A 57671-nucleotide genomic window follows, 5' to 3' on the forward strand; every position below is an offset into this window, starting at 1 on the left:
CCTTTGAATCCTTCTCTAAGGCGATTGCCGAGTATATTGATTATTACAATAACACCAGAATCCAAGCTAAAACAAAATGGATGCCTCCCTCTAAATTCAGGGAAGCATCCATGATGGAAGCTTAATTATTCATTTTTAAGCCGGTGTCCAGAAAACCGGGTACATATCAAATTTTTTATTCCAATCTGCTGCTTTTTTTGTTTTGTTCTGCGCGCACATTTGTGCGCATTATTTTTTGGAAAAGTCCGGGAAATTTCCGGGTTCATGTCCGCCATCCTCAAAGTAAATCTGATACCAGACGATGAAAATAAAGAGTGTCCAGATTCGGCGGCTGTAATCCTGCCGGTTGTGGTAATGCGTATCGAGGATTTTTACAAGCTCTTCAGTATTGAAAAACTTCTCTGCGATCTCAGATGTAAAGGCATCCTTCACGATCTGATAATACTTTTCATCACGCAGCCAGACGCGCGTCGGAACCGGAAATCCGAGCTTTTCTTTCTGCGCGGTTGCCTGCGGCAAATGGCGCATGGCGGCTTCACGCATGGCGTATTTGGTGTTCTTTTTGTTGACGCGCAGGCGGGTTGGAAGCGTCGAGGCAACCTTGAAGACCTCTTTGTCGAGGAACGGCACACGCAGTTCCAATGAGTTTGCCATGCTCATTCGATCCGCTTTGAGCAGAATATCGCCGACCATCCACATGTTGATATCGAGATACTGCATCCGCGTAACCTCGTCCATATCGCTGACTTTGTCGTAATACTTTTTGGTCAACTCCTGCGGGCGGGTGGCATATTGCGGCTCTTTCAAAAGCTTTTGCTTTTCTCCGTAACCAAACATCTTCGCATTTCCGATGAACTTCTCATTGGTCGGAAGCTCTCCGCGCGTGACAAAACTCTGGCCGCGGAAATGGAACGGCACCTTTTGCACCAGCTTGCGCATCGCGGTACGCAGCCACTGCGGCAAAATTTTCTGATACAGATGGAAAACGCGCGGTTCGTTGTAAATCTGATATCCGCCGAAAAGCTCATCCGCGCCTTCGCCGGAAAGAACGACCTTTACATACTCGCTTGCAAGCTTCGAAACAAAATACAGCGCAATGCAGGAGGGATCCGCCAGCGGCTGATCCATATGATACTGCACTTTTTTGATATTTCCCCAGAATTCGTCCGAAGAAATCACCTTATAGTGGTGATCCACGCCGATATGCTCGGAAAGGCGTTTTGCCCAGTCGATTTCGTTATATTTTTCTCCAAAGTCAAATCCAACCGTAAAGGTTTTTTGATCCGCAAAATAGGTGGAGACATAACTCGAATCCACGCCGCTTGAAAGGAAGCATCCAACTTCCACATCGGAAATTTTGTGCGCACTGACCGACTCCTCAAATACCTTCTCAATCCGGTTGACCGCTTCCTCTTCCGTAAGCGTTTCATCCGGATGGAAGAGCGGATCCCAGTAGCGGTGTGTGGTAATTTTGCCGTCGCGATACCACAGATAGTGCGCCGGCATCAGGCAGTAAACGCCCTCAAAAAAGGTCTCCGGCGGCACGGCGTACTGAAAGGAAAGATAATTATTGAGGGTATTCATGTTAAATTTTTTCTCAAAGCCGGGAAACTGCAAAATACTTTTGATTTCGGATCCATACACAAAGTGATCGCCGACCGTCGTATAATGCATCGGTTTGATTCCAAAGAAATCCCGCGCCAGGAAAAGCGAATGGTCTTTTGTATTCCAGATTGCAAACCCGAACATGCCGCGCAGGCGGTTTAAAAGCCCCTCCTGCCACTCTTCAAACCCGTGAATCAGAACTTCCGAATCCGTATTGGTGGTAAACACATGTCCCTTTTCTAGCAGCTCCGCGCGTAAGTCCTTGTAATTATAGATTTCCCCGTTAAACGTGAGCACCAGCGTATGGTCTTCGTTGTAAATCGGCTGATCGCCGGTTTGTGCGATATCGATGATGCTCAGCCGACGGAACCCCATCGAAACCGCGTCATCCGTATAAAAGCCGCTGCTGTCCGGTCCGCGGTGCGTGATCACCTCGGTCATATTTTTCAAAACTTCATCCCGGTTGAGAATCTCACCGGTAAAGCCGCATACTCCACACATAAACTTCTACTCCTCTGCTTTACTGATCCCTGTTCAGGACGCACTCTGATCCCGGTATGCGGTCAGAAGCTCCTGCGCAAGTTTACGATCTCCCTTTAAGAACCCAGCGCCTTCCCGGAATTGTAAGTCTTTGAGGACCGCACACGCTTGATCGTAGGCAGCCAGACGCGTACCCTGATAAATCGGTTCTTTCGCGTTCGGGCGATAAATTGCAAAGTCAACGGACTCTGCGTCCGCAGAACGAAAATACGCCTTGATGCCCTTGGTCTCCCATTTTTTCTCCAAAACACTGGTGATGGCAAGCTTGACCATTTCCATCGCGACGTCATCCAGTCCGGCCTCAAACAAAAGGATTTTTTCTTTCATTTCCGTTAGGGTTCCTACCGCGCGCTTTTTAACATCGCGGGTCGCCGCCGGAATTTCCTTGTTTAGTTTCGCAAGCGCATCTCCACGCGGAGAAATACAGACCATAAACCGTCTTGCCCGGTCATGGTAAAGACAAGGATACGCCAGCTGCGCCAGATAGCCGCAGGAAGGGCATTTCCAGTTAAACAGCGTTTCGTTGAGAATCCGAACGCGGAGCTCGGCATCGGTATCCGCCGTTACCGCAGACCACATCGGCGTTTTTTTCAGTGCGCCGCAATGCGGACAGCTGATTTCGCGATTCACGCAAGTGGACATCGTAAAAGCCTCCATTGTTATAGTTTGCCGCTATAGGGATTCTGCTGCAAAGCAGGCATTTTCAAAAACACAGGACTTTGCCGCAAATGCGCGGCATAAAAGGCCGCATGGTCTGCGGACCTGTCAAAATCGAATTACAAAGCAGCCCGAATGGTACCGCCGCCGATCAGTTCATCGCCTTGATAAAATACCACACTCTGACCGGGCGTCACAGAACGCTGCGGTTCTGTAAAGTCCACGCGGACTTGTCCATCTTTGTAGGGCGTTACCATTGCAGGCGCCGCCGGCGCCTGATACCGGATTTTCGCTGTGACCGAAATTGGCCCTGAAAGCCGGTCAAACGGCAGAAAATTCAGCATATCCGCAAGCAATGCAGCTCGGTACTGACTGCCTTCTTTTCCCAAAACGACCCGGTTATGCTGCGCATCAATTTCCGTAACATAACGCGGCTCCGGAAAGCTCAGGCCAATTCCTTTCCGCTGCCCGATCGTATAATAGGGAATGCCTTTGTGGCGTCCGAGCACTGCGCCGGTTTCATCGACAAAATCGCCGGACTTCATCGGCTGGCCGGTATAGGATTCTAAAAACTCGGCATAACGCTGCCCTTTTACAAAACAGATATCCTGGCTGTCCGGTTTTTTCGCAACCGGAAGGCCTGCCTCTTCGGCAATTTTTCTGACCTCCGGTTTTGTATAAGGAAACAGCGGCATCAGCGTGTGCGCAAGCTGGTACTGGGAAAGGAAATAAAGCACATAGCTCTGGTCTTTTCCGTTCGGAGACCGCCGCAGTGTCCAGCGTCCGGCATCATTTTGCCGGATTTCCGCGTAATGACCGGTCGCCACATAATCATAGCCATGTTCCCGCGCATACGCAAGCATCGCGCCGAATTTCAAGTTTTGATTGCAGAAAATACAGGGATTTGGCGTCCGCCCGGCAAGATATTCGGAAACAAACCGATCCACTACGGTTTTTTCAAATAATTCCGTAAAATCGAGCGCCAGATGTTCGATGCCAATCCGCGCGGCAACTGCCCGTGCGTCCGCAAGATCCGCTGACGACGCACAGCCCCCTGGGGCATTCCCCATCAGCGCAGCAGACCGCATCTGCAGGGTGACGCCTGTCACTTCATATCCATCGCGCTGTAATACAAGCGCTGCGGCGGAACTGTCCACTCCGCCGCTCATTCCCAATAACACTTTTTTCATGAATGCGCTCAATCCAGAATTACAGAAGCCCGCCTGGCCGCTTTTGCATTTCTGGTTACTTTCTAATAGAATCCGGTTTTAAAGTTCTTATGCCCAGGGGATCACTTCGTCGTCCGCATCGTCCGCCGCCTCTTTGGGAGACTCTTGCGTCTCCTCGGAAGCAGAAGACGCGTCTGTTTCGGCATCTTCGGACTCTTCTGCAGCTTCTGTCGCATCGCCATCCAGAACGTCTTCTTCCGGCGTCAATTCGCTCATCGGCTCATACGGATCCTCTTCGGCCGGAACCGGACATCCGACATCGTCTGCACCTGCAAGCGGATCCTCATCCTCTTTCAAAACAGCATCCGGCGCCAACAATTCTGTCAAGCGCTGTCCCGCCCGGGCGAGCCGTTTATTTGCGCGGTCGGCAAGTTCGCAATAAAGCTCTGTATCTCCGTTTGTTTCATCGCGCAGGTTCTGATAGTAATACTTTCCGAGCGCAATATAAGCTCTTTCCGCGTTTTGTTCCTCAGCCTTGATCACAATCTTTACGCGGTTAATCAAAGCAGCCTTGCGGTTTCTCTCCACTACCGATTTAAAAGCATTGGAAACAGATCCGCCAATCGTATCAAAAAAGCTCATAAAACCCTCCATACTCTGGCAGCTTGTTATTTTGAAAAATACGCTTTTGCTGCCCGGAAAGCGTATCATCCGTAGGATTATTTTTATTATATCGCAAACCGGAATAAATTAACAGGCCTTTTTTTACAATTCATAAAACGCTCATAATTTTTTGCTTTTCCCAGCACATCCGGCCGCAAAAAAGCCCGGCCGAAGCCGGGCTTTTTATGATTCGCGCTTTCGAGCGTTCCTTTTATGCAAAGGGATTTTCAGAAGGATACAGCATACCCTTCGGCTGGTTAAACGCAATATCGCCGATTCCGAGATACCTAAAGAGCGAGAAGAGCGCCTTGCCATAGTGACCGAATGCAACCGCGCCATGGTGCGGATAGCGTTTTTCCACCAGAACATGGCGATAGAAGCGGCCCATCTCCGGAATTGCAAAGATTCCAATTCCGCCGAAAGAGTGCGGTGCAACCGGAAGAACTTCGCCCTGCGCAATATAAGCGGTCAGACGGGCATCGGCTGTTCCCTGCAGACGATAGAACGTAATATCGCCCGGAATAATATCGCCTTCCAGCGTTCCGCGCGTAAAGTTCGGCTCTGCGCCGCCTTCCTGCAGACGGTTCATAATCAACTGGTAATTCAGCTTGCATCCGTCATTGAGCTTGCAGGCCGGAGTATTGCCGCAGTGGAAGCCCATAAAGGTATCCGAAAGCTGATAATTGTACTTGCCCTGGATTTCCGACTGATACAGGTTTGCCGGAACTGTATTGTTGATATCAAGCAGCGTCACCGCGTCGCCGGTGATGCAGGCGCCGATATACTCGCTCAGCGCACCGTAAATATCAACTTCGCAGGCCACCGGAATTCCGCGTGCGGTCAGGCGGCTGTTGACATAGCAGGGCTCAAATCCGAACTGCTCCGGAAAAGCCGGCCAACATTTATTGGCAAAGGCAACGTGTTCGCTGGCGCCGCGGTTCTTTTCCACCCAATCCAGAAGCGTCAGTTCATACTGCGCAAGACGCGTCAGGAAATCCGGATACTGGTTTCCGCTTCCCAGTTCCTGCGCCATATCTTTGACGACATCCGGAATCCGGGGATCGCCTTCGTGTGCTTTATAGGAAACGAGCAGATCCAATTCCGAATTCTCCTGCACTTCGATCCCGAGATCATAGAGCGGTTTAATCGGCGCATTGCAGGCAAAGAAATCATAAGGGCGCGGTCCGAACGTGAAGATTTTGAAAGACCGCAGGCCAAGAATGGCGCGGGCAACCGGAACGAATTCCGCAATCCGAACAGCGGCTTCTTCTGCTGTGCAGATCGGTTCTTCCGGAATAAAGGCCTTCGCATGGCGCAGTCCCAGATTGTAGGAACAGTTCAGCATGCCGCAATATGCATCTCCGCGTCCGCTGATCAGATTGTTGTCTGCTTCCTCTGCAGAAGCGATGTACATGATCGGTCCGTCAAAATACCGCGGAATCATGGTTTCCGGAATTTCCGGACCAAAGTTGCCGAGCAGAACGACCAGTGCATTACATCCGGCGTCCGAAGCCTCTTTGACCGCGCTGAGCATATCCGTCTCATTTTCGACGGTATGCATTACTTCGCTGATACATCCTCCCGCAGCTTTCACCTGCTCCACGATTGCTTTTCTGCGACGTTCAGAAAGCGAAATCACAAAACAGTCGCGGCTGACGGCGATAATACCAAGTTTTACCTTTGGAATATTGTCCATAACAGAATCCTCCCTCATACAAATTTGTACGGACATCTTTTACTAGTTTATCATATACCAGAACTTGTGAAAAAGCAATAGAAAATCCGGGATTATTTTCGGTATCTCGGCAGAGAATAGAAAAAAAGAATGAGAGAAGGCGATTTGTCTTGAAAAATGTGTTGGTGCTTTCAACCGGTGGAACCATCGTCTCCGAACCGGAAACCGGCGGTCTTGCGCCGCAGGCGGATTCCGCAGAATTATTCCGGGCGTTGGAACCGTTGTCAAACCGATTTTCGATTACGCACCGGCAGATTCTGAATCTCGACAGCTCAAACATCCAGCCCGAAGAATGGATTCTGATTGCAAAGGAAATTGAGCGTGCACTTCCAAACTACGATGGCATTGTCGTGACCCATGGGACCGACACGATGGCCTATACCAGCGCCGCCGTCACCTTTATGCTGCGGAATCTGCACAAAAGCGTGGTATTCACCGGATCGCAAATTCCGCTTGCCTCTCCGCTGAGCGACGGACGCACCAATCTTGCAACTGCGTTTGCAGCCGTCGAAGCAGGTATCCCGGGCGTTAACCTTGCCTTCCATTACAAACTTATCAGCGGCTGCCGCGCTGTAAAAGTCCGCTCCATGGGTCTCGATGCGTTTGCAAGCGTAAACTATCCCTATCGCGGGCGGATTTATGCGGACGGCGTTGCAATTGAGGACTTTGCGCAGAAGGACCGGCACCCGGATGCCAAAACCACGCTCGAGGCTGCACTCTGCAGCGCCGTATTTCTGCTGAAACTGTTCCCCGGAACCGACCCGCGTATTTTGGATTTGCTGCCGAAGCTGCATTGCAGGGGTCTTGTCCTCGAAACCTTTGGCGCCGGCGGACTGCATATTGCCCGGCGAGATCTCGTCGAGGGAATCCAAGCCCTTGTCGAGCGTGGCGTGGCCGTCGTCGTATGCAGCCAATGCCTCTACGATTGGAGCGATATTTCCATCTATCGCGTCGGAAAAGCGCTCGCCGACGCGGGCGTCATCGAGGGGCGGGATATGACAACGGAAGCTGCGGTAACCAAGCTGATGTGGGCACTCGGGAAAACCACGGATATTGCGGAAGTCCGAAAAATTTTCGCAACAGATTACGCAGGCGAAATTACGCTATAGGCGCAGAAAATCTTGTTTTTCAGAAGGTTGCGTACTATAATAAAATCACTTTCAGAAAACCGCGCATACGGCTGCTCTGCCTATGCAGATTCGATCATGGAAAGGTGTGTATGTTTGTGATTCGTCTGACCTTCTGGGGACAGGCAGGATTCTGCCTGGAATATTCCAGCTCCCGCCTGATCACGGATCCCTGTTTGAGCGATTATGTTGATCGCACGTGTTCTACAGAATCCGTCGTCTGGAAGCGCGCCTATGCGCCTCCCTGTACGCTTGCCGACCTTCGGCCGGATCTGATTCTGATTTCCCATGGCCATGGCGATCACCTCGACCCATGGACACTCTCTCCCTATTATCAGGCCGGCGGTACTGCCCGCATTGCAGTGCCTGCACCGGTCTCGGAACAGGCGCTTGCCTGTTCCGTTCCGGATTCGGCTTTGATTGCTGCCAAAGCGGAAGAAGCCTTCACGGAAGGTTCGTTTACCGTTTTGCCGATTCCGTGCGCGCATACCGATCTGCACACGGATGAAAACGGAAACTATCAGGAACTTTCCTATCTCATTTCCTGTGGCGGCAAACGAATCTTTTTCGGCGGAGACTTAAGTCTTTATGACGGCCTGACTGAACGCCTTGCCGAACTGCACCCGGACATTATGTTGCTTCCGGTAAACGGCCGGGATTACTATCTTACTGCAGCAAATATTATCGGAAACACGAATTGCCGGGAAGCCGCCGAGCTCGCAAAACGCTGCAAGGCCGCCTGCTTGATTCCGATGCACCACGATCTTTACGCCATCAACGGCTGCAGAGAGAACTGGGTTCGGGAAGCTGCTGCCGACGCCGGCGTTCCGGTCAGAATCCTCCGCTGCGGCGAACACATTGCGTTTTTTTGAGAAATCCAGGCACGCCGCATAGTCTTTTTCCACCAAAAAATGCCCTCCCATGCTGGGAGGGCATTTTTGATTCCAGGCCCAAAATTCGCATGCAAAAATTTGTTAAAGCCGGAATTTTCAGACCGATTTGGCGTTTGCAAGCAGATACCGTTCTGCTTCCGGGCACCACAGACCGTTATGCCGCGAGACAATTTCATCCAGCGCTGCAAACAGCGGATCGGTTTTTCCGCATTCTGCAAAATCGGCAATTGCCGTGAGCGGAAGCTCGATGTGCGTATAAATCAGCTTCTTTCCGCCCGGGATCTTCGGCAGTGTCTTTGTGGTTTCCGGCACGCAGTTGAGTCCGCCGATGTGCGTAATCATAGAGGACGGATTGATCTTGCCTTCCGACATCATGGACAACGCTTCAATCAGGTCGTCATTGTTTCCGCCGCTGTTGCCCGCAACGTGCGTAAAGAGATAATGCACATTGTAGAAGTTGAATTCCGCGGAGAACTGCGGATTGGTCGGGCCGGCGAAGAAATTGAGGCAGCCGTCCTGGCCGAGGATAGCGCTTCCCTGCTCTACAACCGGCTTGACCGGCGCATAGACATACACGTCGTCATATCCGCCGTCTGCCAGTGCACGCAGTTCTGCGACAGGATCCGCATATTTTGAAGTATCGGTATAGACCAGCTTCACGCCGTTTTTGGCCGCTTCCTCCGGCGTATAGATTGACGCTGCGCGGGAAAGCCGGGCTTCATCGATGTCCGTCACCACAAGCAGAGACGGTCGACGGTCGCAGTGGATCGCATAATCAATCGCACCGAGGCCCATCGGGCCTGCTCCGGCGAGCAGTGCCATTTTGCCGCCTTCTTTGATGCCCATCTGGTGGACATAGCTGCCGGGTGCAGTGTGATAGTTTACATGGAATCCGCCGATGATGCAGCTGACCGGCTCCCCGAGCGAACCGCAATAATACGCTTCGCCGGTATATTTGAGCAGGCATCCGCGCTCCATAAATGCAGCAGGAATCACGACATAGGTCGCGTCGCCGCCGATATACGGGAAGGAATATCCCGGAGCTGCATGGACATTTTCCGGCAGGTTGATCGCCGGCTGGATGGCAAATTTATCGCCGGGTGCATAATCGTTTTCCCAGCGTTTGCCGACCTTCAGAATTTCGCCGCAGAATTCATGTCCAATAATGACCGGGTGCTCTGCAACGTCCGCCGGGACGCGCTTGTGCGCAGCGCCCTGGACGCAGGCCTTATAAGAGGACATGCAGATACTGTCGGAAACGACTTTTGCTAAAATTTCGTCGTCCTGCATCTCCGGCAGGTCAAATTCCTCAAGCCGCAAATCATTTGCACCGTAAATCCGAACTGCTTTCGTTTTCAATGGAACCATCCTTTCTCTCTTTCCGAGTTATACACCGAGCTTGCTCTTGCGGAGCAGTTCCATGCTGGTGAAATTCTGTGTGGTTGTGTAGCCCGGAAGCGGGAGGATTTTCTCATGAATTGCGTCGAGAATCCATTCCGGCTGCGGGAAGAACTCGTGGTCGAATTCAAACGCCGGCGTAATCCAGTTTTTCGCACCGACAACCACCGGAGGTGCATCGAGATAATCAAAGGCAAGCTGCGTGATGTTTTCTGCCATATCGTTGAGAATATTTCCGCGCGTGCAGGCGTCGCTTGCCAGCACAATCCGGCCGGTCTTCTTCACGGATTCGACAACCTTTTCATAGTTAAACGGCACAATGCTGCGCGCGTCGATAATTTCCGCAGAAATTCCGTATTTCTCCTGAAGCTGATCCGCTGCCTTGATTGCCGTATACAGGGTAGAACCAATGGTCAGGATCGTAATGTCCTTCCCCTCTCTGCGGATTGCAGGCTCGCCAAACGGAACCTCGTAGGACTCCTTCGGCACGCCGTCCTTTACGAAACGCTCGCCCATATCATAAATACGCTGGCTCTCAAAGAACACCACCGGATCGGTTCCGTTGAGCGCTGCCGTCATTAGGCCCTTTGCATCATACGGCGTCGCCGGGAAAACAACCTTAAGACCCGGAATATGTGCGCAGAGCGCTGTCCAGTCCTGAGAATGCTGCGCGCCGTATTTGGAACCAACGGAAACACGCAAAACAACCGGCATTTTCAGGCCGCCCGCACTCATCGACTGCCATTTTGCAAGCTGGTTGAAGATTTCATCTCCGGCGCAGCCGATAAAGTCGCAATACATCAGCTCGACGATTGCACGGCCGCCCGCCATTCCGTATCCAACTGCCGTTCCGACAATCGCAGATTCGGAAATCGGCGCATTAAAGAGCCGATGATGCGGAAGCGCTTCGGTCAATCCGCGGTATACCGCAAACGCGCCGCCCCAATCACGCACATCCTCACCGTAAGAAATCAGGGTCGGATCGGTATAGTATTTATCAAAGATTGCTTCGAACAGGCCGTCGCGGATATTATAAAGCTTCAGCTTCGGAATTTCCTTGCCCTTCTCATCGTACGCGTACCGCGCGAGCGTCTGGATTTTCTTATAGCGCGGATTTTCCTCTTTTGGATGGTTGACCTCGCAGGGACGGTCGTCCATCTTCTCCACTTTCTGATTGGAGAACATGAATTTCTCGATGAAGTCCGGATGTTTTTTATAATCCGTGTACGGCGCAACCTCGAGATCAGAAGCCAGCATAAACATTCTCTTATTGCGGTCAATTGCCTTATCGTGGATTGCGTCGACTTCTTCCTGCGTCGCCACGCCGGCGTCGACAATCTGCTTCGGGAAGACCGTCAGCGGGTCGTACTGCTGCCATGCCTCAAGCTCCTCGTTGGTACGGTAGGACATTGCGTCGGAGGTGGAGTGTCCGGTGAAGCGATACGTCACCATATCGAGCAGAACCGGGCCGTTTCCTGCCTTGATGTCCGCGATCTTTCTGCGGTATGCATCGATAACAGCCAGCGGATTCCAGCCGTTGACACGTTCTGCATTCATCTGATTTTCGGAGATGCAGCCCAAACGCACCAGATCGCCGTATGCCATGGTCTCGCCCTTGGTCTGACCGCCCATGCCGTAGTGGTTGTTGCTGAAATTGAAGATCACCGGCAAACCGCCCCGATAGCCATCTTCCCAAAGTTTTGTGAACTGCTGCATGGCAGCAAAGTTCATGGCCTCAAAAACCGGGCCGCGCGCAGCAGAACCGTCTCCCAGGTTCGCGACGACGACGCCGTCTTTTTTATTGCACTTTTTGTAAAGCGCCGCGCCGGTTGCAATCGGGCCGGAACCGCCGACGATTGCATTGTTCGGGAAAATTCCGAACGGCAGGAAGAATGCATGCATCGAGCCGCCCAGTCCGCGGGAGAACCCGCAGTCCTTCGCAAACAGTTCGCTCATAATTCCGAAAATGAAGAAGTCTTCCGCCTGCTCTTTGACGGTCTTTTCGCCGGAATATTTTTGGATAATGCCATAGTTGACGCCATCGTTAAAGCTCTTCATGATTTCAATGAGCTTCTCATCCGGCAGCTTCTTAATGGCGGAAAGGCCTTTTGCGATGACTTCGTGGTGGCTGCGGTGGCTGCCGAAGATCAGATCATCCACGCCGAGTGAAAAGGCTTCGCCGACTGCGGTCGCTTCCTGGCCTGCCGCAAGATGCGCCGGACCGGGATATGTAAATTCCTTATCATTGTAGTTGCCCTTTTGCTTGATGGTCATCAGCATGGTTTCAAATTCCCGAATGGAAACCATATCCTCATACATGCCGAGGAGCTCTTCTTTTGTAAAATTCTCTTTTTCTTCCGCCACTGTCTTGTTGTAATGGCAGACCGGAATGTCTTGCAGAACGATTTCGCGTTTTTCAAAGTTCTTTTCCGGATCGATGAACAGTGATTTTGGCATAATGATATCCTCTTTTCTTTCCTAGTTCATGGGTCCGGCGGCAAAACATCTGAATTTGCCGCCGCCTGCCCGGATTGCCTGTCAGTCAATTTCAAACAGCGCTTCGCGAATCACTTCGCAAACCGTCGGATGCGGGAACACGATTTCCTTCAGATCTGCGATCCGCATTTCCGTTTCGATCATCATGGCGGCGCCATAGATGCTCTCAGAAGGATATCCACCGATCATATGCACACCCAGCACCCGATGGTACCGTTTGTCATATACGATCTTGCAGATTCCGTTTCCGCCTTCATTTTCCGCAATATAGCGGCCGGACGCGCGCATTGTCATCTTGACAACCCCGACATCATATCCTTTTTTCTGTGCCGATGCCTCGGTTTCTCCGACACTCGCGACTTCAGGATTGGTATAAATTACGCCCGGAATTGCACAGTAGCGCATGCGATCCGGTTTTCCGAGCATGGTGTTGACTGCAACTTCTCCTTCGCGGTATGCCGTATGTGCAAGCATGGAAACGCCGTTGACATCGCCCGCCGCATAGACGCCGGAAATATTGGTCCGCATCTGCTCGTCGGTTTTAATTGCGCCGCGTTCCAAATAGACGCCCAGATTTTCAAGGCCGTATCCGGTTGTCACCGCCCGGCGTCCGATGGAGCAAAGCACCACATCCGCCGCAGCTTCTGCTTTGGCACCGTTTTCCTCATAGAGCACTTTTCCCTGCTCCACGCCGGTCACTTTGCAGCCGAGTTTGAAGGCCACGCCTTTTTTCTGGTAGGCCTCCAGCAGAAGTTTGGAAATTTCCCGATCCGTCTCCCCGGCAATATGGTCCAGCATTTCGATCACCGTGACCTCGCTGCCGGCCGAATTGAAATAGGACGCCATTTCCAGACCGATGACACCGCCGCCGATGACAACAAGCTTTTTGGACAGTTCGTTCAAATCGAAGATTTCATGATTGGTTACGACAAAGCCCGCTGCAAGTCCTTCCCGCAGACCGGGAATCGGCGGAACCACCGCAGTAGAACCGGTCGCAATCAGCAGGTTTTTCGCAAGATACGTTTCCTCGCCGGCTTTCACTTCGATACCGGATTCGGTTTTCCCGAGGATTTCTCCGCCGCAGGAAAGCACCTTTACGCCAGCGCGCTTCATTTTTCCGGCAACGCCGGTAACAAGCGTTTTGACAACCTTCTTTTTCCGCGCAACGACTTTTACGTGATCAAGCACAACATTTTCTGCGGTTACGCCGTACTGCTCGCTGTGGCGCGCGTGGTCGTACATTTTCGCGGAGTTGAGCAGGGTTTTCGAAGGAATGCAGCCTTCATTCAGGCAGACGCCGCCGAGCGCATTTTTTTCAATCAGCAGGGTCTTCAGCCCGCCGTGCGCTGCGCGTTCCGCCGCATTATATCCCGCCGGGCCGCCGCCCAGCACAATCAGATCATATTGTTCCATTTTGCTGCCTCCCGCCTTATTTGCACAGTGCAACAGAGAAGTTCTCCAGCACCGATTTCAGTTCTGCCAGGAATTTCGATGCCGGCGCACCGTCCACTGCTCTGTGGTCATAGGTGAGCGAAAGGCCCATCGCCGGATACGCCTTAAGCGCGCCGTCGGATTCACGAACACGCGTGGTGATGGTATCCACGCCGAGGATACCCGTCTGCGGCGGATTGATTACCGGCGTAAAGCTCTCCACGCCGAAAGAACCGACATTAGAAACCGTAAAGGAAGCGCCTGTCAGAAGGTCCGGATTGATATTGCCCTGCTGGCAGGATGCTGCCAGTGCTTTGGCCTCTCCGGCGATTTCATTGAGCGACTTTTGATCCGCATTGCGAATGGTCGGAACCATCAGGCCGCGGGGGGTATCCACTGCGATTCCCAGATGCACGCCTTTAAAGAACCGCATCATATCGTTTCCAATATAGTGCGCATTGAGCGCGCGGTGTTCTTCTTTTGCAAGCACGCGGGAAACCGCAAACAGCACAATATCATTGAGCGTAATATTGTTCAGGCTGAGTTTTTCCGCATTGGCCTTGAGCTTTTTGCGAAGCGCCATGATTTCTGTCGCATCAAAGGTCAAGGTGTGCGTCAGCTGCGGAATCGTCGTGAGAGAAAGCGTCATGGACTTTGCAATTGCCTTGCGGATTCCACTCATCTTCTCATCGGTGTATTCCGGCGCCGCTTCTGCCGCTACAGGCGCTGCTGCCGGAGCCGTTCCGATATCCGCAACAGCAAACCGTCCGCCAATGCCGGTACCGCCGGCACCCGCAAACGCACCCGAGGCCGCATAGGTTGCAGCCGGTCCTTTTTCCAGCAGCGTGCGGACGTCGCGTTCGATGACGCGGCCTTCCGCACCGGTCGGCGCTGCATAACGCAGATCCGTCCCGGTCTTTTCTGCAAGATGTTTTGCACGCGGGGAGGCTTTGACAAACCCATCTCCCGACGCTGCTGCAGAAGGCGCAGCCTGTACATTGGCAGCTGTTGTATCCGGAGCAGCAGCCGGCGCTTCTTCCGCGGCTTCCTCCGGCTCTTCTTCTTTCGCCGGAGCAAATTCTGCGGTGCTCTCGCCTTCCTGTCCGATGACGCAGACATTCGTCATAACCGGGACATCGTCGCCCTCTTTTGCGAACTGCTCCAGAAGGATTCCTTCGGCTTCCGAAGTCTCGTCAATCGTGGATTTGTCGGTTTCGTATGTAAAGAGCAGATCTCCGACCTTTACAGCGTCCCCTTTTTTCTTGTGCCACTCTGTCAGAATACAGCTTTCAACAGAAATTCCGACTTTCGGCATCATTACTGGTGTTGCCATTTGTTTTCTGTGCCTCCTGATTCTGTTTATTTGCATGCGCACGACAGGAAAACGGGCTCTCCCTTTCCTCTCGCGCGTAATCAGCGTGTTATTCCCAACGAATTTCCACATTTTGTGCCTGCGCCGCCTGTAAAAGTTCTGCCGGCGGCTCTTTTTCTGTAATCAGAACATCCACCGCTTCCAGCATCGCAAACGTAAACGGCATGGTATGGCCAAATTTACTGGAATCCGCAAGCATAATGGTTTTTTTCGCCTTTTTTACAATCCGCTTTTTCAGTTCACACTCGCTGTAATTTCCGCAGGTAAAGCCCGCGTCAACTGTAAAAGCAGACGGCGCCATGACAGCCAAATCGAAATTTAAATGTTCCACAAAATCGATGGACTGCATACCTGAAACTGAAAGCGTTTCCCGATTGACAAGACCGCCGATCAGATTGACACTCGGTGCATAACGCTTGGAAATTTCCAGGGCAATATTCGGCGCACTGGTCAGAATCGAAAGATGAATATCCGGCAAATTCTTCGCCAGTGTCATCAGTGTTGTTCCGGAGTCCAGGAAAATCGACCGTCCTGCGCTGATATAATCCGACGCAATCCGCGCGATATGGTTCTTGGATTCCTGATTCTGCGACAGACGCTGTTCGTAAAGGTCTTCCCGTCCTGCGCCCGGCAGCGATTTAATATATCGGATTCCGCCCTTGATGCGAACCGCCTCTCCGGCGTTCTCGAAATATTCCAAATCACGGCGTAAGGTCATCGAGGAGACCTCGGTAAAAATCTTCTCAAGCTCCTTTAAGGAAACAGCTCCCTTTTGCCGGAGAAGTTCCAGTATTTTCTGTCTTCGTTCAAAACTCACTGCAGAGTTCCCCTTTCTGCGCGTTTCCCAAATCAGGCCTGATATTGCAGAAAGCGCTCATATACGGCGTCCCATTTTTTGCAGTCCGCCGGAAGATACGTTTTGGTATTGGAAGAAGCGGCAACCGCCTGACGCACCTGAGAAAGGTTCTCAAATTCTCCGAGCGTCATCAGCTGTACCGCAATATTTCCGGTAACAGTCGCCTCCATCGGACCCGCAACCACTTTTTTGTTGCAGGCGTTCGCCGTAATCTGGCAGAGGAAACCGTCCTTAACACCGCCGCCGATCACATGGATCGTCTCATAGTTCCGGCCGGTGATATCTTCTACCATTTCCAGCGAACTGCGGTGTTTCAGGGCAAGGCTCTCATAGATACAGCGCATCACTTCTCCGCGGTTCTCTGGAACGGGCTGCCCGGTCCGTTTGCAGAATTCCCGCACACGGTTCGGCAAATTGCCCGGCATTTCAAATTCCGGCGCATTCGGATCGATAAAGGAACGGAACGGCTCTGCTGCCAGCGCCGCAACCTCCAGATCGTGATAACTTACGTCAAAGCCTTCCCTGCGCCACTGCCGCCTGGATTCCTGAATCAACCAAAGCCCCATTGTGCTTTTGAGCAGACGCGTTGTACGGTTGATTCCGCCTTCATTGGTCAGATTATAGTGCAGCGTTTTTTCGTTGATGCAAGGTTTTTCAAGCTCGGTTCCAAACAGTGACCAGGTTCCGCAGCTGATGTAGATAAAATCTTTTTCCTTCGTCGGAATTGCCGCTACTGCGGACGCCGTATCGTGCGCGGCAACCGAAATGACCGGCACCTTCGGAACGTCCAGCTCTTCGCAGATTGCATCGGAAAGCTCTCCGTAAATCGTGCCCGCGTCATGCAGTTTCGGCAAAATCCGTGTCGGAATGCCCAGCTTTTCCAGCATCTCATAGCACCAGTCGCCGGTATTCGGATTCATCAGCTGCGTGGTCGACGCCATGGTATACTCCGCGCTGATTTTTCCGGTCAGGAAATAAGAAAACAGATCTGGCATAAACAGGATTTTTTCCGTTCTCTCTAAGAGTTCCGGACGTTCCTTCGCAAGGTACATCAGCTGATACAGGCTGTTGATCCGCATAAACTGGATCCCTGTCTGCCGATAAACTTCTTCGCGCGGTACGGCCGCAAAGACTTCCTCCATCATGCGATCGGTCCGCAGATCCCGGTAATGCACCGGATTCTGCAAAAGATCGCCATGCCGGTCAATCAGACCGAAGTCGACGCCCCAGGTATCGATCGCAATGCTGTCGAAGCCGCCTTCCTGTTTTGCCTGTGTAATGCCGACCTTAATCTGCTGAAACAGATAAGGAAAATCCCAGTAGAGCGTCCCGTTAAGGGACACCGGGTTATTTTCAAACCGATGAATTTCCCGAAATTCAATTTTTCCGTTCTGGAAAGAACCGAGCATCGCCCGGCCGCTGGAAGCACCAAAGTCAAAAGCCAATACTTTTTTAGGCATTTCAAGTTCTCCTTTCCAAAATTAGTCCGCCGACCGGATTCCGATCTCATAATAATGGGCAACCCGATCCTGCATCTGTGGGTATCGTTTTTCTGTCTCCGCAGAGAACATTGCATCCGAAAGGCAAGCTGTCGCCGCAAGTTCGTGTCCGATCAGCGCCCAGGTCGAGGTGACCAGACGGGAATATTTTTCCGAGAGCACCAAGTCGTTCTTAAAGGACTGCCGCGGAGAGTTGATATCTTCCCCGCTGACCTCGAAAAGGTTTTCTTTTTCGCAGAGCCGATGCAGACGCTCGATCTGTTCGAAGGTATTTCGGGTCGGAGAATACGTCACCGCCTTAAATCCGCGGCGGCGCACTTCCGGAATGAGCGCATCCAGGAACGCATCTTCAAAGGTCTGCGCCTTTTTATCTCCAGTCACGGAATCTGTCACGTCGCCGAGATAAGCGTAAGCGGCAATTGCGCCGGTTTTCTTCGCAAGCGCGGTAAACGCGTCGATCGTGGCGCATTCCTCGGTTGCGTCCACGTAAAACTGCTCCACGAAATTCGCCTTGAGCACGCCGAGCAGATCATAGGCGTAAAATGGATTTTCCGCATCCGAAAGCAGCACGTGATTCTTTCCGGAAGGAATGATTCCGAAGTGCTCCTGCAAAAAGGCAAGCAGCGCTTCTCCCTTACCCGCTTTCTCAATCAGCTTTCCGCTGAGCGCATACAGCAGATGCCGCTCTGTCACCGTGCCGCCGTTCTTCGCTTCCGAAAGCGGAAGAATATCGCGGTCAAAATCCAGCACGATGCCCGTTCCCGCCAAAAGGCGGTTGAGATTATCGGTCATTTTACGGTTTCTTACGTTGCGCTTTTCACGCAGCGGCGCCATAAAAGCCTCGACCTCGTGCAGATTCTGATGCGGGATTCCATGCAGCCCGACATACGCCACTGTACACTGATCCGGATTATTCAGCCGGCGTCCGCGAAACGGCGTATCGGCAAAGCTGATCCGGCATTCGAGTGCAACTGTCGTCGCAATTCCGACAATTTTTCCCGCTTCGATAAATTCCTCTGCGCCCGCAACAGAGTCGTGATCCATAATTCCCGCTGTAACCAGGCCGTTCATCCACGCCGTGTAGACCGCCTTTGTCGGAGAATAGGGCGAAAAGGAGTACGTTGTATGGATATGGTTGTTGACATAGTTTCCCTCTGCCGGCGGCGGAAGCATTCCGCTGTCATGCAAAGCTTTCAGCTTTCGAAGCGCTGCAAGGCGCTCCTCCGGTGTTTTGGCGTTCAGCGCCGAAAGCAACGAATCGTATTCCATCTCTTGCAGCCCTCCTCAGTTGAGCATTGCCTGGCCGCCTGTTACAGGTACTGCCTGGCCGGTCTCATATTCCTGCTCCACAATATAGAAGATTGCCCGTGCGACATCCGGCACCCGGCACCCTCTGCGAAGCGGTGTTTTGGACTCATAATACGTTTTGACCTCCTCGATGCTTTTCGCACCCGGTACCTTGCCCGTCTCAAAATACTGCCGGAAAAGCCCCTTCTCCGGATCCGACCACAGCGGACCGTCATAGAAGTTGCCCGGGCAGACCGCATTCACCTTGATATTCTGCGGAGCAAGTTCATAGGCAAAACTCTGCGTCAGGCCGACACCGCCAAATTTGCTGCCCGCATAAGCAAAGTTCTTGCTGCTGCCCTGCAAGCCGGATTTCGAATTGATTTCGATAATGTCCATAAAATAATCCGGTGCAAAGCGGTGCTGGATTTTCATCACGGCACTCGCATATTTTGCACAGAGGAAATATGCGGTATAGTTGATCGAGGTGACCAATTCAAATACTTTCTTGGTCATCGTCTCAAGGTCGCCTGCCCGGACAATTCCCGCGCAGCTGACAAACACGTCCAGTCCGCCATAAGTCAGAACTGTTTTTTCCACCATGGCCTTGACGGAATCTTCTTCTGCAACATTGGCAGCGGCGGCAATTGCATGGCCGGCGCCATTCTTCGCACAAAGCGCCTCGGCACAGGCCTCTGCGCCCGCAGCATTCAGATCCGCGACCACCAGATAGGCGCCCTGATCGGCCATCGCCTGCGCAATGCCTTCTCCAAAGCCCTGCGCGCCGCCTGTAACAACAGCAATTTTTCCCTGCAGACGTTTTGCAGATACTGCAGAAGCGCTTACCTTGCTGCGATAGCTCTCCACTTCCCAATGCACAATAAAGTCAACAAATTCCGGAAGCATCGGATGCGCGCCGCCGAAGCTTTCGCTGTAAACTGCAACCTTCATGGCATCCCGCAGCAACGCCTTCGTGATCCGAACCGCCTTGGGATCTGCACCGCATACAAAGAACCCGAGTCCTTCCACCGCAACTACGCGCGGCGCATATCCGTTTTTCGTCTCATATGCCGTCCACGCAGCCTTTAGCGTTTCATACTGTGCTTCCAGTTCTTCTTCTTTCTTTACAAAAAGCGGATACGCCTTGCAATAGACGATATGATCCGGAGAAAACGGCTGTTCCAGCGGACGGAACGCCTCTTTGGACGCTGCGAAAGCCGCAGCGGTCTCATTGCACACAAATTCCGCAATTGCCTGCCCGTTCGGAGAAGCCAGCATCCGGATTGCCGGTGCAAGCGCGACCGCCCGTTCGGTACAAAACGCTGCCGGCGCAAAGGAAGGCGTCTTCTGCACGCGTGCCTTCAGAGCATCCATTATGCTTTGGCTGAGTGCATCGATTTCTTCCACGCTGTCCGCCGCATAGAAAATTCCGTGATTCTGCAGAATCAGGATCTGTGCGCTGCGGCCGGTTTTGGCTTTCTGCGCTTCCAAAGCATCCTTGCAATATTTCGCGAGGCTATACCCGGGCTTTACAAAATCGACCCAGACAATTTTGTCGCCGAACAGTTCCTCGGCAATTTTTTTGCCGTCCATGCCGCAGGTCAAACCATTGACCAGCGCCGGATGGACATGTAAAACGAAACGATAGGGGAATAAATTGTGCAGCGGCGTTTCCACGCTGGGACGCTTTGCCCCGGGCACACGCACCGCCGCCATCATTTTTTCCAGAGCAAGTGCTTCCCGCGCCTCATCTTCCTGCGGATACTGCGCATTGAGCATCTCTGTCAGCAATTCACGGTTCATCGCGACAAAATCTTCCGGACGGATTTCCGCCAAAGACACACCGGAAGGCTTGATATAAAGGGTATCCTCATCCTTATAGGACGTATTGCCGCCGCCGGCAAGGACATAGTCTGCGTCTGCGCCATATCGGTTTGACATGGCTGCCAATTGTTTCAGTCCATTTTCCATGCTGATTTCCATCCTTCTTCTGATTTAAAATTCACATTTTCACATCAAAATGTGAATTTTTGATTATTTTTACACCACAATGTTAATAATATATATATCGTAACATTTTGTCAAGGAAAATCGGCCTTCTTTTCCCATAAAATATTCATTTCTAGAAGACATCTGGCTTTTGCACCGACACTTTCGATTTTCCGCCTGTCTCCTCGCCTTTTCTGACAAAAAGGCGATTTGAAACAACACCCTTTTGTTCAGCTGTACAAACCCAAAACTTATTCTTTACAATCTATTTTGGATGTGCTAGAATGAAGAAAATTTGAAGTGACGGATGGAGTTTTTTCTCATGAAAAACCGTTTGTTTACAGCTGCATATGTGTTTTATTTTCGCTTTGCCTTTTACTTTATGGGCAAGGCTTATTTGGGTTTCGCTGCAAACAAAGCGCTTTCCGTGGGAACCTGCTGAAAAACAGGAACACACCAGAAAAAACCGCTCCGCAGTGAAATCACTGCGGAGCTTTTTTATTGTCGCTTATCCCCATTCGTGCGCAGCAGAAACCAATCCAGATTTTAAACAGGAGGAGTGCACCATGATCGTATTATTAAAGGAAAACCCGAATGCTTCCCAGCTGGAAAACTTAATGAACTGGCTGAAAAGCTTTGACATCGAAGTACACGTCAGCAAAGGAATCCATCAAACCATTCTCGGCCTGATCGGCGACACCTCTCTGCTGGATATTGATCTGCTCAAAGCGCTCGATATTGTAGAGGATGTCAAGCGGATTCAGGAGCCCTATAAAAATGCGAACCGAAAATTCCATCCACAGGACACCATTGTCGACGTCCACGGGGTCAAAATTGGAGGCGGCAATTTTCAGATCATCGCCGGCCCCTGTTCGGTAGAATCTGAAGCACAGATCTGCGGCATTGCCAAAAGCGTCAAAGCCTCCGGCGCAACTTTGCTGCGCGGCGGCGCGTTCAAACCGCGCACCTCGCCATACGCGTTCCAGGGCCTTCGGGACGAAGGCATTTCCCTGCTTTTGGAAGCGAAAAAAGAGACCGGTCTCCCCATTGTCACCGAAATCATGGATCTTTCCCAGCTTCACCTGTTTGAAGACGTCGACGTCATTCAGGTCGGTGCCAGAAACATGCAAAATTTCGAGCTGCTGAAAGAACTCGGTCATATCAAAAAACCGATCCTTTTAAAAAGAGGTCTCTCGAGCACCCTGCAGGAACTTTTGATGAGTGCAGAATACATTATGGCGGGCGGAAACCCCAACGTCATTCTCTGCGAACGCGGAATCCGCACATTCGAAACTGCTACCAGAAACACCCTGGACATCTCGGCAATTCCGGTACTGAAAAGTCTTTCCCATCTTCCGGTTATTGTCGATCCGAGCCACAGTACCGGCATTTCCCGGTTCGTCCCGCCAATGGCAGTTGCTTCGGCCGCCGCAGGCGCTGACGGCCTGATCATCGAAGTGCATAACGATCCGCAGCACGCACTTTGCGATGGCGCACAATCCCTGACGCCGCAGCAGTTCGACGATGTCGTCAAGGCGGTTCATGCGGTTCTTCCATACGCCTATCACCGGTAATTGGATTTTGGATGTTTCTTCAAATCGTTTCTACGCAATTTAATTTAACGTACGATAGAAAGGAAGGCTTTTCATGGAAATCGGAATTGTCGGGCTGGGCCTGATCGGCGGATCTCTCGCAAAAACCGTTCAAATGCATACGGAGCACACCGTGTATGGTCGGGATCTCCGTCAGCCGGTCGTTTTAAAGGCCAAACTCATAGATGCAATTGATGGCGAACTGACAGATTCGCGTATAGAAACCTGTGATCTTCTGATTCTTGCGCTCTACCCGGACGATACCGTCGCATTCCTGCGCGAAAACGCAGACCGCATCCGCCCCGGAACCATCGTCGTGGATTGCTGCGGCATTAAGCGCCCGGTCTGCAACGCCGCTTTCCCGCTTGCAAGCGCGCACGGTTTCACCTTTGTCGGCGGTCATCCGATGGCCGGAATTGAGCATTCCGGATTTGATTTTGCAAAAGGGACGCTCTTTGAAGGCGCATCCATGATTTTGGTTCCGGATCCGCTTGTGGATATCGCCGTTTTGGAACAGCTCAAAACTTTCTTTCTCTCCATCGGGTTTGGCTCCATCAAACTTTCCACACCGGAAGAGCACGATCACATTATCGCCTACACCTCTCAGCTCGCCCATGTTCTCTCCAGCGCCTATGTCAAAAGTCCTTCCGCGCTGGCGCACGTCGGATTTTCCGCCGGAAGCTTTAAGGATATGACTCGCGTCGCAACGCTGAACGAGACCATGTGGACAGAACTGTTTTTGGAAAACAGGGACTATCTCGCAGAGGAAGTAGCCGGGCTGATTGAACGCCTGCAAAGCTATCTCGACGCAATTTCCGCAGAAGACGCCCCGGCGCTTCAGGCTCTCCTGCGCGAAGGCAGGGAACGCAAGGCCGTTTTGAACCAAAAGGAGCTTGCCTTATGACGCGCGTCACGGTGGGAACCGGAAAATCTTATGACGTCCTCATCGGACGCGGCCTGCTCCAGGACACCGGCAAATTCATCCGCACAGCGGTCAATCGATGCACTGCCGCCGTGATTACCGATGACCGCGTCGACACACTGTACGGAGACTGCGTGTGCGACTCGCTCAAAAGCGCCGGCTTCCGGGTGCTCCGATATGTTTTTCCGCATGGAGAGGCCTCCAAAAGCCTTTCGACCTATGCCGACATTCTTGCGTTTCTCGCACAGAATCAGGTTACGCGGTCTGATATTCTCATCGCGCTCGGCGGCGGTGTCACCGGCGATCTCACAGGCTTCTGTGCGGCAAGCTATTTGCGCGGAATTCGGTTTGTGCAGATTCCGACAACCTTTTTGGCAGCGGTAGACTCTTCTGTCGGCGGAAAGACCGGCGTCAACCTAGAGGCTGGGAAAAATCTCGTCGGCGCCTTCTGGCAACCGTCGCTGGTTCTTTGTGACTGCGACACCTTTGCAACACTCTCACCGGAAATTTTTGCAGACGGCGCGGCGGAAACCATTAAATACGGCGTCATTGCCGACCGGAACTTATTTGCTTCCCTGCAGGAAGACGGGTTCACTTCGAAATTGACCGACACCGTAACGCGCTGCGTACAGATCAAAAGCCAGATTGTCTCCCGTGATGAGTTCGACACCGGCGAGCGGCAGCTGCTCAATTTCGGTCACACCGTCGGGCATGCGATTGAAAAGCAAAGTCAGTTTTCGATTTCCCACGGCCATGCGGTCGCGATCGGAATGACGGTCGTCAGCCGTGCAGCGGAAGCACAAGGATTGTGCGCCGGATGCGCTGCGCCGCTGGAAGCTCTGCTAAAACAGAGCGGGCTGCCCACCGTTTCGCCTTATGGGCTTTCGTGCCTGTTGTCCGGTATGGCTTCGGACAAAAAACGTTCAGGCAATACGATCCAGCTTGTCGTGCCCGCTGAACTTGGGCGGTGCGTTTTGCGTCCGATGCCGCTCGAACAGCTGCGGGATTTTTTATCCGACGGATTTCTTGAAAAAGGAGGCTAACCGATGGATCTCGAAATTTCTCCCTCCACGTTATGCGGATCGATTCCGGCACAGCCTTCGAAATCCGCTGCACACCGCGCACTGATCTGTGCCGCGCTGGCAGACCGCCCCACGGAGATCCAAATCCGCACCCTTTCAGCGGATATCCGGGCAACACTCGCCTGTCTGACAGCGCTCGGCGCGGCCTTTTCGCCGGCCGTGCAGGGAATCCGCGTACTGCCAATTTCCAAACCCGCCGCCTCTGCCGTTCTGGACTGCGGAGAGAGCGGATCGACCTTGCGGTTTCTGCTGCCGGTAGCTGCCGTATTGTGTCCGGAAAGCAAATTTCTCGGGCATGGGCGCCTGCCAAACCGGCCGCTTACACCGCTGACCACGCAGATGCAGGCGCACGGATGCGTCTTTTCGCAGCAGGCGCTTCCGTTTACGGTATACGGTCCGCTTTCACCCGGCATTTTTTCACTTCCCGGGAACATCAGCTCTCAATACCTTTCCGGTCTGCTCTTCGCGTTACCGCTTTTGTCGGAGGACAGTGAGATTCAGCTCACGGCAAGGCTGGAATCGTCGGCTTATGTGGACATGACGCTGCAAACACTTCGCCGGTTTGGCGTAGACGTTTCGGTATCCGAAACCGGATACCGCATCTCCGGCGCATCTTCATACCGCTCTCCGGGCAACCTTTCTATAGAAGGCGATTGGTCAAATGCGGCCTTTTTCCTGACTGCCGCCCTGTTTGGGCATTCTGTTTCCGTCACCGGTCTATCTCCCAATTCGGCGCAGGGCGATCGCGCCATTGTGCCGCTTCTTGCGCAGTTCCGAAGCGCTGCTGCACGCCGGGAAATCGATGTTTCCGGCATTCCGGATCTTGTGCCGATTCTCGCGGTCGCAGCCTGCGGAACAAGCGGGACAACCCTTCTTGCCAATGCCGCCCGGCTGCGTCTGAAGGAAAGCGACCGGTTATCGACCACCACTGCCATGCTGACCGCACTGGGCGCCCCCATTGAAGAGCGGCCCGACGCGCTGGTAATTCACGGCGGGGCGCCGCTCCACGGTGCGACGGTGGATTCCTTTGGCGATCACCGCATCGCCATGGCCGCTGCAATCGCAGCCCTTTTGTGCAGCAGCGCTGTCCGGATCCGCAATGCGGAGGCCGTCAACAAATCTTACCCGGATTTTTATCACGATTTTCAGAAATTGGGAGGAATCGTCCATGGCGTCTGAATTCGGAAAACAGCTTAAAATCTCCATTTTCGGAGAATCTCACGGCCCGGCCATCGGCGTCGTGATCGACGGTCTGCCGGCCGGAGAGGCCCTCAACCTCTCTGTTTTGCAGCAATTTCTCGCCCGCCGCGCACCGGGGCAAAACCGGATGACAACCGCGCGGAAAGAACCGGATCTCCCACAGATTCTCTCCGGCGTTTTGGCGGGCAAAACGACCGGCGCGCCGCTCTGCGCCGTGATTCAGAACACGGACATGCACGCTTCTGACTATGCGAATCTCCGGGATATTCCGCGGCCGTCTCACGCCGATTATCCGGCCTTTCTGCACTATCACGGTTATCAGGACATTCGCGGCGGCGGCCATTTCTCCGGACGTTTGACTGCGCCGCTCTGCATCGCGGGGGGAATCTGTCTGCAGATTCTCGGCCGACGCGGCATTTTCGTCGGCTCTCATCTCGCCTCTGTCGGCCCGGTTTCTGACTGGCGGTTCGACGCGGCGTCCGTCACGCCGGAGCTGCTCTCTTCACTCTGCCAAAAATCGTTTCCCGTTCTCAGCGAGGAGGCCGGCATCAAAATGCAGGCGGAAATCGACGACGCCCGCAAGGCGCTCGATTCTGTCGGCGGCACCATTGAATGCGCCGTAACCGGATACCCTGCCGGTATCGGCGGCCCCATGTTCGACGGTGTAGAAAACCGGCTTTCGGCGGCCTTGTTCGGCATTCCGGCCGTGCGCGGCGTCGAATTTGGCGCCGGATTTGATGCAGCCGCAATGCGCGGCTCTGCACACAATGACGCATATTGCTGCCGCGAGGGACAAATTATCACACAAACCAACCGGCACGGCGGCATTCTCGGCGGCATTTCTACCGGCATGCCGATCGTATTCCGCGTCGCCATCAAGCCGACCCCTTCCATTGCGCAGGAACAGGATTCCGTCAGCCTTTCCCGTATGGAACCGGTCAAACTGCAAATCAAAGGACGGCACGACCCCTGCATTGCCGTTCGGGCGCTTCCGTGCGTAGAAGCAGCAGCGGCCGCTGTTCTTTTGGATCTTCTGCTCAGCGAATCAAACTAGAAGGAGGACTTCTCATGGATCTCACAGATTATCGGGCACAAATCGACAGCATCGACGACCAGCTCATGGAGCTTTTCAACCAACGGATGCAGATCAGTGCAAAAATCGCGGAATACAAATCCGCCCACCACATTGGAACCAAGGTCAAAAGCCGGGAACGCAGCATTCTCAGCCGTGTTTCAGAACAGGCAGACGAGGGGCTGGACGGCTATGCACGCGTTCTCTTCTCCACATTGTTTGATGTCAGCCGCGCTTACCAGAACAGCTTAAACGCGACAGAGACCGCACTTTCCCGCGAACTTACAGAAGCTGTCCAAAACACGCCGGCGCTGTTCCCGACAAAGGGTGTCGTTGCCTGCCAGGGGGTGGAAGGCGCATACTCGCAGATTGCCTGCGATAAGCTCTTTTCTTTCGCCAATATTCTATATTTCAAAACATTTGAGGGCGTCTTCCAGGCCGTTGAAAAAGGGCTTTGCGAATTCGGAATTTTACCGATTGAAAACAGCTCCTACGGAAGCGTCAATGAAGTCTATGATTTGATGCGGCACTTCAATTTTCATATTGTCCGCAGCCTAAAGCTCAAAATTGACCATGCGCTTTTGGCGAAACCCGGCAAACAGCTTTCCGATATCAAAGAGATTTTCTCCCATGAACAGGCGCTCGGCCAGTGCAGTGCCTTTTTAAAACAGCTGGGAGATGTCAAAATTACAGTTTGTGAAAACACGGCTGCAGCCGCAAAAATGGTCTCCGATTCCGACCGAGAAGACATCGCCGCAATTTCCTCTCATGAATGCGCGGAACTTTACGGACTTTCCATTCTTTCCGATGACATTCAGAACAGCGACAGCAATTTCACCCGCTTCATCTGCATCACCAAGGATCTGCGGATTTTCCCCGGTTCCAATAAGATCAGCCTGATGCTCTCGCTGCCGCACCGCCCGGGTGCACTCTATGCGTTCATGTCCAAAATCGCGGCGCTCGGTCTGAATGTTTCCAAACTCGAAAGCCGGCCGATTCCGGGAAAAGACTTTGAATTTCTGTTCTATTTTGACATCGACGCTTCCGTAATTTCTCCGGAAGTGATTCATTTCCTGAGCGACCTTTCCAAGGAACCGGAGATGTTCATGTTCCTCGGGAATTATTCTGAAGCTTAATGAAAAGGGGCAGTCGCCATATGATCTGCGGTCTGATCGGGGAGAAGCTCTCGCACAGCTATTCCAAACGCATTCACAATCGAATCGCCGACTACGATTATGCACTTTACAGTCTCCCGCCGGAAGCGCTTGCCGCGTTTCTGCAGGGGGAATACCGCGGAATGAATGTCACCATTCCCTACAAAAAAGCGGTGATTCCCTTTTGCGATACGCTCTCCGATACTGCCCGGACAATCGGCAGTGTCAATACGCTGGTGCGGGATAAGGACGGCCTACTGCACGGCTACAATACGGACAGCGCCGGATTTTTGTCCATGGCTGCCCGGGCCGGGATCTCTTTTCAAGACAAAAAAGTTCTGATTCTCGGTACCGGCGGAACCTCTCTGACGGTATCGTATGCCGTTCGGCAGGCCGGCGCACGCGAAACCGTTTTGGTCTCCCGAAACGGCCCGATCCATTACGAAAATGTTTCCGAAAAAGCCGGAGATGCGCAAATTCTTGTAAACACCACGCCTTGCGGGATGTTTCCGCATAATGGCGGCCGTCTTCTGGATCTCTCGAAATTCCCCCTGTGCTGCGGCGTGCTCGACGTGGTCTACAACCCCCTGCGCACCCAGCTGATTCTCGATGCACAGGCATTGGGAATTCCCTGCTCCGGCGGGCTGCCGATGCTTGTCGCGCAGGCGGTGGAGGCCTCCCGCCTTTTCACGGGAACTCCGCTTCCTACAGAAACCACGGAAACGGTTCTGCGGGAACTGCTTGCAGAGGCCGAAAACATTGTGCTGATCGGAATGCCCGGCAGCGGAAAATCCTCTGTCGGCGCAGCGGTTGCCGAACGGTTAAACCGGGAACTGCTCGACACCGATTTGCTGATCGAAAAATCTGCCGGCATGCGGATTCCGGAAATTTTTGCGCGCTTTGGAGAAGCTGAATTCCGAAAGCTCGAACGCACGATTTGTGCGGAATGCGGAAAGCAGACCGGAAAGGTCATTGCCACCGGCGGCGGTGCGCCGCTTTTCCCGGAAAATGTCGCCGCCTTACGGCAAAACGGGCGAGTCTATCTGCTCACCCGCGCACTTTCCGATCTGGCTACCGAAGGCCGCCCGCTCTCAAAAGATACCGCAACGCTGGCGGTCATGGAACAAGAGCGCCTGCCCTTCTATCAGGCTGCCAGCGATCAGACCATCCGTAATCATGCGTCCGTCCCGGCCGCTGCGCTTGCAATTGAGGAGGATTTTTATGAAGCTACTCGTTCTTAACGGACCCAACATCAATTTACTCGGCATTCGTGAAAAGGCCGTCTATGGCAGCGAATCCTATGACGCCCTGCTCGCGCTGGTGCAAAAAGCCGGTTCGGACTGCGGCGTCTCCGTCGATACGTTTCAGTCGAATCACGAGGGCGCCATTGTCGACGCGATCCAGGCGGCCTACGGTGTTTATGACGGAATTGTCATCAACCCTGCCGCTTATACGCACACCAGCATCGCCATCCTGGACGCGCTGAAGGCGGTTTCCATTCCGGCTGTGGAGGTTCATATTTCCGATGTCCGGAAGCGGGAAGACTTCCGACAGATTTCCTACGCGGGAATGGCCTGCATCAAGTCCTTTATCGGGCTTGGGCTGGACGGCTACCGACAGGCCATTTTCTTTTTGGCCGATTATTTAAAACAGGCGTAATCACCGGGCTTTCCTTCGCTGGAAAGCCCGGTTTCTCTTCTTTGCGCGCCATTGCCAGCCTGTGCGCCGCATGTTATAATAAGGCTATTCTTGCAACGAACGATTTCCCGCAGTGCGCGTTCACGGTTTTCTGCAGTTCGCGCTTCTGCATCGTATTTTATTGGGAAAGCTGGGATATTATGCCTCGTTTTTTTATCGATGCCGCTGTACAGGAGACGGTTTTTCTCTCCGGGGAGGACGGCCGCCATATTGCCCGGTCTCTGCGTATGCAGACGGGCGATTTGCTGACGCTCTGCGACGGCAACGGAAAGGACTACCTCTGCCGCATCACCTCCATTCTCGGTGACGATGTGACCGCAGCGGTGGAATCCTGCCATCCTTCTCTCGGAGAGCCTGATTGTACGGTTACGCTCTATCAGGGCCTTCCAAAAGCGGATAAGATGGATCATATTGTGCAAAAAGCCGTTGAGACCGGCGCTTCCCGAATTGTTCCGGTTTTGACAGAACGCTGTATTTCCCGTCCGGATCCGAAATCCGCTGAAAAGAAACGGCTCCGCTGGGAAAAAATCGCCGCAGAGGCCGCCAAACAGTGTGAACGCGGAAAGCTTCCGGTTGTCTCGGCTCTCTCCTCTTTTTCCAGTGCGCTGAACGAAGCGTGCGCAAACGGACCGGTTCTGTTCTTCTATGAAGGCGGCGGAGAGAATCTGCGAGAGTTGCTTCCAACGCTTCCTTGTAAAACACTTTCCATTTTTATTGGGCCGGAAGGCGGATTTGCACCGTCCGAAGCAGCGCTTGCGCGATCCTTCGGTGCGCATTTTGCAACGCTTGGGCCGCGGATTCTCCGAACGGAAACGGCTCCGACTGCTGCGTTGACCGCCATCATGCTCCTGACCGGAAATCTCGATACGGAGGCCAGACGATATGCCGAATAAAACCGTTCTGATTACCGGCGCATCCCGCGGAATCGGACGGGAAACCGCGCTTGCATTTGCGCGCGCGGGCTATCAGGTTGCCGCAAACTACCATCAAAGCTACGAACAGGCGCTGTCCCTCTGTGCAGAAGTCCGGGCCTTCGGCGGCATCTGCGAAGCCTTTTCGGCGGACGTTTCTTGCCGCGAGGCGGTTTTTGCCATGGTAAACGCTGTCCGCAGCCGGTTCGGGCAGATCGATATTCTGATCAACAATGCCGGCATTGCCCAACAAAAGCTTTTTACCGATCTGACCGAAGCAGATTGGAGTCACATGCTCCGCGTAAACCTCGACAGCGTTTTTCACTGCTGTCAGGCCGTCTTGCCGGAAATGATTCACCGAAAATCAGGCTGCATTCTCAACGTCTCTTCGATGTGGGGACAGGTTGGCGCGTCCTGCGAGGTTTCCTATTCCGCCTCCAAAGCCGCTGTGATCGGGCTGACAAAGGCGCTAGCAAAAGAAGTCGGACTTTCCGGAATCCGGGTCAACTGCATTGCGCCCGGATTTATTGAAACCGAGATGAACCGGACCCTTTCCGATGAAGATCGTGCGCTGCTGTTTGAGGAAATTCCGCTTGGAACAGGCGGGTCTCCGGCAGATGTCGCCCAAACCGCGCTCTTTCTCGCTTCTTCTGCCGCCCGGTATCTCACCGGACAGGTCATTAGCGTAAACGGCGGAATGGTTGTTTAATCAGGCTTCCCGGTATTTGCAACGCCTGCCGTTCGGAATCCAGTCAAAAATCAATTTCTGATATGCAAAAATCCCGTTTAGAAGCAGCTGCTTCTGAACGGGATCTTTTTTATTGGGAAATTTAGAAATCTACTTTTTCTGCGATGTAATCGACCAGCTTCTCGATTGCAACGCGCTCCTGCTGCATGGTATCGCGGTCGCGAACCGTGACACAGCCATCAGTCTCGCTGTCGAAATCATACGTGATGCAGAACGGCGTTCCGATTTCATCCTGACGGCGATACCGTTTGCCGATGGAACCGGACTCGTCGTACTCGACCATAAACCGTTTGGCAAGCGTCTGATAAACTGCCTGCGCTTTTTCTCCCAGCTTCTTGGAAAGCGGAAGAACCGCCGCTTTGTACGGCGCCAAATACGGATGGAGATGCAGTACCACACGGGTATCATTTTCGCTTACTTTTTCCTCATCGTAAGCATCACACAGGAACGCCAGTGCAACGCGGTCAGCACCCAAGGATGGCTCGACGACATACGGGACATACCGTTCGTTTGCTTCCTGGTCAAAATAATCCAGCGCCTTGCCGGAATGTTTGATGTGCTGGGTCAGATCGTAATCGGTACGGTCTGCAATTCCCCAAAGTTCACCCCAACCAAACGGGAACAAGAATTCAATATCCGTTGTCGCCTTGGAATAGAAGGAGAGCTCTTCGGCAGAATGATCGCGCAGACGCATATTTTCTTCCTTCATGCCGAGCGACAAGAGCCAGTTTTTGCAGAAATCTTTCCAATAATAGAACCAATCGAGATCTGTATCCGGTTTGCAGAAGAATTCCAGTTCCATCTGTTCAAACTCACGCGTACGGAACGTAAAGTTGCCCGGCGTAATCTCATTGCGGAAGCTCTTTCCGATTTGTGCAACACCGAACGGAATCTTCTTCCGTGTGGTACGCTGAATATTTGCGAAGTTGACAAAGATGCCCTGCGCTGTTTCCGGACGGAGGAACAATTCACTTTTCGAATCCTCTGTAACACCCTGGAATGTTTTAAACATCAAGTTGAATTTCCGGATCTCTGTAAAGTTTGTGCTGCCGCAAGCCGGGCATTTGATGTTATGCTCTTTGATGTACTGGAACATTTCTTCGTTGGACCATCCGTCCGCCGTAACGCCATCCGCGTCCTCAATGAGTTTATCCGCGCGATGCCGGGCTTTGCAGTCTTTGCAGTCCATCAGCGGATCCGAAAAGCCGCCGACGTGGCCGGATGCCACCCAGGTTTGCGGATTCATCAGAATCGCCGCATCGAGGCCAACATTGTATGGGCTTTCCTGTACAAACTTTTTGTGCCATGCACGCTTGACATTATTTTTGAATTCCACACCGAGCGGACCGTAATCCCACGTATTGGAGAGTCCGCCGTAAATCTCCGAGCCGGGATACACGAATCCGCGTCCCTTACACAGCGCGACAATTTGATCCATGGATTTTTCTGTTGCCAACATAGTTCTTTTCCTCCGTCTCTTGTTTTTATATGCTGATTCCCCAGGCAAATCCGCCCCGGGTATTTTTCCGTTACCCTGCCTGCTTTTTGAAAATCAGCAGCTTGCTCAAAAGATAATTCAGAATGATCACCACGATATTCATAAGGATCTTGGCGAGCATTTCTTTCCATCCAAGCACATCAATCAGCAGCCATAGTCCCGCATATTCCACCGCGAGAGAAAACAGTCGGGCTGCAAAAAAAGAAAGCAGTTCCCGCAAAAAGATTCCAAACCGAAAGCTTTTGCTTTCAAACACAAACAGTTTGTTGGTGATAAACGCAAAGAGAACCGAAACGATCCAGGCTATCCCGTTTCCCAGTTCCCACGCGATGGAGAGCCTGCTGCAAAGGGCAAAAACCGCAAGATTGATCAGCGTTGTCAGCACGCCGAATACCACATATAAGATGGTTTCCCGGTTCACGAGTTTCTTAAAAATCGTCCGCAGCCGTTCCATCCGGTCACCTCCTGCTATCAATAGTATAGTTTACCATTCTATAGAAGTCTGTGCAAGAAAAAGTTTTGAAAACCCTGCTTTCCGGCACCGGAACGCTTTATTTGTACCGGAATACTATGAATTATAGGAATTTTTTGCGTAGAAGCAGGGGCAAAATACATTCCCTGCCGACAGTCTTGATGAATGGGAGGACTTTTCTGATGTTTGAACAAACCCAACCTGTCAGCTTCTTTCTCGGCGCCAACACGCCCTCCGGCTTTGTCGGATATCTCGACGACCTCTACGATGCAAAATCCGGATGGCACGCCTTTCTGATCAAAAGCGGACCCGGTACAGGAAAAAATACGCTGATCCGTGCTGTCTTGCACGCAATGGTGGCTCTAGAGGAACCGGTAGAAGCCATCTGTTGCTCCTCCGACCCGAATTCACTAGACGGTCTTCGCTGTCCGCGCCTCAAGCTCTGCATCCTGGATGCCACTGCTCCGCACATCATGGAACCGCGCTATTGGGGCGCCGGGGAAGAAACTGTTGATCTGTGCGCCTGCATGCGTTCGGCTCTTCTCCGCAGCGATGCTGCCGAAATCATCCGTCTGACAGATGCCTGCTCTGCTATGCATGCCCGTTGCCGGAGCCTGCTCCGCGGAGCGTCGGTCTTCCTAAATGAAACTGCGCAGATTGCCGCCGAATATACCGACTTTTCAAAAATTGTCCATACTGCTGATCGGATTGCGGCGTTTACGTTCGGGCGAAAGTCCGCCGTCCCGGGAACGGAAACCCGCCGGTTTTTAAGTGCCGTCACACCGGAAGGCCATGTCTTTTTCGAAAAAACCATCCCGTCTCTCTGTGACACCATTTATTCCATTGAGGACGAAACCGGCGCGGCCTCCGGTGTCTTTCTCTCCGTAATCCGGGAAAAGGCGCTTCAGGCGGGGTATCCCATCATCACTTGCGCCTGTCCGCTCAATCCGCAAAAGAAATTAGAGCACCTCTTGATTCCCTCTTTACATCTCGGTTTTACCACCGCAAATCGTTGGCATCGGCTCGACGCACCGGTCTTCCGGCGAATTCACGCAGCACGTTTTACAGATCTGCACGCGATGCGCGCGCGCAAACAAACCATGGCTTTTTATCGGCGCACCGCAAAGCTTTTCCTGCAGGAAGCCATTTCTGCCGCAAAATCAGCAAAATTGCTGCATGACCAGATGGAATCCTTCTATATTCCCGCCATGAATTGGGAAAAAGCGGACGTTCTCCAGCACTCCATTGTCTCACAATTCGAATCGGCAAGCCGGGCATATTCTGAAAAAATACGCAGCTGAAAATCCAGTTTCCCCTGATTTTTGTTTTTTGTACGATTAAACCGGCTCCTCCGCATCGCGTTGATTGCATATTTTGTTTTCTTTCATAGATTTCAGCATACAGTTCCTGCTCACCGGCCTGTTCAATCAACCGCTTTGCAAGCCGAGCCCATTCGTCTTCCGTTAGATCTCCGATATCGGTCATCACACCGTGCCGATAGCCAAACACCTTATTCCGGCCTTCACCGGAAATAAGGCAGCTCCGTCCGGTATAGTAGTGAACACGCAGAGCCGCAAAGGTCAACGCATGCTCGGTATTCCCGATGTTATCCATCTGCATCACCTCACAACGCGAGTCTGCGGCTTTCCTCCGGAAGCACCTGCTTAAAAAGCTCCATATACCGCTGAAAGACCTCTGCGGTCAGAGGCCCCTTCAGGGATGTTTCACTCCAACAGATGAGTTCTTCCTCCGGGACACTGTAAGCATCCGGGATAAATCCGGCTGTCATAGTGCGGACAATTGGGCCGGATCAGCTTTTGCACCTCCGCCTTGGTTGTGGCGGAACCTATCATCCGGCATTTCTTGTCCGCAATGGCATAGAGCAGTTTCGGCAGATAGCCAAGCTGCCGGTAATAATGCAGATACCGCCAAAAATCGCTAACGGCTCCAAGGCGGAGCTTTTTGACTCGTTCAGGCGTATCTGAGGCGGCAATCTCCGCAATACACGGGATGATCACCGTCATATAATCGTCTTCCATAGGCATTTCCTTTCTGCATCTCTGCATGTGAGATCTATCTGAACGGGTATGCCGAAAGGCTCCCCGGAATAAAGAGTAAGGGAGCGGTTAGGCTCCGATCTATATAGAAAAAGCGTTCAAAGGACCGAAGTACTCTGAACGCTTTTGGATCCGGGGATCCCAGTTATGAAATTGTAGACAGGGAGGAGCACACACTCCCCGCCGTCCCTGTCTGTGCCTCTGTTTGTGAGAGGCAGAAGAAACAAAAAAGCGCCTGAAGACTTTCATCCTCAGGCACTGTGTTACTCATTCACTGTGATTGCTCGGTGGCAATTCTGAAACTTACATAAATATTATAGCAGGGATTCTACCATTTCGCAAGTAAAACCTTGAGAAATACACCGGCCTTTTTACGCCGTCTTACGCTTCATCCACATCGATCTGGCAGCATTTCATTGCAGCGAGAGCTGCCCGATGTGTTTCTTCGGTCACACCGGCACAGCATCGGGCAGCCACAGTAATTTTTGCGTCCGGGAACGCCGCACGGAGAATCAGTGCATTGGAGATCACACAGATATCCGTACACAGGCCGAGAAGCTCCAATTCCAGAGTTTCTCCTGGGTATTTCTCTGTAAGAATCTTCGGAACTTCAAAAGATCCAAATGTGTGTTTTTCCACAAGAATATAGGTTTTTCCATCCAGCGCCATCTGAACATCCTGGTTCAGCGCATGTCCAGGTGTACCCTTGATGCAGTGGGATATGGGCAGCTTCTGCCCCTCCAGCGTTTGCGGATAGTTTGTGTCATGGGTGTCCAGCGTCACCAGAATGGTATCCCCATCAAATTCCCGAATCTTCTCTGCCGCCACAGGAACAATAGCTGCCGCTGCGGGGGAGCCCAGTGCACCGTCCACGAAATCCTTTTGCATATCTACAACGATCAGAGCCTTTTTCATTCTGAATCTCCTTTCTCCATATGACATCCCTATTGGAGGGTGTGGTGCGGTTTGAAATTCCGCTCCGCTTATATGGGATATTTTGCAATCGGGAGCGTTATCTCAAATACAGCACCACTATCCCAGTTGTAAGCGTGGATTTCCCCTTTATGCAGTTGAATAATCTCCTTCGTCAGAGCAAGACCGATGCCGGATTTTCCGCTCCGCCCCATGTAAAAACGGTCAAAGATGTGGGGCAGGTCTTCCGCGGCAATGCCGTCCCCGTCGTCCTGTATCCGGATCGTTACATTCCGCTTGTCGTGGCGGCAGGTCAGACGGAGCTCGCTGTTGGCGTACCGCAGACCGTTGGTCAGTATATTTGTAACCGCCCTGCGCATCTGTGTGTCGTCACATTTGATCATGACGGGTTCTTCAGGGAAATCTGGCACAATGGCGATGCTGCACTGTGTGGCAGTCGGCTCTACGGTGCGAAGGCTGTCGTAGAGCAGTTCCCGAAGATCTACCTCGGAAAGCATAAGCTGCTGCCCGCCCATATCGATTTTCGAGATATCCAGAAGCTCATCCACCAGTTCTGCCATACGGTCGCTTTCTGTTAAAATTACCTCCGCAGAAGTGCCTGCATCCATCACGCCCGCCTGTATGCCTTCCGCATAGCCCTGTATCGCCATGAGCGGCGTTTTCAGCTCGTGGGAGGCGTTCTGGAAGAAGGTCTGCTGCCGTTTTTCCTCGTTTTCAATATCCCGTCCAAACCGGAAACCCAGCAAGCACATGATAGAGGAGATTGCAAGCAGCACCGCGAAGAATACCCAATTCAGCGTTACGATATAGCGCGTGATCGGGCCGATGTCTATGTACATGATGTAGGAGTACGGCTTTTCCCAATCGTCCTGCTCCTCCTGCACGGACATGAATATCAGGTGATGCCTGTCCGTTTTGAAGGTATAGCATTGGTTGAGCGATAGATCCCGCCCCTTGCAGTATTCCAGCAGTTTTTTCTCCAGGCGATATGCGTCCCTGTTCCAACCGCTTGATTGATTGGTATTATCCAGCTCTAAAAAAACGATGCTTGGCGTAAGGAAGTGCTCCTCCGCGTCATTCCATTCATCGTCAAAAAAGGATTCATCGCCGGTATAGGGGATGGCGCGGTTCTGGTACTGTGCCTCGCTGATGAGCGCCTTTTTTGCCTCACGCACAAAGTGTGCAGGTATAATGAGGTTCACCGCCAGCATAAACAGTGCAAAGAGCAGCAGAGCCGAGCCGAGGATCAGATACACGATCCGCTGTTTGATGTTTTTCATACGCTTCCCGCCTCATTCAGCTTATACCCGAAGCCCCATATCGTGGTCACGCTGACCCGACTACCCGCCTGCAGCAGCTTTTTTCGGATACGGCGCAGCGTTTCGTCGGTCACGCGGGTCTCTACCTCCGAGTTGAAACCCCATACCGCGTTGAGCAGCTCCTCTCGGGAGTAGGCCTTCTCCGGCTGTTTCATCATATAGCTGAGCAGCCGCAGTTCGGTCTGAGTCAGCCCTACCGGCACAGTTCCGCAAAAGACGGCATTTTCCGTGGCGGAATAGCGGATGTCCCCATAGCACAGCTCGCCGTCTGCCGCTGCGGCCTTCCCATGATCCATCTCCACACGGCGCAGCAGCGCCTTGACCTTCATCAGCAGGATCGTGGGGCGAAAGGGCTTCGTGAGATAGTCGTCGCTGCCCTGGCTGATGCCCATAACATAGTCCAGCTCGCTGTCCTTGGCCGTAAGCAGGATGATGGGAATATCGGAAACGGTGCGCAGCTCTCTGCACACTGCAAGTCCATCCGTGCCGGGCATCATGATGTCCAGAATCACCAGATCCGCAGGCTCCTGCTGAAACGCCTCCAGCAGTGCGTCTCCGCTTTCAAAGGAGCGCACGGTGTATCCATCGCTTGTAAGAAAGCTATGCAGCAACTCTCGTATGCTTTTTTCATCATCAGCCAGATAGATGGAATGTCCCATGCGTCCTCCTTGAAAGCAGCGCCAAATGCTGCGCGTGGGCGCAGCATCGGCACGATGTTGATTTTATACTATCAGAATATCACCTTTCCGTCAAAAGGGGCAGATGCCGCTTTCGCAGCCGGTGTTGCCCCAGATGGAATTGTACAGCTCGCACAGCCGGCTGTCGATCTCCGTAAGACGGTTGTAGTCGGCGATCAGCGCGTCCTTTTCCGCATCAGACAGGAAGCTCAGGCTGCGGATGAAGGCGGCCTCATCGTAGTTGTCGAAGTCGTAGTCATCCGGCAGGTTGAAGTACGCTTCATCTACCTTGTCCCACAGGTCGGCGTGCTTTTCGCAGACGCGGTCATACTCCTGCTCCAGGGTGTCGATCTCATCCAGCACCTTGGGGTCGGCCTTTTCCAGTGCCTTCTCGTAAAGCGGCATATTGTCGCAGTCGGGCAACTGCGCATACAGCGCCTCCATCTCAGCGTCAAGGCCGTTCAGCTCCTTGATGTCCGCCAGAAGCGTTTCCTTCTCCGCTTCCGTCAGAGCATTGGTGCTGCGGATAAACGCTGCCTCGTCAAAGTTTGTGAAGTCGTAGTCGTCAGGCAGGGCGTTGCAGATTTCGTCCAGCTTTTCCCACAGCGCTGCGTTTCTCTGGAAGATGGCGTCGCTCTTTTCCTCCACCACCTCGATCTGCTCCCAAATTGCGTCCTCATTTTCCGTTGCGATGGCAGTTGCAGGCTCTGCCGTGTCAGAGGTGGCCGCAAAGGCGGTGGTCGATGCCCCAATGGCTGATACCATCAATGCAAGGGCCAATACAAGACTCCAGACTGTTTTCTTCTTCATGGTATGTTACGCTCCTTTTCGAAGTATTTGGGGTTGTTTATCAACCTTGTCTACATCATACCAGAAGCGGCATCGAAATTCCCCCGCAAAAGTGCAGGGAAAGTGTCACAAAAGTGCAACAACCTCTGTGCTGAATAGCTCAGCGCGCATCAAAGCGGTAGTCAGGACATATGTGGCAGACGTTCGATGCATATTAAATGCAAAGAGCAAGTTCATTCTGCATTGGCTTGGGACATAAAAAGAACCTGCGCTTTATTCTTTGGATGCACTCCTTTCAGGGAAACCCGTTCATACGTTCCCCGGCCCGTTTGCGAAGGCAAGCCATTTTGCGCCATAGAAATCAAATTCGAACCGCTGTCCCACCTCATTTTCCACAAAACGTTTCTTCACATGATACCAACCGCGAAGCTCATTTCGCAGGCTAATATCCGTGGAAATCGGCTCAACCCATATGGTGTCGTATCCGGCAATATCGTTCTTTCGCAGCGGCATATCTGTTACTATACCGGTTGCTGTAAAAGCCTGCGGCAAAGCGTACACTTCGGCGGCATCCGTATACCGTTTGCAAAAAGCAGTTCTCCTTCTATTGTATCTACCATCGCCCGGCCATATCGGTTTGAAAAGACAGGCATCTCATGAAAAACCGGCAAAATTTCCACTGGAACCGGCTGGATCAAATCTGCCCGATGATATCGAGCTTCCGGGAGTCCCGGAAGATAATCCACACTCACACCGTAAAGCTCGGACATTTGAATTAGGGAGTCCACAGAGGGATTCTTCCTTTCTCCCTCCCACGCACTTAATGTCGGCTGCGAAACTCCCGACATTTTGGCTGCCGCTGTAAGCGCAATATTTTTCTGTTTTCTTGCTAATCTATATCGCCGTGCCGTAAGAGCACCCCTTTGACGCACTGCCGAGGTTTCGTTTAGCAGTATGCGTTTTCAATTTTCATCATTGGCGTTGACAGCAACGGCAACTCCATTGAATTCTAACTGATCCTCCACAGGAACAATCAACACCTTTCGCCCATCGATGACCTTTGCCTCTACAAGATGACTGTATTCCGGATCGATAGAGAGCGAGATTCTCTCCGTTTTGAGTTCCACTTTCTTTGTGTCAATCAGATTGAGCGGATTGAGAACGGCTCCTTTGCCAAACCACTCTCCACAAGCTGTCTGAAAAGATTCCGCCTGCTCCTCTGAGGCACCGCAGTCCAGTAGAATCTTACTTACCTCAACGGTGCTGACCGTAAGAGTTTCAGGATTTTTTGCTTCCTGATGTGCTTCAATCATTGCGGTGAGCTGCTCATGGACAGCCTGCATGATGTTCAGGCTGCAAGAACCTCCTAACGCATCCGACAAGGCAGCTTCAAAGGCTTCTCTTTGTTCTGCGGCCGACATAGGCAAATCGGTATGGAATACTGCATCAATGAACTCGTGGTGCAATTCTCCGGCTTTGCGAGAGTAGAACAGGGCATTATAAATGTTGGTATTGCGGTCATCAAAGGCCGGGAACAGGAAGCCCAGCTCCGGCACAGCGACAGTTTGACTGGCGGCACAATGAAACTCGTTATCTCCGGAGAAGTAGCCCAATTCCGTTTTTCCCGTTTTAACCGGGCAGACCGCACACAGAATATAGGAAAACACCTCGTCTGAGTCCTCGGTACACAGGGCATCCCGACTCCGACGGGGCACATCATAGCGGTCGTTTGCCAAAAGCAGCAGATAGCTGCTCTCTCCCATATCCAGCGATTGAATGACCTTCTGATAAAAAGTCTGGCGGATCTGATTATCCCGCATATCGGATGCGCGCAGTTCCATTAACAGCTTATGCTCTTCGCCGTCCATAACCTGCTGTGTGGAAAACACGATATCTATCAGGTTTTTCCCCAGTGTTCCCGACAGTGTCTTTTTCAGCAGACTAAGGTATTTTTCAGCTTCCTCCTGCGGCATCATGCCAAGAGACTCGTCCAAATCTGCAATAATTTCACGGTTGCTGTTGACAAAACAGCCGTAAATACGGCTGACGGCATTCTTATCGGGCTTCCAACGGCGACGCAGTTCATTGACTTCTTTTTGATTCATTGGTTTTGTCAGACCTTTCGTTAGGATTGTTGTCGGAAAACACCATCGCAGTTCAGATGTGCATCCGGATGCCTGCCGCGCTTGGCTTTCCATGCCAGTACTGGACTGGCGGTTTTCTTACGATAGGCAGTCAACTTCTTCACAGGAGAATTCCAAATGATGTTCTTCACAGTAGCTGCGGATCACGAGGAGCATCATTTTTGTCGGAAGAGACCTTCCGTTTTCCCATCGGTTTACGGAAGTATAGCTGACGCCCAACTCTTTGGCAAACTGCGTCTGGGACAGCTCCGTTCGCTACGCAGTTTCAGAATTGCATCTGCAAAGGCCATTTGCTTCACATCTCTTATGTAGTGTACAGTATAGCATATTGTGCCTTCACTAAGCAAGCCCGGAATAGTACATCCCATTCAATAAACGACAGGAGGACACTGCCCGTCTATTCTGTTTCGGCAGAGTGACGCGAAATGAGAGCAAAAAAATAAGCAGCGTTACCGCCGCCGTCACAATTTTCCTTATAACGAAGATAGCCCTTGACTGCTTGAATCTCGCTGCAGTCAAGGGCTATCCCTCATTCTTGATATCTAACATCATTTTTATACCTCGCTTTCTTCAGATTCATGGCACCACTTACATGTCTGTTGAACTTGCGCCCTCCTTATAAAATACCGCAGTGCGATGATCCGACCGTTTATGACGGCTTTCATTAGGCGATTACAGCTTCTTATCGGTGCCATCTTCCCCATGCTCCAACGGCTGGGGGTACTTCTCAGGTCATTCGACTCACCCTTTCTGTAATTAAAGGATAGCATATATTACGGCAAAACGCAAGGTGGGAATCTGTATGGAATCCCTAAAAGGATTCTGTGCATCACTACAAAAAGAAAACATTTGCCGTAGAAACCGTTGACCATACCACAAATTCCTTATATAATAATATTGTTGTGAAGATTAGCTGGCGGCAGAAATTTCCGCCAGCTTTTTCTTTTAGCACATTGCAGGCTTCCCGTTTCCCTCAATGCGGCCATCCGCCATCTGAACGATCCTGTCGCAGCGTTCGGCAATCGAAGGATCGTGCGTAACAATAATCAGCGTCATGCCGCTTTCCTTGCAGAACCGCATAAGGATATCCATGACATTCGTTTTGTTCGCCGCGTCCAGTGAGCCGGTGGGTTCGTCCGCAAGAATGATCGGCTGGTCACAGACGATCGCACGGGCGATCGCCATCCGTTGCCGCTCTCCACCGGACAATTTGCCCACCTTGCGGTTCAGCTTGTCGGAGATATCCAGTTTCTGCGCGATCTCCCGGATTCTAGGCTTATGTTTGCTTCTTAAAGTATTGCTTCGAAAGAAATAAGGCAGTGGCGGATATCATGACGCCAATCATATCAAGGATAATATCGTTGATGTCAAACGCCCTGCCGAAAAACGGCTGAAGGATCTCTATACCCACGATACACAGGAATCCGGACAACAGGGTTTTCTTCCATGTCGCCTCTGGCTTTGCCAAAGGGTACAGAATACCGAACGGCAGAAAAACCACCACATTGGCAATCTTTTCCGAGTTGATATGCGTGAAGAAATCCGGCACGAAATTGCAGTTCCACGCAAACATACGGATCCCAAAGCCGTCATCCTCCAAATGATAAAGCAGTTGGTACCAAACATGACCGATCACATCCAGCGCAAGCACAAGGCCCACCAGTCCTGTCATGTAGCTGACGAACAAAGCTCCGAAGATTCTTTTGCTCAGCGGCATTGCGTTTCTCTTATGGTGCTGAATGATCAGATATACAATCCCCGCGAGCAGAGCAAAGGGGAGGATCTGTAAGAAATACCCCGGATAGGTTGCAAAAAAGAAATACTGAAAATTCATGTTGCTTGGAAAGTACATTTTCGTCCCCTTACTCCTCTGATTCGGACAGAAACTACATTACGCCGCCAATGCGGGAATCCTCACAGCCGATTGAATCAAGCGTCCACCGCCCGCTTTTGCAAGAGGGACAAGCCCAAAAAGCAGAGTGCAGAGAAGGCGATGCCGCAAAGAATGTATATCCAGTTAAAGAACAGCAGATTGACTGCATACCGCATCGGCATCCGTGTAAAGAGTACCGTATACGGTTCGGCCGTTCCAATTGCCTCCATGACCGCCGTGACACGGAATGGACTAATCCCGCATAGATACGCCCCAAGGAAATACAGCGCCAGTTTCTCGACAACAGCCGGGAGAAGGATGCCAAGCGCATAAAACAGTGGCTTGCGCTCCTTGCAGCGCTTCCACAGAAACAGCGCCCCGAAGCAGTACGGCAGCAGCGCAAGGCAGACTCCCTGAGCAGTCAGGTGCAGCTGCAGCCCGAAGACAAGAAAGACCATGCGGATCATAAGGTATCCGCCGAGAATGATCAGCCAGCAGATCAGCAGGGATTTCAAGTTGAGTTTCCCATGTGCGGTTGCTCCATTGTTGTACATTTTCTTTTCCTCCTTACAGATTCTCGTTTTTCAAGGCGTCGATGGGATTGTCCTTTTTCACTTTCCTCATTGCGTACATCATGGTGGCGAATACGACCAGAAACACGCTCAGTACGGCGATGCCGATAGCTGCCCACGGCAGATGGAAGGAGGTTTCATAGGCCGTTGTGACTGTGCGGTAGATGAGATATGTAATGCCGCAGGACACCGGCAGGCCGAGAAGCAGCGCCTTGGAGCTGTACAGCAGGCACTCGTAGTTCATCATCCTGCGGAAGCCCTTCTGCGTCATGCCCACCGATTTCAGCATGGCAAACTCCCGGCGGCGCAGGCTGATATTCGTGGAGATCGTATTGAACACATTGGCCGCGGCAATTAGGGAGATCAGCACGATAAAGCCGTAGGCAAATACCCGGATAACGGTCACGACATTCCAGTTCGTTTCGGCGTTTGCGGCGTAGTCGAAAAGCTGCCGGCTGCTAAGACCGTTTTCCGTCAGCACGGTGGCCAGATTTTCAAAGCTCGCGGTGTGATTGCTCGAGGTGAGGAAACACTCTGTATTACGGAATTGATTCAGCGCCGCCTCGGGAACCACGCTCTCCAGCATGCTGTACGGATAGATCATATTGATGGCCACCGGTGTGCTGCGGCTGACAAAGAACGGAGCCTCCTCAATGGTTTTTTCGGATCGCAGCGTGTATTTTGCAAAGGATTCCTCGTAGGGCAGCTCGATGATGTCGTTCTCGTTGTCTCTGTTTTGATAGAGGACAACCTTATTGCCGTTCTCATCGATCCGGCTGTCTTTTCTGTAATATCCGTCGATCTCTACATAGTAAAGCCCCTCGATCACGCACCCATCGCCCTTGAGCGTATCCAGCGTGACATACTTCTCAAGCCGGCGGTCAAACTCAATGTTGCGATCCAGGGCAATGCCCAGGGGCTTGTCCCGGTTATAGTAATCCGCTTCCTTCAGGTTGTACTTTTCCAGTAACCTGTTGAACTCGGCGTCCGCGACGAAGTACAGATAACCGGAGATGCTGAGATCCTTCGGCGCTGCGTCCTCACGATCCATGCCGAAGTCGGCAAAACGGTCGGCAAACATTGCCGTGACATATTCACGGGAAATATCGCCCTGCAAAAACTGTTTCTTGGTATAGGTGCCGCCGGTGACATTCTGCTCGGATAAAAGCAGCTCCAGAAGCGCATCGGGTGTCATGGCGGCGGAAGCGTCCGACTCCGCCGCGTAGATCAGGTCGAATTGATCGGAGGCCAGCCCTCCCTCAGCGGATTCCATCATGTAGTCGGTGAACGCCGCCGCAGAAACAAAGAGGACGATGCTCATAAAGAGGCTGACAACGGTGGTTCTGTATTTTTTCCGGTTGCGTTTATAGTGCTTGCCGGCAAGGACGCCGGGAAGTCCGAACAGCTTGTAGGCAAGCTTTGAGGTTCGGACGCGTCTGCCGCTTACCTTGATGTCCATGCTCTGGCGGATCGCCTCCACGGCGGAAACTCCGGTTGCCCTCTTGGACGGTATCCATGCCGAGATCAGAACCGTGACCAGTGCGATGGCCGCAGCAATGACGACAGCCTGCCACGAAACACAGATCCGCATGGGAATGTCCGCACGGACGATGGATGAGAATTTGTCTCCGATCAGAAGCAGCGTTATGCCGATACCGCCGATGCCCACCAGGATGCCCAGGGGAATCCCGACGGCGCTGACCGCAAGCGCCTCAAACAGCACCATTCTCCGAAACTGCTTTCCGGTGGCGCCCACGGAGGAAAGCAGGCCGAACTGCCTTGTCCGCTCCGAAACGGAAATGGAGAATGCGTTATAGATGAGCGATACGGAGCCGAACATAATCAGAGCAATAATGATGGCGGCAAGACTGTAAAACGCGGTAAGAAAGGAATCAAAGCGGGTCGCGCCGGAATACAGCAGGACCTTCGTATTGTAGGCATAGCCATACTCTTGCGTATAGCCCATTTCCTTCATGAAGTCAAATACCTCTGCGGGCCTGTGCAGCTTGAAATAACAATGAATCGGAGACGAATCGGCAAAACTCCTGTCCGCTGCTGTAAGCGCCGTGTACCCGGGCGCGGCGTAGTCCTCAAAGGCGGGTCTTTCATAGATGCCGACCACCGTGTATGTTTTTGCTTCGGTGTTTTCGAGCCTTTCGCCGCTCATAACCTCCGCCTGCGTTTCGCTGTCATAGGTATAGACGGGTGTGCCTTGTCCCAGCCTCCGGCCGTCAAGCATTCTGTCACCCACATCAAGCGTGACGGTGTCGCCGAGCTTATAATTCTCCTTGCCGTTTGATGTCAGGTGCTCCGGCAGGATGATTTCCGTGGAATCCTTCGGCAGCGTTCCCAAAAGGAGATGCACCGGCATTGTCTCAAAATAGCCGGACGCCGCATCGCCGCCAAGCACATACAGATAGGGCTTGCGCTCGTTGGCGCTGTCGATTTTCGCATAACCCAGAACCTGCACACAGGCGGCGGAGGAAACCTTGCCGGAATCGCGGATGTCCTCATAGTCCTTGTATGCGGCGTCATAGACCGCTCCGTGCCAGTCTCCGCTGCTGTAGATCTCGCACCGCAGCACGAAGTTCTGCATGCTGGAGACAAAGGTGGTAGACGCGCAGATCATCGCCGCCGAGAGCATAATGCCGATGATTGTGACGATGGTTCTTGTCCTGTTTTTCTTCAGGCTCTCTAAGGTTACCTTGTTGAAAACATTCATCTGCGGATCACCTCGTCTCTGGTGATTTTCCCGTCCTCAATGGAAAGGATTCGATCCGCCTGCAGGGCGATGCTCTCGTCGTGGGTGATGACAAGGAGGGTCTGCCCGTATTTTTCGTTGGAAACCTTCAGCAGCTCCACGATCTCCCGGCTGCTTTTGGAGTCAAGATTTCCGGTGGGCTCGTCGGCGAGCACCACGGCGGGTGCGTTCATCAGCGCCCGGCCGATGGACACCCGCTGCTGCTGGCCGCCGGAGAGCTGATTCGGCAGGTGGTTCTCCCGGCCGGTGAGCTTCAGGGTGGTCATCAGCTCGGAGAGCCTTTCCCGGTTTACCTTTTGCCCGTCCATAAGCACGGGGAGCGTGATGTTTTCCGTTACATTGAGTACCGGAATGAGATTGTAAAACTGATAGATCAGTCCCACCTGACGGCGGCGGAAGATGGCAAGCTGTTCCTCGTTCTGCGCGTACACATCCTTGCCGTCCATAAATACCTTCCCGCCTGTAGGCCGGTCTACGCCGCCGAGGATGTGAAGCAGAGTGGATTTGCCTGAGCCGGAGGGGCCGATCACGGCGACAAACGCTCCTTTCTCCACCGAAAAGGAAACGCCGTCCAGCGCCCGCACCTCATTCTCGCCCTTGCCATATACCTTTGTCAGGTTTTCCACTCTCAAGATCTCCATATCGGGATGCTCCTTTCACTTTTTACACCCTCATTCTATTTTGTCAAGGTGACACAGCGGTGACTCCCGGGTGACGGATCCGTCACTTAGGGTGTATCTGAAAGCTCATGATGTGACCGGCAGCGAGGGATATTTGCGTTGAGCAAGACAATTTTTCGCAGGAATACTGTCGTATTTCAAGGAAAAATGACGCAGCACTGCGCAAAAAGGCCCGCTGTCCGGGTGCGTTGGGAGTTTTCAGATACACCCTAGTAAAAAGGGAGCCGCCGGTCAGACGGTTCCCTTATAAAAGCGGATGGAAAACATTGCTCCTGCGGGCTTGCGGTTCTCTGCCTTCACCGTTCCACCCTGACCGGTTATGATCATGCGCGACAGTGCAAGCCCGATCCCAAAGCTTTTACCGTCGGAATCCTTGCCCTTATAGAAACGCTCAAAGATGCGGGGCAGATCCTCCGGAGAAATGCCCGTGCCGCTGTCCTTAATTATAATTTCGGAATACAGGGCGTTTTCGGTTGCATCAATCTCAATCCTGCCGCCCTCGGGGGTGTGTTCCATGCAGTTCTTCACAATATTGCCGATGGCCTCGCAGGTCCACGAGAAATTCCCCCGGAAATCTCCGTCCGCATGGATGAGCAGCTCCTGCCCGCGCAGCTCCATGGGAATGAGCAGGGTCACACAGGACTTTTTGAGCAGCGCTTCCAGACTGACCTGCTCCTGCTTGAACTGCACTGTGCCGGCATCCAGCCGTGAGATCTTCAGCAGCGTGGTGATCAGCCAGTCGATGCGGGAGAGCTGCTCGTAGAGCTCATGGATAAGCTGCTGCCTGCGCGCGTCGGTCAGCTTCGGCTCCGACAGCAGTCCAATCAGCAGATTGATAGAGGTCAGGGGCGTGCGGACCTGGTGAGAGATATCTGCGATAGAATCGGCAAGATACGCCTTTTCCCTTGTCAGCGTTTGCTGCTGCTCACGCAGGCGTATGGTCATCTTATAGATCTCACTGTGAAGGATGCTCAGCTCACCCTCTGAATAGCTGTCAAAATCGATCGAACTGTCGCCGTGCAGAACCTGATTGATATCATCCGCAAGGGAAGAAATCCTCTGATACCTCTTATAAGTGCTGATGCAGAAGACCAGCATGAGGAGCAGAGAAAGCCCTGCGGCTGTCAGCCCGGCGCGAATGTCGAAGAAAAAGCAGACTGCGCAGGCGGCTGCGGAGAGCAGCAGCTGCCACAGCAGTGCCTTTCGCACCTCTTTGTTTTTCAGCAGCTTCATCATGCGTCCACCCTATATCCTGTCCCGCGAACCGTCAGAATGATCTTCGGGTCGGTGGGATCATCCTCAATCTTCTCCCGCAGCCGCTTGATGTACACCGTCAGCGTATTGTCATTGACATACTCGCCGGCAACATCCCAGATGGCGTCAAGAAGCCGCTCACGGGTAAGCACGATTCCCCGATTGTTGATAAAAAACAGCAGAATGCGGTATTCCAGTGCAGAGAGGAACAGGTCCCTGTTGTTCTTCACTGCCGTGCCTTTTTCGGTGTCCACCACCACATCGCCGAGCTTCACCGTTTTGCCCATGCTGCCGGTGAGCCGGAGCACATTTCGGATGCGGGAGATAAGCTCTCGCGGGCGAAACGGCTTTGGAATGTAATCGTCGGCACCCAGATCGAAGCCCGTAACAGTGCTGAACTCATCGCCGGACGCGGTAAGGAAAATAACAGGGATATCAAATTCGGCCTTGATCGCCCTGCACGCCGCAAAGCCGTTGCCCTCCGCCAGGGACACATCCAGCAGCACAAGATCTGCCTTTTCCTCCGCAAGCAGCTTCATGGCCGCCGTCTGCCCGGATACACTTCGCACAAGATACCCTTCGCTGTTCAGATATTCGCTCAAACTTGCAACGATAATTATATCGTCTTCTACCAATAGTATCTTTATCATAGTCAGTCCTTTATTCTGATTGCCGCGGGATCACAACCACTTCCCGATGAAACCATATTCCACACGGTTGCCATCGTCCCATTCTGCAATCACACGGTAAACAAAGCTGCCGCTTTTCAGATCGAACGCATATCCTCCGTCATACGGAAGAATGCCTGTGATTGTCTCAACATCACCGCCGTTTTGGGGGACGCATTGTATCCGGCTGCACCTCGAAAAATAACCAGATCTCGTTTGGCTTTCTGTGGGAAACAAGTCCCTCGCCGGCTGCCGTGATCTCCGGCAGAGAGGTCTCTTCGCCGATCTCATACCCGCATCCAATGATGGAGCTCATCGTTCCATCCTCGTTTGGTTCCGGGGACTGCCAGTAGAAGGCGTAGGGGGATGCCGTGATTTCATCTGTTTCACCCATTGACCCGGGCATAACATTCACTTGAAGCTCCGGTACGGTGATTTGGTCGGAGGGCTGTGCCTCCTTATACGGCAGATTCATTTTTACTTCAAACTCTACCCAGTTTGCCATCGGCTCGGAATACTCTGTTCCGTTTTCATACTGAAACTCTGCCTGGAAACGGTATCGTTCCCCGGCTATCAGGTGATACGGAGCCGTCAGGTCATAGGAGAGTTCATTGTCCATGCCGCTGGGAAGGCTGTACTGGGTGGCGGGATAATCAACCTGCCGTGCGGGTGTGACCTTTTGCCATGCCCCGTTATCCATTTGATACAGCTCAAACGCCAGCCCATAGGCAATCGTCCTGCCGGAATCGTTTTTCCAGCGCAAGTCGAGCCGGAGATTCACACTTCCGCCGCCAATGCGCATGACCTCAAAGCCCACTCCCTCGGCATCGCTTCCCGCGTCAAGAATGCGAAGCAGCTCGTTCTCCGGAAATTGCGGCTCCGGCTGCTTCTCGCAGCGATAATATGTCACCGCTGCAAATGCACATGCGGCAATGGCAATTATGGCAAGAACGACCACCCATATCGCGGAAACCTTTCGTTTCATCATGGCGCACCTTCCTTTCTCTCTATATTTTTGTTCTTTTCTTCCTGCGGTTTAGCAGAAATACGGCTGCGCCAACGGCGGCAAGTACTGCCGTCAGTACAATGATAAACTCCGTCGGCATAAGGTACAAGATCGACCACTTCGGGGGCTGCGGCTTCTCAGATTCGGAAAGCGTAAAGGTCAGCTCGCCTTCCGGCAACCTCGGCAGGGTCAGCGCATACCCGCCGTCCGTCTTTGTAAAGCCGTCAATGCCGCTTTCCGTCATGTAATAGGGTGTTTTTACCACAACTTCCAATTCTCCAAACTGCGCCCAGGTCTTTGCCGGGGAAAGCAGATAGGTATACGCATAGAGGCTCGGTGTATAGCCCGCATCAATGGCGGGATACACCGGTGCTGTCACCGCGTTTTTCAGCGCCTGCCCCGGCTCCAGCGTGAGGGTGTACTCATACCATCGCATCAGTGAAAAATCTCCCTCTTCGATCTGGATCAGACCGTTTCCCCATGTTTCGGAACTGCGCCGCAGAAGCTCGACCTGAGCATTGTACCAGTCAGACTCCAGAATGCCGGAGTTTTCGTCATAGCCACGGAGAGCATAGTCCTTGAAGGTCATCTCGGAAATCTCCGGCGACACTGTGCCTTCGATAACCTTTTCGCAGGCGCCGTTTTCATACAGCGTCCATACAAGCCCCTCCTTCGGCAGCTCGCCGAAGATATACACCGTGATCGTATCGCCGTTTTGTACCCAGCAGGAGGCTCGAACCCCCTCCCTAAGCCGCTCTCCGCCGGTTTGCTCCTCGCACAGTACCCGCGTTTTTGTGCTGTCTGCATTTATGACAAATGCGGCGGTGGCTGCGCCGTATTCTTTATCTATGCCCGTGACGGAATACCTCTGCACCCAGACCGGCAGATCGGGATCGAAAAAGCTGTCGGAGATATAGCTGTCCGCCAGCTTCGGCAGATCCTCCTCGATGGAGAACGAGGTGTGCCGTGCCTTTAAGGTGTGCCGAACGGTCGCCTCTACTGGTTTTCCATCAAGCGTAACGCCGTATTTTAGGGTATCGGAAACATCGACCGGCCGACCCGTTGCATGGTCATAGATGTATTCTCCGTAATGTGGAGGATTACCGAACGGGAAAACCAGCGTGGCCGTAACCGTATAGTCGGCGGGATTGCGGAAGATATATTCTGCCGTGACTTTCCCGGTATAGGCGAGGAAGCTGTCCGTATCCGGATAATCCTGTTCTGGGAATTCCTGCACATCGAAGGTCAGAAGCTCTTTGTCCACCACAATGGGGCAATCCTCTCCCGTCACGACCGCGCCCGTGCCGTCCGTACCGCTCCAGTGCCGCTGGGCGGAATTGGCATAGGCGGGCTGTATACAAACTCCTGCCAGCAGCAGGATCCATAAAACTCCCGCAGTTCTTTTCTTTTTCACATGCATCGTCTCCTCACTTATAGACTGCTGCTTAAGTTCAAACTACTTTTGAATGTCCGTAACTGCGCCGATGAATATGGGCAGCCCGGTGGCATCGTCGATGATGGCATAGACGAACGGGCGGTCAAGTGTCACAGCATATATGGATAACATTTCACCGGTTTCTGCTATCTCAACAGCCGTTGCCGCCCCAGCTTTCGTGCCCTTTTCATCCACGGCGATATATGCCTTGTGGAGCACACGGCTGATATAAATGTTGCCGTCGGACGGGTGTCCGAGGCCGGAAAAATCCGCAAGCTCCGCGTCAAACGGTACGGTCATGCCGAGGGCTTTCAGCGCATCGCTCATCTCGATGCCGTAGTCATAAGAGAACTTCGGCATGGCTGCCTCCACAGGAACTTCCTTCGCATTGTTTACTGTGGTGAGAAAGCCCTCACCGGTCAGGGAAGCGATGTAATCATCCAGCGCAACCCCCTCATTCGGGAGGAGCGCGGCGAAGCTGTAGCCGTTCTTATAGGGCTTGAGAAATCCGGTCGCTTTCCCATCGTCCAGATAAAGGCTCTCATTCGAGTACATCATGGAGACGGTTCTCTTTGCGCCGTCGATAGCAGTAAAGGTTCCGTCTCTCACCTCATGCTTGCGGTAGATATTCTGCCACTCCGCATCGAACAGCACGGTATTGACAAGATACATAACGGCATAGGGATCCATCTGGTCAACGATCTTATCAATCACACCATCGGTATTCTCCTTGACCCAGTTATTGATATCCCTCAGCGTTTTTTCATCAAAGGCAGACTTGTAGGCCGCGGCACCGTAGTAGTCAGCGTTTCTTTGCAGGAAATCCTCTTCCACCGTAAAGCCGCTGTCCTTGAACCAGATAGAATTGGCTATTGTCAACCTGGTCTTTTCACTGGATGGCAGACTGCCGACATAGGCATGGAGATATTCGTTGAGCGTATCGATCGGGATATCCCTGCCCAGCAGAACTTCCATCTGCGCAAGGGTCTCGCCCTTGGCGCCGTTTGCGGTCATGGAAAGCGCCAGCATAACCGACAGCGGCGAGATCAGGCTGTTTTTTCCCTCCTCCCGCGTGTTCTGGAACAGGCGGACGGCGAAGTCTGCCGCTCCGTTTTTGAAGGCGTCATCTGCCGCCCTTCCGGAAGTCTTCTCCGGCGTGATGCCCTTCATCAGGTCATCCGCCTGCACCTTTGCGGCGCAGCCGGTCAGCCCCAGCAGCCCCGTTGCTAACAACGACAGGCAAAGGAATATGGCAATCCATTGTTTTTTCATTCTAAGCACCTCTTTCCGTTTCATTTGAGAAATTTATTCGCCCGATTTCTCGGCTCTGATCGGGGGTGAAAGTTCAAATCTTCCCATCGCTGATTTCGATCTTTCTTCCGCACAGGTCGGCGTACCGCTGCTCATGCGTCACCAGCAGCACGGTATTTCCCCGGCGGTTGACGGCGAGCAGCAGCTCCATGATCTCGTCTGCCGCCTTTTTGTCAAGGTTCCCGGTGGGCTCGTCAGCAAGGAGAATCACCGGGTCGTTGATCAGGGCGCGGGCGATGGTCACGCGCTGCCTCTGTCCGCCGGACAGCTCACCTGGCAGATGCTTCAGGCGGTTCTCAATGCCCAAAAAGCCCGCCAGCTCCCGCAGCTTCGTCTTATCCGGCTTTTTGCCGTCCAGCAGCAGCGGCATGATGATGTTCTCCTCCGCCGTCAGAATGGGAATCAGGTTGAAGTCCTGAAAGATATAGCCGAGCTTCCGTCTGCGTATTCCGGAAAGCGTCTCGTCATCGGAGGAGCAAATGTCCACACCGCCTACCTCCACGCTGCCGGAGGTGGGATGCTCAATACCGCCGATCAGGTTCAGAAGGGTGGTCTTGCCGGAGCCGGACTGCCCCACGATGGCGACCATTTCACCCGGCGCAACGGTGAAGCTGACGTGATCCACGGCGTAGATATCCTCGTCGCCCTGCCGGAACACCTTGGTCAGATTTTTTACAGTCACTGCATTCATCGGAAAATCTCCTTTCTGCATGATCATAGCGGACGTAGTACGCGCTTGAGCGAGCGGCGTACGGGATGCCAGTAGGTAAACAGCAGCAGCGCCGCCAGAGCCGCGTATACTGCGACCATCCCGCCGTCAAGGTGCAGCGGGGCTTTCTGCCATACGCACAGCAGCACCGTCAGCGGAAGGCTAATCAAAAACGGCGCGGCAACGGCAGCGGCGGCGGAGATCCCGTCCTGCCGGATATAGGAGCGGTACAGCGTCCGCTTTGACGCGCCCATCCTGTGAAAGGATCGGATCAGCGGGCGGCTGCCCTCGATGTAGTCGCAGAGCCGGACATAGAGGATCAGCAGGATGAACAGGAACAGCACCGCAAAGATGTACCCCAGCAGCAGATACACGCCGGAGGACATCTCCCGCAGGAAATCCGACCCCGACTGACGGTTGGTGACAGCATACTCCGCGCCTGCAAAGTGCGTCCGCAGGACGGTCTCCACCTGCGCATTCAAGGCAGGATCGGTCAGGGCGATCTCGACGCCGGTTGCCGGCTCTGAGGCGATGATGTCCGCATACAGCTCATCGCTTACATAGATATCCAGCGCCCATCCGGACGGCTTCGTGTCCGTCAGCGCAGTCACCGTCAGCACGGTCACGTCCTCCGATGCGGGCTGCTTGATACCCCCGTTTCCATCGTAATACGCTTCCGACCGGCAAAGCCGCAGTACATCCCCGACGCCGCGTTCCGCTTTGCAGCTGACGGCGATCTCATACCTAGAAAGCGTCTGAGACGCCGCGCCAAGACTGCTGCACGGTCGGATACGCAGCGGTGTCTCTACCTCCTCCGGGGACTTTGGCAGCAGGATATAACCGTCCGGCTCATATACGGGGCGCGTCTGCTTCACGCCCTCCAGAGCGGAAATATACGATATATCCTCCGCAGAAAGGCCTTCTCCGTCATGAGAGGAACGGGAAACCTTCAACCCCCATTCCTCCTCCGCGCCCGTGACCTGCAAGGCAACAGTGAGGATGTTGAATAGAAGCAGAAATACCGCCATGACGGGAACGGAAACAGCAAGGCAGGAACGGAAGCTGCGGTTCGCACGGCTGCACCACAGGCCGCAGAGGGTTGCCGCTGGGGTGGAACGCCGTCGGAGGGGCTTTCGTCCGCGCTTGACCTTCTGCTCATTTTCCATATCATACAGCAGCGCCCGCGCAGGCTCACGGCTGTATCGGTGCAGGGTCATGTCCAGCGACAGTCCCAGTGTAACGAAGAAAGCCGCCAGATGGAGCAGAATATTCATCGGCTCCACATGAAAGATCAGCCACGCGAGGCTGTCGTGGCGGATCTCAAGAAACGCCGTGAACAGCGCTTTCAGCGATACGACGGAAATAACCACGGCGCAGGCCGCCGCGAGCAGGAACACCGCCGCAAGCTCCGCGGCAAACAGGGCGCTGATCTGACGGCGGCTGGCTCCGCAGGCGCGGAGCGTCCCAACGTCAGAGGAAAAGCGCTTCAAGTGACTTCGGTAAGCGGAACGCAGCACCGATACCGAGAGCAGAATGACCAGCAAATTGACGAGCAGAAGGATTCGCTGCCCCGAAAGATGGGACGGATCAGTGGATATCCCGTGGGCGTATTCATAGCTGAACGCCGTCGGGAGCAGGGCTTCATTGTCCGATGCCTCCATACGCTTTCGAATCTCGTTTTTATAAACGGTCACGCTCTCCGAATTTCTCCATTCCTCGTCCGACAGAATATGCAGATAGATGGTGCCGTCACGATAAACGGGCGCGGACAGTCCGCGGATACCCTCAAAATATGGCACGTCCGCTTCCGTTGCGTTCCCAATGTGATAGGTTTCCCCCGCGGAACGGACAAGAAGATATTGCCGTGTGCCCCAGGCATTGCTGTCCCGGTAAATGGAGATCAGCAGCGGCAGCAGAAACGCGCAGGTCAGCACCGCAAACAGCACCGCATGACGGCGGGAGGCGCGCGTGAATGAGCGTTTCATATAGAGCAGATAAGACATGAACTAGCCTCCTGTTCAACATGGTTTATAAAATGGCGACAGGGCACCGGCCTTGCTGCGCAAAGCCGATGCCCTGTGTATATGGCCTGTTGGCTTTGCGGTATCAATCGCGCCTACGGGTCGATGATTTATGTATCAAGTTTCCTTTTTATATGTCCCTATGCGGCTCCGTAATTGTCGCCACCGATTCCCGCAGTTCGTCGCTGAACTCGTCGAGATCGCCGAGTGTGATCACTCCCTCATGGATCATACGGCAGATGATTGGAAGAGGATCCGATCCTCTCATGGAGATCTGCACGCCGGCACAGCGTCTATCCTCACGGATGCGCTTGCATAACTCCCAAAACTTATCAGCTTCGGAACCGTCTCCACGCAACAATTCGATATATTCCTTGTTCAGCCTCCCGATATAAGCCTCCTGCCATCCGGCAATCTTGTTTCGGAACAGAAGCCAATCCCGTTTAGAATTCCAATTGGATTGCATGCTTTTGCCTCCTCTCCTTGAACTTCATCAACCACCCTGATTTCTTTCAAATTCACGGAACAGAAAGCGAAAACGCTGCTGTGCCGCATCATACACATCAACATTCGGATATTCCCTTTTCGCCGTCTCATGTTTTACATTGCAGCACATATCTATTTTTATTGTATAATAAAAAGTGCATCAAGTAAAAAACAATCTGGACTGTTCCCCGTTTAGCAGACAAACAAAAAAGCGCCCAGTCGCAGAATAGCGGCGAATTACACGGCCTTGCTCCGGATTTCAAACGGAGTGAGGCCGTTTTTCAGGTTGATCCGCTCATAGTTGCAGAATCGCACATACTCCGCCACCGCCTGTTCGACTTCAGCCCGGCACGAAAATTTTCTCCGATACAGGCACTCTGTTTTCAGCGTCCCGAAAAAATTTTCCATTGCCGCATTGTCATAAGGGCATCCGGGGCTGGACATCGACGGCTGAATGGTATTCTTGGCTTAGGTCAAAGTATGCTTGGGATGTGTATTGTGACCCTTGGCCGCTGTGGAGGATTCGTCCATCAGCGGCCTTCTCTTTTTTACAGGCATCCCGAACGGTATCCGTCACCAGCGGAGCGGTCATATCACCGCCGATCCGGTAAGCCGGCAGCATTTTTCCGCACAGATCCAGTACGGCACACAGATACACCATTCCCTTAGCTGCGGGAATATAGGTGATATTGGTTGCCCAAAAGAGCATATATGTGATTGTCCCGCCGCCTCATTCCATATCGAAATTGACATATATACGGAAAGTGTGCCGTTCGATGACCGGGGTGCTGTCTTCATAGATTCCGCCGCTATCAAAGCGGATTTTTCCGGCAGGAACATTCGGATCAACGTCCTGCCCCTCCGCGCGAAACAGCCGCCATTCTCCATTCCAGAGCACGACAAGCCCCTGCTCCGTCAGGATGTATTTTGTTTTCAGACTGCGGTCAAAATTGCATTCGCCGTCCTTTTTCGGTACGGCATCCGTATAGGAAGTAATTGTTTTAACGGCAGTCTCGTCCACGGCTCCCTCATATCGGCTCGCGGAGCCGTAATATAGCGTCCCGTTTACCATAATCATCACGGGATAATCCGTTTCCACGCCACACAGTATTCCTTTTTCACCAGAGCAGGCGGAAAGAGAAATAAGAAGGAAAACAGCCAATGCTGCCGCCAATATCTTCCGCATCTTCTCATGCCTCCTTTTTCAGGTATGAGTCCTTCGCTATTAAATGGATCTACGGATCTCTCGGCTCCTGCGGTTTTGGCATACCATTAGAAAATTCTCATACCAAAACATCAGAGATTGTCCGGAAGCCATGTTTCCTCCTTCGGAAGCTTTCTTGTAAAAATCCGTCCGGCATCATGGTCATGCTTTGCCTGATGAAACTTGAAAAGCATCGCGCCATCCTCCAGTTTCCCCGCAATTTCGATCTTCCCCCGTGGATGGGACATACAGTATTTCAGACATTTACCCTGTCCGTTTTGCATGGCCTTTGCACCCTCCACAATGTCATAGCCCAGAGAAAGCGGGACTTGAAAGGAGTTTTTAACACCGGTAACCGGGCGGCACTGAAATACATAGTAAGGAACTGCACCGCAGGCCGTCAGTTTTCGAAGAAGCGAACCCAATACGGCAGGATCATCGTTCACACCCTTGAGCAATACAGTCTGATTTTTTATCACCGTGCCGCATTCACGCAGAACTCTTACTGCGGCTATGGATTTCTCCGTCAGCTCTCTGGGGTGATTGAATTGTGTGACCACATAAATCTGCTTTTTTCTGCCATAGGATCGCAGCGCATCCTGAAGCTCTGTATCTTCTGTAATTCTTGTAGGGAGAACCACGGGAATCCGCGTGGCAATGCGTATCAGATCCAGATGCTCCATCTCTACAAAAGCGAGCAGATAGT

General features: G+C 52.8%; 55 protein-coding genes and 1 pseudogene (1 of these 56 running past the window's edge). 14 read left to right on the forward strand and 42 right to left on the reverse strand.

The window, feature by feature from the left end; translation table 11 throughout:
- A partial coding sequence (locus IAG03_RS14595; RefSeq protein ID WP_430472459.1) for an IS3 family transposase occupies positions 1-125 on the forward strand: 125 nt, incomplete at its 5' end.
- Positions 126-228: 103 nt separating this feature from the next.
- Here IAG03_RS14595 and asnB read toward each other — a convergent pair.
- From asnB to IAG03_RS11660, 5 genes are all read right to left on the reverse strand, one after another.
- Positions 229-2106, reverse strand: coding sequence for an asparagine synthase (glutamine-hydrolyzing) (gene asnB / locus IAG03_RS11640; protein ID WP_249320203.1), 1878 nt, complete (start codon positions 2104-2106; stop codon positions 229-231).
- Positions 2107-2139: 33 nt separating this feature from the next.
- Entirely contained in the window at positions 2140-2787 is a 648-nt protein-coding gene (locus IAG03_RS11645; protein WP_249320204.1) for a CpXC domain-containing protein, read from the reverse strand.
- Positions 2788-2921: 134 nt separating this feature from the next.
- Positions 2922-3992 (reverse strand): tRNA 2-thiouridine(34) synthase MnmA, encoded by a 1071-nt coding sequence (gene mnmA / locus IAG03_RS11650; RefSeq protein ID WP_249320205.1) that lies wholly within the window; start codon positions 3990-3992, stop codon positions 2922-2924.
- Between the two features lie 87 nt (positions 3993-4079).
- Complete coding sequence (locus tag IAG03_RS11655; RefSeq protein ID WP_249320206.1) at positions 4080-4613, reverse strand: hypothetical protein; 534 nt, start codon at positions 4611-4613, stop codon at positions 4080-4082.
- A gap of 232 nt (positions 4614-4845) precedes the next feature.
- Complete coding sequence (locus IAG03_RS11660; protein WP_249320207.1) at positions 4846-6330, reverse strand: L-fucose/L-arabinose isomerase family protein; 1485 nt, start codon at positions 6328-6330, stop codon at positions 4846-4848.
- A gap of 158 nt (positions 6331-6488) precedes the next feature.
- Here IAG03_RS11660 and IAG03_RS11665 point away from each other — a divergent pair, with 158 nt between their 5' ends.
- Positions 6489-7478: an asparaginase gene (locus IAG03_RS11665; protein ID WP_346726143.1), complete on the forward strand. Its 990-nt coding sequence runs from the start codon at positions 6489-6491 to the stop codon at positions 7476-7478.
- A 110-nt stretch (positions 7479-7588) separates the two neighbouring features.
- Positions 7589-8368, forward strand: coding sequence for an MBL fold metallo-hydrolase (locus IAG03_RS11670; protein WP_249320209.1), 780 nt, complete (start codon positions 7589-7591; stop codon positions 8366-8368).
- Positions 8369-8485: 117 nt separating this feature from the next.
- Here the strand turns inward: IAG03_RS11670 and IAG03_RS11675 are convergent, their stop codons facing one another.
- The 8 genes from IAG03_RS11675 to IAG03_RS11710 form a co-directional block, all read right to left on the reverse strand.
- Positions 8486-9748 (reverse strand): zinc-binding dehydrogenase, encoded by a 1263-nt coding sequence (locus tag IAG03_RS11675; protein ID WP_249320210.1) that lies wholly within the window; start codon positions 9746-9748, stop codon positions 8486-8488.
- A 27-nt stretch (positions 9749-9775) separates the two neighbouring features.
- A complete protein-coding gene (locus IAG03_RS11680) occupies positions 9776-12244 on the reverse strand; it encodes an alpha-ketoacid dehydrogenase subunit alpha/beta (protein ID WP_249320211.1) in 2469 nt (822 codons plus the stop codon).
- An 81-nt stretch (positions 12245-12325) separates the two neighbouring features.
- Positions 12326-13696, reverse strand: coding sequence for a dihydrolipoyl dehydrogenase (gene lpdA / locus IAG03_RS11685; protein ID WP_249320212.1), 1371 nt, complete (start codon positions 13694-13696; stop codon positions 12326-12328).
- Positions 13697-13712: 16 nt separating this feature from the next.
- On the reverse strand, positions 13713-15047 hold the full coding sequence (locus tag IAG03_RS11690; RefSeq protein ID WP_249320213.1) for a dihydrolipoamide acetyltransferase family protein: 1335 nt from the start codon (positions 15045-15047) through the stop codon (positions 13713-13715).
- An 88-nt stretch (positions 15048-15135) separates the two neighbouring features.
- Positions 15136-15903, reverse strand: coding sequence for a DeoR family transcriptional regulator (locus tag IAG03_RS11695; RefSeq protein ID WP_249320214.1), 768 nt, complete (start codon positions 15901-15903; stop codon positions 15136-15138).
- A gap of 32 nt (positions 15904-15935) precedes the next feature.
- Complete coding sequence (locus tag IAG03_RS11700; protein ID WP_249320215.1) at positions 15936-17402, reverse strand: rhamnulokinase; 1467 nt, start codon at positions 17400-17402, stop codon at positions 15936-15938.
- A gap of 21 nt (positions 17403-17423) precedes the next feature.
- Entirely contained in the window at positions 17424-18710 is a 1287-nt protein-coding gene (locus IAG03_RS11705; RefSeq protein ID WP_249320216.1) for a PHP domain-containing protein, read from the reverse strand.
- Between the two features lie 15 nt (positions 18711-18725).
- On the reverse strand, positions 18726-20699 hold the full coding sequence (locus tag IAG03_RS11710; RefSeq protein ID WP_249320217.1) for an SDR family NAD(P)-dependent oxidoreductase: 1974 nt from the start codon (positions 20697-20699) through the stop codon (positions 18726-18728).
- Between the two features lie 584 nt (positions 20700-21283).
- On the opposite strand from IAG03_RS11710, the gene aroF reads away from it, so the two are divergent.
- From aroF to ymfI, 10 genes are all read left to right on the forward strand, one after another.
- Positions 21284-22291 carry a 3-deoxy-7-phosphoheptulonate synthase gene (gene aroF, locus IAG03_RS11715; protein WP_249320218.1) on the forward strand — a complete coding sequence of 336 codons (1008 nt, stop codon included), beginning with the start codon at positions 21284-21286 and terminating at the stop codon, positions 22289-22291.
- 73 nt (positions 22292-22364) lie between these two features.
- Positions 22365-23213 carry a prephenate dehydrogenase gene (locus tag IAG03_RS11720; protein ID WP_249320219.1) on the forward strand — a complete coding sequence of 283 codons (849 nt, stop codon included), beginning with the start codon at positions 22365-22367 and terminating at the stop codon, positions 23211-23213.
- Positions 23210-24274 (forward strand): 3-dehydroquinate synthase, encoded by a 1065-nt coding sequence (gene aroB, locus IAG03_RS11725; RefSeq protein ID WP_249320220.1) that lies wholly within the window; start codon positions 23210-23212, stop codon positions 24272-24274. The genes IAG03_RS11720 and aroB overlap by 4 nt, the downstream gene beginning before the upstream one ends.
- Positions 24275-24277: 3 nt before the next feature.
- Complete coding sequence (aroA, locus tag IAG03_RS11730; protein ID WP_249320221.1) at positions 24278-25492, forward strand: 3-phosphoshikimate 1-carboxyvinyltransferase; 1215 nt, start codon at positions 24278-24280, stop codon at positions 25490-25492.
- Entirely contained in the window at positions 25482-26567 is a 1086-nt protein-coding gene (gene aroC, locus IAG03_RS11735; protein ID WP_249320222.1) for a chorismate synthase, read from the forward strand. The genes aroA and aroC overlap by 11 nt, the downstream gene beginning before the upstream one ends.
- 14 nt (positions 26568-26581) lie before the next feature.
- Complete coding sequence (locus IAG03_RS11740) at positions 26582-27721, forward strand: bifunctional chorismate mutase/prephenate dehydratase (RefSeq protein ID WP_249320223.1); 1140 nt, start codon at positions 26582-26584, stop codon at positions 27719-27721.
- Between the two features lie 20 nt (positions 27722-27741).
- On the forward strand, positions 27742-28980 hold the full coding sequence (locus IAG03_RS11745) for a shikimate kinase (RefSeq protein ID WP_249320224.1): 1239 nt from the start codon (positions 27742-27744) through the stop codon (positions 28978-28980).
- Positions 28961-29398, forward strand: a complete 438-nt coding sequence (gene aroQ, locus IAG03_RS11750; RefSeq protein WP_249320225.1) for a type II 3-dehydroquinate dehydratase — start codon at positions 28961-28963, stop codon at positions 29396-29398. Before IAG03_RS11745 ends, aroQ begins: the two co-directional genes overlap by 20 nt.
- Before the next feature lie 179 nt (positions 29399-29577).
- On the forward strand, positions 29578-30330 hold the full coding sequence (locus tag IAG03_RS11755; protein ID WP_249320226.1) for a 16S rRNA (uracil(1498)-N(3))-methyltransferase: 753 nt from the start codon (positions 29578-29580) through the stop codon (positions 30328-30330).
- Positions 30320-31057 carry an elongation factor P 5-aminopentanone reductase gene (ymfI, locus tag IAG03_RS11760; protein WP_249320227.1) on the forward strand — a complete coding sequence of 246 codons (738 nt, stop codon included), beginning with the start codon at positions 30320-30322 and terminating at the stop codon, positions 31055-31057. The genes IAG03_RS11755 and ymfI overlap by 11 nt, the downstream gene beginning before the upstream one ends.
- A 121-nt stretch (positions 31058-31178) precedes the next feature.
- On the opposite strand, the gene IAG03_RS11765 is transcribed toward ymfI, so the two are convergent.
- Together IAG03_RS11765 and IAG03_RS11770 are read right to left on the reverse strand one after the other, a co-directional pair.
- A complete protein-coding gene (locus IAG03_RS11765; protein WP_249320228.1) occupies positions 31179-32555 on the reverse strand; it encodes a glycine--tRNA ligase in 1377 nt (458 codons plus the stop codon).
- A gap of 70 nt (positions 32556-32625) precedes the next feature.
- Entirely contained in the window at positions 32626-33048 is a 423-nt protein-coding gene (locus tag IAG03_RS11770) for a GtrA family protein (protein ID WP_249320229.1), read from the reverse strand.
- A 200-nt stretch (positions 33049-33248) separates the two neighbouring features.
- Between IAG03_RS11770 and IAG03_RS11775 the strand changes: the two genes are divergently transcribed.
- Entirely contained in the window at positions 33249-34367 is a 1119-nt protein-coding gene (locus IAG03_RS11775) for a hypothetical protein (RefSeq protein ID WP_249320230.1), read from the forward strand.
- A 423-nt stretch (positions 34368-34790) separates the two neighbouring features.
- Here IAG03_RS11775 and IAG03_RS11780 read toward each other — a convergent pair whose 3' ends face one another.
- The 27 genes and pseudogenes from IAG03_RS11780 to IAG03_RS11900 form a co-directional block, all read right to left on the reverse strand.
- Positions 34791-35105, reverse strand: a complete 315-nt coding sequence (locus tag IAG03_RS11780; protein ID WP_249320231.1) for a hypothetical protein — start codon at positions 35103-35105, stop codon at positions 34791-34793.
- 399 nt (positions 35106-35504) lie between these two features.
- Positions 35505-36038, reverse strand: coding sequence for a cysteine hydrolase family protein (locus IAG03_RS11785; protein WP_249320232.1), 534 nt, complete (start codon positions 36036-36038; stop codon positions 35505-35507).
- A gap of 68 nt (positions 36039-36106) precedes the next feature.
- The gene (locus IAG03_RS11790; protein WP_249320233.1) at positions 36107-37336 is read right to left on the reverse strand and encodes a sensor histidine kinase; all 1230 of its coding nucleotides are present in this window, start codon (positions 37334-37336) and stop codon (positions 36107-36109) included.
- On the reverse strand, positions 37333-38034 hold the full coding sequence (locus IAG03_RS11795; RefSeq protein ID WP_249320234.1) for a response regulator transcription factor: 702 nt from the start codon (positions 38032-38034) through the stop codon (positions 37333-37335). The genes IAG03_RS11790 and IAG03_RS11795 overlap by 4 nt, the downstream gene beginning before the upstream one ends.
- 90 nt (positions 38035-38124) lie before the next feature.
- A complete protein-coding gene (locus tag IAG03_RS11800) occupies positions 38125-38862 on the reverse strand; it encodes a hypothetical protein (protein WP_249320235.1) in 738 nt (245 codons plus the stop codon).
- Between the two features lie 288 nt (positions 38863-39150).
- A complete protein-coding gene (locus IAG03_RS11805) occupies positions 39151-39354 on the reverse strand; it encodes a hypothetical protein (RefSeq protein ID WP_249320236.1) in 204 nt (67 codons plus the stop codon).
- Between the two features lie 8 nt (positions 39355-39362).
- Complete coding sequence (locus IAG03_RS14285) at positions 39363-39773, reverse strand: helix-turn-helix domain-containing protein (RefSeq protein ID WP_346726142.1); 411 nt, start codon at positions 39771-39773, stop codon at positions 39363-39365.
- Positions 39774-39803: 30 nt separating this feature from the next.
- On the reverse strand, positions 39804-40946 hold the full coding sequence (locus tag IAG03_RS11815; protein WP_249320238.1) for a DUF4317 domain-containing protein: 1143 nt from the start codon (positions 40944-40946) through the stop codon (positions 39804-39806).
- Between the two features lie 117 nt (positions 40947-41063).
- Positions 41064-41231 carry a helix-turn-helix domain-containing protein gene (locus IAG03_RS14600; protein WP_430472460.1) on the reverse strand — a complete coding sequence of 56 codons (168 nt, stop codon included), beginning with the start codon at positions 41229-41231 and terminating at the stop codon, positions 41064-41066.
- Positions 41232-41930: 699 nt separating this feature from the next.
- Complete coding sequence (locus IAG03_RS11820; RefSeq protein WP_249320239.1) at positions 41931-42170, reverse strand: P-loop NTPase family protein; 240 nt, start codon at positions 42168-42170, stop codon at positions 41931-41933.
- Positions 42171-42305, reverse strand: a pseudogene (locus IAG03_RS14605) (hypothetical protein); the annotation flags it as partial.
- Positions 42262-42702: a VanZ family protein gene (locus IAG03_RS11825; protein ID WP_249320240.1), complete on the reverse strand. Its 441-nt coding sequence runs from the start codon at positions 42700-42702 to the stop codon at positions 42262-42264. The pseudogene IAG03_RS14605 and the gene IAG03_RS11825, both read right to left, overlap by 44 nt.
- A 212-nt stretch (positions 42703-42914) precedes the next feature.
- A complete protein-coding gene (locus IAG03_RS11830; RefSeq protein WP_249320241.1) occupies positions 42915-43412 on the reverse strand; it encodes a hypothetical protein in 498 nt (165 codons plus the stop codon).
- Positions 43413-43425: 13 nt separating this feature from the next.
- Positions 43426-46152, reverse strand: a complete 2727-nt coding sequence (locus IAG03_RS11835; protein WP_249320242.1) for an ABC transporter permease — start codon at positions 46150-46152, stop codon at positions 43426-43428.
- Positions 46149-46832 (reverse strand): ABC transporter ATP-binding protein, encoded by a 684-nt coding sequence (locus IAG03_RS11840; RefSeq protein WP_249320243.1) that lies wholly within the window; start codon positions 46830-46832, stop codon positions 46149-46151. Before IAG03_RS11840 ends, IAG03_RS11835 begins: the two co-directional genes overlap by 4 nt.
- Positions 46833-47102: 270 nt before the next feature.
- Entirely contained in the window at positions 47103-48104 is a 1002-nt protein-coding gene (locus tag IAG03_RS11845; RefSeq protein WP_249320244.1) for a sensor histidine kinase, read from the reverse strand.
- Positions 48104-48775, reverse strand: a complete 672-nt coding sequence (locus tag IAG03_RS11850; RefSeq protein ID WP_249320245.1) for a response regulator transcription factor — start codon at positions 48773-48775, stop codon at positions 48104-48106. The genes IAG03_RS11845 and IAG03_RS11850 overlap by 1 nt, the downstream gene beginning before the upstream one ends.
- Before the next feature lie 172 nt (positions 48776-48947).
- Positions 48948-49781 carry an immunoglobulin-like domain-containing protein gene (locus IAG03_RS11855; protein WP_249320246.1) on the reverse strand — a complete coding sequence of 278 codons (834 nt, stop codon included), beginning with the start codon at positions 49779-49781 and terminating at the stop codon, positions 48948-48950.
- A gap of 19 nt (positions 49782-49800) precedes the next feature.
- Positions 49801-51213, reverse strand: a complete 1413-nt coding sequence (locus IAG03_RS11860) for a hypothetical protein (protein WP_249320247.1) — start codon at positions 51211-51213, stop codon at positions 49801-49803.
- Positions 51214-51255: 42 nt separating this feature from the next.
- Positions 51256-52506 (reverse strand): serpin family protein, encoded by a 1251-nt coding sequence (locus IAG03_RS11865; protein ID WP_249320248.1) that lies wholly within the window; start codon positions 52504-52506, stop codon positions 51256-51258.
- Positions 52507-52579: 73 nt separating this feature from the next.
- Entirely contained in the window at positions 52580-53236 is a 657-nt protein-coding gene (locus IAG03_RS11870; RefSeq protein WP_249320249.1) for an ABC transporter ATP-binding protein, read from the reverse strand.
- 23 nt (positions 53237-53259) lie between these two features.
- Positions 53260-55257: an FtsX-like permease family protein gene (locus tag IAG03_RS11875; protein ID WP_249320250.1), complete on the reverse strand. Its 1998-nt coding sequence runs from the start codon at positions 55255-55257 to the stop codon at positions 53260-53262.
- Between the two features lie 148 nt (positions 55258-55405).
- The gene (locus IAG03_RS11880; protein WP_249320251.1) at positions 55406-55741 is read right to left on the reverse strand and encodes a multidrug transporter; all 336 of its coding nucleotides are present in this window, start codon (positions 55739-55741) and stop codon (positions 55406-55408) included.
- A gap of 257 nt (positions 55742-55998) precedes the next feature.
- Positions 55999-56169 (reverse strand): IS3 family transposase, encoded by a 171-nt coding sequence (locus IAG03_RS11885; RefSeq protein WP_249320177.1) that lies wholly within the window; start codon positions 56167-56169, stop codon positions 55999-56001.
- Between the two features lie 10 nt (positions 56170-56179).
- Complete coding sequence (locus tag IAG03_RS11890; RefSeq protein ID WP_249320252.1) at positions 56180-56470, reverse strand: DDE-type integrase/transposase/recombinase; 291 nt, start codon at positions 56468-56470, stop codon at positions 56180-56182.
- A gap of 21 nt (positions 56471-56491) precedes the next feature.
- Positions 56492-56947 (reverse strand): hypothetical protein, encoded by a 456-nt coding sequence (locus IAG03_RS11895; RefSeq protein WP_249320253.1) that lies wholly within the window; start codon positions 56945-56947, stop codon positions 56492-56494.
- A 110-nt stretch (positions 56948-57057) separates the two neighbouring features.
- On the reverse strand, positions 57058-57671 hold the 3' portion of the coding sequence (locus tag IAG03_RS11900) for a KamA family radical SAM protein (RefSeq protein WP_249320254.1). Its footprint extends 487 nt past the window's final position; 614 of the gene's 1101 nt are visible here — the last part of the coding sequence; its start codon lies off the right edge, out of view; its stop codon occupies positions 57058-57060.

It is taken from the genome of Yeguia hominis, assembly GCF_014384705.1.
Taxonomy (GTDB): Bacteria; Bacillota; Clostridia; order Oscillospirales; family Acutalibacteraceae; genus Yeguia; species Yeguia hominis.

What these genes read in the sequence shown, in the direction of transcription:
- IAG03_RS11805 (WP_249320236.1), bottom strand. Translation starts at nt 39,354, where the DNA reads ATGCCGCTGCGAAAGAACGATATTGCCGGATACGACACCATATGGGTT.
- IAG03_RS11655 (WP_249320206.1), bottom strand. Translation starts at nt 4,613, where the DNA reads ATGAGCTTTTTTGATACGATTGGCGGATCTGTTTCCAATGCTTTTAAA.
- IAG03_RS11825 (WP_249320240.1), bottom strand. Translation starts at nt 42,702, where the DNA reads ATGCCGCTGAGCAAAAGAATCTTCGGAGCTTTGTTCGTCAGCTACATG.
- IAG03_RS11660 (WP_249320207.1), bottom strand. Translation starts at nt 6,330, where the DNA reads ATGGACAATATTCCAAAGGTAAAACTTGGTATTATCGCCGTCAGCCGC.
- IAG03_RS11740 (WP_249320223.1), top strand. Translation starts at nt 26,582, where the DNA reads ATGGATCTCACAGATTATCGGGCACAAATCGACAGCATCGACGACCAG.
- IAG03_RS11840 (WP_249320243.1), bottom strand. Translation starts at nt 46,832, where the DNA reads ATGGAGATCTTGAGAGTGGAAAACCTGACAAAGGTATATGGCAAGGGC.
- IAG03_RS11815 (WP_249320238.1), bottom strand. Translation starts at nt 40,946, where the DNA reads ATGAATCAAAAAGAAGTCAATGAACTGCGTCGCCGTTGGAAGCCCGAT.
- IAG03_RS11855 (WP_249320246.1), bottom strand. Translation starts at nt 49,781, where the DNA reads ATGATGAAACGAAAGGTTTCCGCGATATGGGTGGTCGTTCTTGCCATA.
- IAG03_RS11645 (WP_249320204.1), bottom strand. Translation starts at nt 2,787, where the DNA reads ATGTCCACTTGCGTGAATCGCGAAATCAGCTGTCCGCATTGCGGCGCA.
- IAG03_RS11850 (WP_249320245.1), bottom strand. Translation starts at nt 48,775, where the DNA reads ATGATAAAGATACTATTGGTAGAAGACGATATAATTATCGTTGCAAGT.
- mnmA (WP_249320205.1), bottom strand. Translation starts at nt 3,992, where the DNA reads ATGAAAAAAGTGTTATTGGGAATGAGCGGCGGAGTGGACAGTTCCGCC.
- IAG03_RS11710 (WP_249320217.1), bottom strand. Translation starts at nt 20,699, where the DNA reads ATGGAAAATGGACTGAAACAATTGGCAGCCATGTCAAACCGATATGGC.
- IAG03_RS11705 (WP_249320216.1), bottom strand. Translation starts at nt 18,710, where the DNA reads ATGGAATACGATTCGTTGCTTTCGGCGCTGAACGCCAAAACACCGGAG.
- IAG03_RS11690 (WP_249320213.1), bottom strand. Translation starts at nt 15,047, where the DNA reads ATGGCAACACCAGTAATGATGCCGAAAGTCGGAATTTCTGTTGAAAGC.
- IAG03_RS11745 (WP_249320224.1), top strand. Translation starts at nt 27,742, where the DNA reads ATGATCTGCGGTCTGATCGGGGAGAAGCTCTCGCACAGCTATTCCAAA.
- aroF (WP_249320218.1), top strand. Translation starts at nt 21,284, where the DNA reads ATGATCGTATTATTAAAGGAAAACCCGAATGCTTCCCAGCTGGAAAAC.
- IAG03_RS11830 (WP_249320241.1), bottom strand. Translation starts at nt 43,412, where the DNA reads ATGTACAACAATGGAGCAACCGCACATGGGAAACTCAACTTGAAATCC.
- IAG03_RS11845 (WP_249320244.1), bottom strand. Translation starts at nt 48,104, where the DNA reads ATGAAGCTGCTGAAAAACAAAGAGGTGCGAAAGGCACTGCTGTGGCAG.
- IAG03_RS11680 (WP_249320211.1), bottom strand. Translation starts at nt 12,244, where the DNA reads ATGCCAAAATCACTGTTCATCGATCCGGAAAAGAACTTTGAAAAACGC.
- aroQ (WP_249320225.1), top strand. Translation starts at nt 28,961, where the DNA reads ATGAAGCTACTCGTTCTTAACGGACCCAACATCAATTTACTCGGCATT.
- aroC (WP_249320222.1), top strand. Translation starts at nt 25,482, where the DNA reads ATGGCGTCTGAATTCGGAAAACAGCTTAAAATCTCCATTTTCGGAGAA.
- IAG03_RS11785 (WP_249320232.1), bottom strand. Translation starts at nt 36,038, where the DNA reads ATGAAAAAGGCTCTGATCGTTGTAGATATGCAAAAGGATTTCGTGGAC.
- IAG03_RS11755 (WP_249320226.1), top strand. Translation starts at nt 29,578, where the DNA reads ATGCCTCGTTTTTTTATCGATGCCGCTGTACAGGAGACGGTTTTTCTC.
- IAG03_RS11875 (WP_249320250.1), bottom strand. Translation starts at nt 55,257, where the DNA reads ATGTCTTATCTGCTCTATATGAAACGCTCATTCACGCGCGCCTCCCGC.
- IAG03_RS11780 (WP_249320231.1), bottom strand. Translation starts at nt 35,105, where the DNA reads ATGGAAGACGATTATATGACGGTGATCATCCCGTGTATTGCGGAGATT.
- IAG03_RS11670 (WP_249320209.1), top strand. Translation starts at nt 7,589, where the DNA reads ATGTTTGTGATTCGTCTGACCTTCTGGGGACAGGCAGGATTCTGCCTG.
- IAG03_RS11790 (WP_249320233.1), bottom strand. Translation starts at nt 37,336, where the DNA reads ATGAAAAACATCAAACAGCGGATCGTGTATCTGATCCTCGGCTCGGCT.
- ymfI (WP_249320227.1), top strand. Translation starts at nt 30,320, where the DNA reads ATGCCGAATAAAACCGTTCTGATTACCGGCGCATCCCGCGGAATCGGA.
- IAG03_RS11700 (WP_249320215.1), bottom strand. Translation starts at nt 17,402, where the DNA reads ATGCCTAAAAAAGTATTGGCTTTTGACTTTGGTGCTTCCAGCGGCCGG.
- IAG03_RS11720 (WP_249320219.1), top strand. Translation starts at nt 22,365, where the DNA reads ATGGAAATCGGAATTGTCGGGCTGGGCCTGATCGGCGGATCTCTCGCA.
- IAG03_RS11885 (WP_249320177.1), bottom strand. Translation starts at nt 56,169, where the DNA reads ATGGAAAATTTTTTCGGGACGCTGAAAACAGAGTGCCTGTATCGGAGA.
- IAG03_RS11835 (WP_249320242.1), bottom strand. Translation starts at nt 46,152, where the DNA reads ATGAATGTTTTCAACAAGGTAACCTTAGAGAGCCTGAAGAAAAACAGG.
- IAG03_RS11795 (WP_249320234.1), bottom strand. Translation starts at nt 38,034, where the DNA reads ATGGGACATTCCATCTATCTGGCTGATGATGAAAAAAGCATACGAGAG.
- IAG03_RS11870 (WP_249320249.1), bottom strand. Translation starts at nt 53,236, where the DNA reads ATGAATGCAGTGACTGTAAAAAATCTGACCAAGGTGTTCCGGCAGGGC.
- IAG03_RS11765 (WP_249320228.1), bottom strand. Translation starts at nt 32,555, where the DNA reads ATGTTGGCAACAGAAAAATCCATGGATCAAATTGTCGCGCTGTGTAAG.
- IAG03_RS11775 (WP_249320230.1), top strand. Translation starts at nt 33,249, where the DNA reads ATGTTTGAACAAACCCAACCTGTCAGCTTCTTTCTCGGCGCCAACACG.
- aroB (WP_249320220.1), top strand. Translation starts at nt 23,210, where the DNA reads ATGACGCGCGTCACGGTGGGAACCGGAAAATCTTATGACGTCCTCATC.
- lpdA (WP_249320212.1), bottom strand. Translation starts at nt 13,696, where the DNA reads ATGGAACAATATGATCTGATTGTGCTGGGCGGCGGCCCGGCGGGATAT.
- IAG03_RS11890 (WP_249320252.1), bottom strand. Translation starts at nt 56,470, where the DNA reads ATGCTCTTTTGGGCAACCAATATCACCTATATTCCCGCAGCTAAGGGA.
- aroA (WP_249320221.1), top strand. Translation starts at nt 24,278, where the DNA reads ATGGATCTCGAAATTTCTCCCTCCACGTTATGCGGATCGATTCCGGCA.
- IAG03_RS11865 (WP_249320248.1), bottom strand. Translation starts at nt 52,506, where the DNA reads ATGAAAAAACAATGGATTGCCATATTCCTTTGCCTGTCGTTGTTAGCA.
- IAG03_RS11770 (WP_249320229.1), bottom strand. Translation starts at nt 33,048, where the DNA reads ATGGAACGGCTGCGGACGATTTTTAAGAAACTCGTGAACCGGGAAACC.
- IAG03_RS11820 (WP_249320239.1), bottom strand. Translation starts at nt 42,170, where the DNA reads ATGGCGATCGCCCGTGCGATCGTCTGTGACCAGCCGATCATTCTTGCG.
- IAG03_RS11895 (WP_249320253.1), bottom strand. Translation starts at nt 56,947, where the DNA reads ATGCGGAAGATATTGGCGGCAGCATTGGCTGTTTTCCTTCTTATTTCT.
- asnB (WP_249320203.1), bottom strand. Translation starts at nt 2,106, where the DNA reads ATGTGTGGAGTATGCGGCTTTACCGGTGAGATTCTCAACCGGGATGAA.
- IAG03_RS11880 (WP_249320251.1), bottom strand. Translation starts at nt 55,741, where the DNA reads ATGCAATCCAATTGGAATTCTAAACGGGATTGGCTTCTGTTCCGAAAC.
- IAG03_RS11800 (WP_249320235.1), bottom strand. Translation starts at nt 38,862, where the DNA reads ATGAAGAAGAAAACAGTCTGGAGTCTTGTATTGGCCCTTGCATTGATG.